Consider the following 57,671-nt stretch of genomic DNA (forward strand, 5'->3'; position numbering starts at 1 on the left):
TCTTCAGGTTCTTGATATCAATTCGATCCTGACCGCCGCAGCATCTACAACATCACTTGAGTTTGGCGCAAACCTGAACTCAGATGAGACTGCTGTTACTGGCGGCACAGCGACTTCAGCCACTGCTGGCATCGATTATGATACCACGGACCTAACAGCATTAGCCGGCATCGCCAACGGCGACCAGTTCACAATTACGCATGACGGCACGACCTCTACAATCACGATCAATACCGGCGACACGCTCGAAGATCTTGCATCTGCAATCAGTGCGATAACCGGGATTGCAGCCACCACCACCACGACAGGTACAAATGATACACTGACCCTTACTGGTGCATTTGCCGATCAGGATGTGGTCTTTGCCAACGTGACCGGCACACCACTCACCGCTCTTGGCATCCCCGGCGTACCTGGCACATTGGCCGCCACCTACACTGCGGGTGATTTGGCAACAGGAACAATTGCCGAAGACAACACCATGCCAGTCACAATTTATGACTCGCTGGGTTCCGCCCATACCGTCAACCTGCAAGTTGTCAAACTGGGTCAGAACCGTTGGGGCTTTGAGCTGACTGGCAACACCACAGCCGGCCAACTTGATGCAACCGACCATCCAAATGGCTTGATCCAGGCCGGAACCATCACCTTCGACGGTTCAGGGAACTTGCAATCCTTTGATGGTGTCGCAGCCACCATTGGTGCTGTCACGGTCGGGACGACCGGTGATTTGACCGATGCCGATATCTCGGCAGAATGGACCAATGGCTCTGATGCCAGTGCCATCAACCTTGACTTCGGCACCATCGGCCTTGGCAACGGCATCACACAGTTTGCTGCTGGCGCAGATGCCAACGGCAACAACGTTGACTATACCACGCACTTCATCAACCAAAACGGTGCGCAAGCTGGCACCATGGTAAACTATGCCCTCACCGAAGAAGGCTTCCTGCAGATCGAATTTGCCAACGGCGTCAAACGCCCGGTCTACAAGCTGGCAATTGCGACCTTTGAGGCCGCCGATGAGATGGAAAACCATACCGGCAACGTCTATCGCCAAACCCGTGAGTCGGGCGACTATCTGCTGCGCGAACCGGGCCTGAATGGTGCAGGCAACGTTGTCGCCTCAGCACTTGAAGGGTCAAACGTCGATCTGGCTGAAGAATTCACCAATATGATCGTCACCCAACGTGCTTATTCGGCAAATACCAAAACGATCACCACAACCGACGAAATGCTTGATGAGCTGATCAGCATCAAACGATAATTGATACTCTGCACCGTGCGATCATGCGTCTTGCAGCGCGCCAAATGCACAGAGACTCGCCCGGCAAAACTGCCGGGCTTCTTTTTTGGCAAAGAATCACTACATAAAGGGCAGTCGAACCCGGTCAGAAAACATCCAAACGATTCAAATCACTGACGAATTTGAATCACCCAACCCGGCAAAAATTGCCGGTTGTTAACCTGTTCTTCAGCATGGAGAACTATTCGTTGTTGATACTGGTCCCTTTCTGTGTGAAGCGATCAGTACCGGGGACAGTATAAATCTAGGTGCGGGGCAGTCGAAAGTGAACGGCTTGTTACAAACGCTAAAGACTTTGGGACCAACACGTCTGATGGCCATGAGCGGCGTCGGGGTGTTGCTGCTTGTCTTCTTTGCTTTCCTGATCCTGCGTGTTTCAGCGCCCAACATGGAACTGCTGTACCGCGACCTTGATCCAGCTGATGCCAGCCAAATCGTCAACCGGCTCGAAGATCAGCAAGTCAGCTATCAGCTGCTCAATAACGGCACAGAAATTCTTGTGCCGTCCGATCAGGTTAACCGCATGCGTCTGACCATGGCCGAAAGCGGCCTGCCCGCAGGCGGTTCCGTCGGCTATGAAGTTTTCGATAATGCTGACGGCTTTGGCGCGACAAGCTTTGAACAAAACATCAATCATGTCCGCGCACTTGAAGGCGAACTGGCCCGTACCATCGCGTCAATCCAGTCGATCCAGCATGCCCGGGTTCATCTTGTTCTGCCCAAACGTCAGATGTTTTCGCGCGAAACCCAGCAAGCCAGCGCCTCTATTGCGGTGAAAATGTCGGGTGGAGAACTTAAACCCGAACAGGTCGTCGCCATTCAACATCTGGTCGCCGCTGCGGTTCCTCAACTTGATCCCGGCAAAGTGTCGATCATTGATGAACGTGGTCGTCTTCTCGCACGTGGTGATGGCGAACAACAGTCTTCAACGTTCCTGACACAGTCAGCCGATGAGATGCGCATTCGCAATGAAAGCCGCCTGCGCAACACCATCGAAGACCTTTTGTCGCGATCCTTGGGGTATGGCGAAGTCCGTGCCGAAGTATCGGTCGAAATGGATTTCAACAAGATCACCACGGCCAATGAACGTTTCAATCCCGATGAACGGGTTGTACGGTCAAGCCAAACCATTGACGAAAATTCCACCAATTCAGAGACCGAGGGGGCCGATCCGGTAACCTTGCAAAATAACCTGCCCGATCCCAACCTTAATGGCGGTGCGGGTGCGGGTACGCAAAGTCAGGAAACCCGGTCTGAAGAAACGGTGAATTACGAAATTTCCAAAACCACCACGACGCAGGTTAAGGAAATCGGCGAGATTTCACGGGTAACTGTCGCGGTTTTGGTTGATGGCACCTATACCACTGATGAAAATGGCGAACGCCTCTATCAGGAACGCACCCCCGAGGATCTGGAAAAAATAGCCGCACTCGTGCGAAGTGCCATCGGCTATGACCCGCAGCGTAGCGATCAGGTTGAAGTCATCAACATGCAGTTTGTTGATACCGCAGATCTGTTCCCGGATGAAGACATCGAAACCTTCCTCGGTCTCGACAAGGCTGAAATCTTCCGCATCGCAGAAATGCTGGTGCTGGCCATTGTCGCGATCCTCGTCATCCTGCTGGTGGTGCGCCCGTTGCTCACACGTGCATTTGAAACCCTGCCAAGTGCTGCTGATATGGCACAGCGCCAGTTGCTTTCTGAAGACATGACAGCAGACGGCACACCAGCACTCGAAGGCCCAGCACCCGTACCAATGGCACCGGGCATGGATGACGGCGAAGAATTGATCAATCTTTCCATGGTCGAAGGTCGTGTAAAAGCATCGTCGGTCAAGAAAATTGGCGAGATTGTCGAAAAACATCCTGAGGAAGCTCTCGCGATTATTCGCAACTGGCTGTATCAGGAAAGCTAATGATCCAGCCAGCTGTACGTCTCACGGGCAGCCAGTGGCTGCCCCCTTATGTTGCTCAAGGCGGTTTAGCGGTTCGATATGACGGCCATTGAAAAGTTCACATTTGCTCTAAGTTTTGATGATGCAGACAATGTCATTCGCTCATCGGGCGGTGATGACGAGCATTACGAAATGGGCAAAAAGAAGAAAAAGAAAAAAGAGGAGGAAGCACCACCTCCCCCACCGGCGATCTATACCGAAGAACAATCTGCACAAATGATCGCCGAAGCCGAAAATGCCGCTCGTGAGCAAGCATTGGCCGAAGGCCACGCACAGGGCCTGGAACAGGGTCGCCAGGAAATTCTGTCGTCACTTGAAAAAGCGTCGGCAGATTGTCAGGCCGTCATTGGCGAAAAACTTGCCCAGATCGACGAACAACAAAAACGCGCCAACGCAGGGATCAACGAAGACGCCATCCATGTTGCCCTGGGCGTAATGCGCAAACTGGCCCCGGCGTGGTCAAAACAATATGAACTGACTGAAATCGAAGACATCGTCCGTCAATGTCTGGCCAATCTGTTTGAAGCGCCCAAAGTCATGATCAAGGTCCATCCCGATCTTGAACAGACAATTTCAGACAGTGCCCAGCAGATCGCGCTATCACGTGGTTTTTCCGGTAATGTTGTGGTTGTCGGAGAGCCGGATGTAGCACCCGGTGACTGTATGGTGTCATGGGGTGATGGCACAGCTGTCCGCGATAGCAGCCGTGTATGGGCGGAAATCAACAACATCATTGATACCGCACTCGGCCTTCACAGCGAGGAACACGACCTTGCCGAAAGTGATATGGGCGATCCCGACATTCAGGAAACCCGCCTGCCCGATGAGGCACCGGCTGCGAACCCTGAGCATCAACAAGCATCTCAGGTTCCCGCAGACGAAGAAGACAACGAACCGAATCCGGTACCAAACGCCTCGGACCAAGTATCCTCGTCTGCGGATGATGCGTCTGTGACAACGGATTTATCGGCAGATGACGCAGGCGAGGTCCCCTTGGATGTTGCCCATGAGGTTCCGCAAAATGTTACCTCGGACACATCCCAGGACAGCGCACCTTCCGACCCATCAGAACATCAAGTAAAAGAAGGCGATGGCACCAGTCTGCGGAATGTGCAAACATCGCCAGATGATGCAATGCCGACACTTGATAATGCGCCGGAAACACTGATCGATCCTGTCGCAGACACCACATCGACAGAGCACACAGAACAAAACCATGATCAGGCAGCGGTAACTGCGCCGACACAACAAGATGCCGCCGACCTGGCGCAAAACACGAACGAGGATGCAACGCCACCGACCAATCAGGGCGACGGTGCCACCCATCAGGCGCATAGCGCTGAGACCGGCGAGCCGACCAAACCGCAATCTGCCAACCCGACCCCGGGCGCGTCTGCTGGGCAGGACGGAAATCCTGAAAATGGACAGGCGCAACATTCGCCCCAAGCAGATGATCGGGCTGCTGTAAAGCAATCGACCAAAGACGCAGGAGACGAAAATGGCTGAAGACGACGATATTGAACTCTCGGATCTCGAAGACAGCGACAACGATTTTGAAGGCGAAGGCACGGAACTTCTGGCGGCTGCAGATATCGGCAGCGAACAGATGAAGACGTCCAAAGACCTTGAAGCCGTCTATGATATTCCCGTTCAGGTTTCAGCGGTGCTTGGAAAAGCAACCATGCAGGTAAGCCAACTGCTGAAACTTGGTCGTGGTGCTGTCGTAGAGCTTGACCGTAAAGTTGGTGAAGCTATTGATATATATGTCAACAACCGTTTGGTCGCTCGTGGCGAAGTGGTGGTTGTGGAAGATCGTCTTGGTGTCACCATGACGGAAATCATCAAGTCTGAAAAAAGCTAACGCAAGAAGGGATACGCGACTATGGCGGAAGGGGGGACTAAGACGTCATTTGATATTGCGACAGTCGGGGGACTGGTCGTTGGCTTTGCACTTGTGATTGCCGCAATTGTATTCGGTGGTTCACCTGGCGCCTTTATTGATATCCCGTCTGTTCTAATTGTTATTGGCGGTACTGCGTCGATTACGGCCGTCAGTTTTGCGCTTGGTGAGTTCCTTGGTTCCGGCAAGATCCTGATGCGTACGATTTTCCATAAATCGCGCAATCCGGGAGACGCCGCGTTACAGATTTTGCAATTGGCTGAAATCGCCCGTAAAGGTGGGGTTCTGTCCCTGCAAGGACACCTCGACAGCCTGCAAAGCGAAGAATACCTGTGGAAGGGCCTTTCGCTTGTTGTCGATGGGACCCCGTCCGAAGAAGTCGAAGCGATCATGCGCAAAGACATGAACGCCACCATCGGTCGTCACCAAAAAGGTGCCAATATTCTGCGTAAGGCTGGTGACGTTGCCCCGGCAATGGGCCTGATCGGCACACTGATCGGTCTGGTGCAGATGCTTGGTAACCTTGATGATCCGTCTTCCATCGGCCCGTCGATGGCCGTTGCACTTTTGACAACCTTTTATGGTGCAGTTTTGGCCAACATGGTCTTCATGCCGCTGGCGGGTAAACTTGAACGTAACTCGAACGACGAAGAACTTCTAAATTCAGTTTACATGGTGGGGGCCGTATCCATCGGTCGTCAGGAAAACCCCCGTCGTCTGGAAATGCTGATCAACTCGATCCTGCCGCCATCGAAACGCGTGAGCTATTTTGATTGATCAACACCTTGGAACTTTCGGCCCCGAACTTCTCTTTGTCAAAGCGGCTTTCGCGGCCAATTGAAAATGATCGGAAAGAGATGAGACTATGCAGGTACTGATCGTTGGTGGACTGGGCGGACAGATCGGCGCAGCCAGCAAGATCGCTATGGCGCGCGGCGCTTCGGTACAATTGGCCGAAAGCGTAACAACTGCGCTTAATATCCTGCGGGCAGGCAACCGTATCGACGTTGTAATGGCCGACATCACCCTTGATGTCGCAGCCCTTATTGATGCCATATCTCAGGAACGCATCAATGTGCCGGTTGTTGCATGTGGTGTCGGAAATGACGTCAATGGTGCCGTAAACGCCATTAAGGCCGGTGCTCAGGAATTCATCCCCCTTCCCCCCGAAGCCGACCTGATTGCCGCCATTTTCGAAGCCGTTACCGAAGAAAGCCATGCGCTGATCCATCGCGATCCCAAGATGGCCGAAACCCTGCGTCTGGCGACACAAGTTGCCAAAAGTTCGGCCTCCATCCTGATCACGGGTGAAAGTGGTACCGGTAAGGAAATCATCTCACGGTTTGTCCACCGCAAATCAAACCGCGCGGACAAACCGTTTGTCGCGGTAAACTGTGCAGCCATCCCCGATAATCTTCTGGAATCCGAACTGTTCGGCCATGAAAAAGGCGCCTTTACCGGCGCGCAGGCGCGGCGGATCGGTAAATTCGAAGAAGCCAACAACGGAACCCTTTTGCTTGATGAAATCAGCGAAATGGACGTCCGCCTGCAGGCAAAATTGCTGCGTGCCATTCAGGAAAAGGAAATTGATCGGCTTGGCGGCAAAAGCCCGGTTAAAATCGATGTGCGTATTCTGGCAACCTCGAACCGTAATCTTGAGGCCGAAGTCAACGCAGGCAATTTCCGGGAAGACCTTTATTTCCGTTTGAATGTCGTTAACCTCGATATTCCGTCTTTGCGCGAACGCCCTGACGATATTCCGGTTCTGGCCGAATTCTTTGTCAAAAAATATTCCGAAGCCAACGACATGCCACTGCGCCCAATCAGCCAATTGGCGATCCAGCGGTTGCTGTCGCATCACTGGCGCGGCAACGTGCGTGAACTTGAAAATACTCTGCATCGCGCTGTTCTGGTTGCTGGCCCGGATGAAATCGGTCCCGAAGCGATCTTACTAACGGGCAGCACAGCAAGCGCACCAGCCCCATCCCCTGCGCCGGCGGCAACTGAACCAGCGTCGCCAGCCCCTTCTACCGCCTCGCCGTCCAGCCGGGCGAGTTCGGCCTATGCCAATGCCAACGCGGCATATGGTGCGGCATCATCAGCCTATAAGCCAAGCGCGCCATCAGCACCCGCGCCACATTCGACTGAGCCAGACGATACGTCCTCTGCCGATGCCAATACGGACAACGTCGATGCCCAAAACACAGTAGAAAACGGATCGGGCACATCCTCCCTCGTTGGGCGGACTGTGGCTGCGGTTGAACGCGATCTGATCATTGATACGCTGAAACACTGCTTTGGTAACCGGACGCATGCGGCAAACATTCTTGGCATTTCCATTCGGACATTGCGTAACAAGTTGCGGCAATATACCGACGACGGACTTGCTGTGCCAGCCCCGGGTGATGGTCACGACTGACCATGAAATCATGATCATCACTCCCCATATGCAGGGGTAAAAGAACCATCACCAAACAAGCGTAACCAACAGGATAACCAGCAAACACAATGGCCGAAGGTCAAGACATCACACCGACTGGATCAGGCGGGTCTGACGGCTCCGGCGGTGGCGGGCTGAATATGGCTGGTATTCAGGCGCGTGTTTCCTCGGCGTTGAAGCGCGGCGATATCGCAATGGCGCTTGGTTTCATCATGATCCTTGTGGTCATGATGTTCCCGATGCCGCCTTGGTTGCTTGATTTCATGCTCGCCCTGTCGATCAGCTTTTCCGTGCTGATTTTGATGACGTCGCTATTCATTCAAAAACCGCTTGAATTCAATTCATTCCCGATGATCCTTCTGGTGGCAACCTCCTTGCGACTGGCATTGAATATTGCGACCACGCGTCTGATTCTCGGGCACGGCCACGAAGGCACCCATGCCGCCGGTGCAGTGATCGAGGCGTTCGGCAGTTTCCTGATCTCCGGCAACTTCGTGATCGGGATTATTGTCTTTGCCATTCTGGTCATCATCAACTTTGTCGTGATCACCAAGGGTTCGGGCCGTATCGCCGAGGTCGCCGCCCGCTTTACCCTTGATGCCATGCCCGGCAAGCAGATGGCCATTGATGCGGATCTGTCATCAGGTCTGATCAACGAAGAACAGGCCAAGGCGCGGCGTAAAGAACTCGAAGATGAAAGTTCTTTCTTCGGGTCTATGGATGGTGCATCCAAGTTCGTCCGTGGTGATGCGGTTGCCGGTATCCTGATTACCTTCATCAACGTGGTTGGCGGCATCATTATCGGCACCGCTCAGATGGGCTTGTCCCTTGCCGAAGCCACCGAAACATACACGATCCTGACAGTTGGTGATGGTCTGGTATCGCAGATCCCGGCCCTTATTGTATCGACTGCTGCCGGCCTTCTGGTCACCAAGGGCGGTCTTGACGGGGCGACGGAAAAGGCTGTTTTCGGCCAGATGAGCAACTATCCTGCGGCTCTTGGCGTTGCTGCGGCTCTGATGGGGGGGATGTCGCTTCTGCCCGGGATTCCGATGGTCTGGTTCCTCGGCCTTGCCATTGGTTTGGGCTATCTTGCCTATCGCATGGGTAAGAAACAAAAAGACAGTGCGGATCAGGTCGTCGCACAGGAATCCAAAGCCGCGGCAGACGCCGCCGCACCGCCGCCCGAAGAACCCATCGCCAACTCCCTTCGCATGGACTATGTGCGCCTTGAACTCGGGTATGGCTTGCTATCTCTGATCAGTACCGAACGCGGTCAGAAACTCACCGATCAGATCAAGGCACTTCGCCGTCAGCTTGCCGGTGACATGGGCTTTGTCATGCCGTCGGTCCGAATTCAGGACAACATGCAACTGCCCGCCAATACCTATGTGCTGCGGGTCAAGGAAATCGAAGCCGGCCGGGGTGATTTGCGCCCAAACATGTTGCTGGTGATGGACCCGCGCGGCGAGGAAATCACGCTTTCGGGTGAGAAGACGATGGAGCCAACCTTTAACCTGCCTGCCATGTGGATTGAACAGGGCATGAAGGAAGAAGCCATGTTCCGCGGTTATACAGTGGTTGATCCGCAAACAGTGATCACGACGCATATCACCGAAGTCATCAAAGATCACATGCCAGAACTTCTGTCCTATGCGGAAACCCAGAAGCTAATGGATGAACTTGATGACGATCAGAAGAAACTGGTCGAAGACATCGTACCGGGTCAGGTATCGGTCGGCGGTGTTCAGCGCGTTCTGCAAAACCTTTTGACCGAACGCGTGTCCATTCGTGATCTGCCGACGATTCTTGAAGGTGTGGCCGAGGCAACCGCCTTTACCCGCAATCCGACCTTTATGACCGAACATGTGCGTTCACGGCTTGCACGTCAATTATCGGATGTGAATACTAATATGGATGGTGTCATCCCGCTGGTGACCATGTCCCCGCAATGGGAACAGATTTTTGCCGAAAGTCTGGTGGGATCGGGCGAGGAAAAGCAACTTTCCATTCCACCAAGCCAGCTTCAGGAATTCATCAACAAGGTGCGCACCACGTTTGAACGGTTGGGCATGATGGGGGAATCACCCGTCCTTCTGACCAGTCCGGGCATTCGCCCTTATGTCCGTTCAATTGTTGAGCGTTTCCGCCCGACCACTGTGGTCATGTCGCAGAACGAAATTCACCCCAAGGCGCAACTTAAAACCCTGGGGCAAATCTGATGGTCCGCACCAAATCCATACGCCCGATGCCGGGCACAACCAGTAAGGAGGGCATAAATGCGTCTTAAGACCTTTACTGCCCCCACCATGACAGAAGCCATGGCGCTGGTTAAGGAACACATGGGATCTGATGCAATCATTGTATCAACACAGGATATCCCGGGAAGTGGCGTGCGCCTTACCGCCGCCCTTGACCATGATCCTGATTTCGATATCAATGATGATGGAACACATGCCCCTGCCCTGCAGGAACAACTTGATGCCGCAGAAGAAGCTTTGACCCGGCATAATTTTCCCGAACGGCTGCGCATTCGCCTGTGTGATCTGATGGCGCGCGAAACTGCTGCGGCCTCTGCCCAGCAATTGCTGGCCGGGGCACTTGATGAAATTTTCGATTTCTCGCCACTTCCGGAAAAAAATACGCCCCGTGCATTGGCCTTTGTCGGCCCGCCGGGGTCGGGCAAAACGTTGGCTGTTGCCAAAACCGCCGCCCGTGCTGTGATGAAAAAACGTAAAGTTGCGGTGATTACAACCGATTACAAACGTGCCGGAGGCATGGCGCAGCTTTCTGCATTCACCCGCATTCTAAGCATTGATCTGGTTCAGGCCAAATCAGCCGACGAACTCAAAGCCCGGTTTGGTGAAATTCGCGAAGCCGATATGATCCTGATTGATACAGCCAACTGCAATCCGTATCTCGAAAGTGAAATTGGCACGCTTTGTGAATTCCTTTCGGCAATACCAAACGAGACAATACTGGTTAATCCTGCGGGAATTGATGCAGATGAGTCTGCTGATATCGCCAATGCCTTTGCCGATGGCGGCGCGACGCGTTTGATGATATCACGCCTCGATGTTGCCGCCCGCCTTGGCGGTGCGTTATACGGGGCGGATTCAGGAAATCTTTCCCTTTGTAATGTAAGTATGACGGCACAGGTTGCGGATGGTCTGACAGCGCTTAGTCCCCTTGCCTTAGCCAAACTTCTCATACCGTCCCATCGCGCCAAAACCGCGAAACCGAGCTTCTCCGAGGTCATGAAATGACGACCAAGTCCGATGCCACACCAAAATCTGCCCCGCGTACCAGAGGCCGCAATGTTCTTGCCGTCGCATCTGGCAAAGGCGGCGTGGGCAAGACCTGGTTTTCCATTACCCTGACCCATGCCATGGTTCTCGAAGGGCACAAGGCATTGCTGTTTGATGGTGATCTTGGCCTTGCCAATATTGACATCCAGCTTGGCCTGATGCCCAAACATGATCTGGGCGGGGTTATCGCCGGGCGCATCAGCCTTAAGGACGCCATCACGAAATTCCCTGATGGCGGCTTTGACATCATTGCTGGGCGCAGCGGTTCGGGCAGTCTTGCCAATCTTCCAGCCACCCGACTTCAGGCTCTGTCTGATGACCTTATCCAGACAGGGAAATCCTATGACAAGGTTCTGATCGACCTTGGTGCCGGTGTGGATCAGGGTGTGCGTCAGATGACCGGCCTTGCCAATACCGTCATTGTCATCACCAATGGTGACCCGACGTCTTTGACGGATGCCTATGCCTTTATCAAGATCACCCATATGGCCCGACCAAAAACCGATATCCGGGTTGTGGTCAATATGGCCAAGGATAAAAAAGAAGGTCAGGCGATCTATAACAAGTTGCTGAAAGCCTGCGAGGGATTTTTGAAAATTTCCCCGCCTTTGTTGGGTGTTATTCGCTCAGATACGCGTGTATCGGAATGCATTCGCAATCAGACACCGCTTTTGATGCGTCATCCAAATTGCGATGCAGCCCACGATATAGAGGCCATCGCGCAGACCTTGCTCGAGGAATAATTTGTCATGACCCTGCCGCCGCAAGCCATATCGCCAGGCCCTTCTGTCGGTGGACAGGCTTCGGCTGGCACCAGCGGCCAAGGCGGCCAGGCGGGCACACCGGCACAGGTCACAGCAACCGTCACCAACGACACGCCGCAAAAAGTCGCGGCGGCAATTGCGAAATTACCGGTGGAAACCCTGCTTCAGGCAAGGGTCCAATCGCAATCGGGAAACCAGTTGACCCTTGCGACTGCACTAGGTCAGGTCACGGTTAAGGTGCCAACTCAACTTCCATCCAATCTGGGTGATTTAATTTGGGCACGCATTCCGACCGCAAACCAGACAACAGCGCAAATGCCAGGCGGCGGAACAACAACCCCTGCCGATGGCATGCGTCTGCAATTGCTTCCCCAAACTTTGACACCCGGTGCAACCGCCACCGGAAGTGCCATAACAGCCGGTAACATCACCGGCAGTACCCTTACCCCCGGCCAGACGTTTTCGGCGGTGACCACATCGGTCCTTACCATGCCCAACGGAACCCAGCTTCCTGTCGGCAGCCAGACACAGGTGATTTTCCTTGGGCAGGGAACTGTCACCGCACAACAGGCCGCACAGGTCCTCAACCCTGCCGCCGGCGGTGCGGCCACCGCCGCAATGACAACCGCACCAAACCAGACGGTTTTGCTTCAGGCCGGCGGACAATCCTCATCCGCCCTGCTTTTGACCGGCACGGTTTTACCATCCGACAGTCCCGAAGCCCGCATGTTGCCAAACGGCTTTACCGCCTTGCGCACATCAGCAGGTATTGTCGGCATCAAACTGCCGATGCCTGCCCCAACGGGTGCGACATTGTCCTTTAGTGTCGATGCATCGGGCAGTGGTCGCGTTGCCACATCCATGCCCATGACAGAGGCTGATTTGATGATGCGGGGTCAAACTGCGGCCTTGTCACGCGACTGGGGCAGTCTGCAACAGGCCATCAGTGCATTACAGCAACATGATCCGGGTGCGGCGTCATCATTGATGAACAACCTGCCACAAGCAGGCCCTAAACTAACCGCGACCATGATGTTCTTCTTTGCCGCGATGACCGGACCGGGTGGCAATTTGCGCGGCTGGCTGGGCGATCGTGCAGCAAACAGCCTTGCTGCACTTGGCGATACAGATGGTGCTGGCGGACTGAAAAGGCTTGAAGGTGATTTTGGTCATCTGCGCGGCATGGCCGCAGAAGAACGCCCCGATGGCTGGCGTGTTATGGCAATGCCGTTCAACATGGGCGACAAAATTGAACAGCTGCAACTCGGCTGGCGCCATGGGGACCGGGAAAACGAAAAAGGCGAAAAGGAAGAGCCCGGTACGCGCTTCCTGCTTGATCTATCCTTTAGCGAGGTCGGCCACACCCAGCTTGATGGCTTGGTCAAAGGCGAAGAAAGCACATTTGACCTGATCATCCGCACCGAGAATCCGCTTAAACCCCATAACCGCGACGACATCCGCGGCATCTTTCGCGATGCGTTACAAATATCTGGCTACAAGGGCCATATGGTGTTTCAGGATGGTTCACGCTTTGTCGAAATTGGCCCGCTTGCGGACGATGATGGCCCAAATTCTCATCACGGAATTGAGGCGTGATACTTTAACGCTTTCGCCCCCTCCAAAATGAAGCCTTTTATGGATGCACGCAGGCGCTTATTCTTTTAGCTTACAGCGGCACAACCACGGTAATTAAGACATGCTTGAAATCTTCCAGCGCCGAAACCTTATCCTGACCGAACCCAACCCCGGGCCGCAGATTGATTATGTCGTGACGCTGCAAAGCAATTTGACCGGTGCAGACAATGTCTTTCCCGCGCGTATGACGCTGCGATATGTTCCGGACCGGTTGATCCTTAAAACCAATACGCTTGCCGAATATTACGCCGAGATTGCCAATATTCCGTTTGAGAATTTTGAAAGCTCCGCAGTTCTGTTGATGGATGATTTCAACAACGAACTGGTGCCCCGCTGGATCAGCCTGCGTCTGGACAAACAAACCGCCGATAACGACCAAATTTTCCATCACGAAACCGCACTCGAAGATCGCCAGCCCAAATGGGGCAACCCGCGCCTTCTGGATCGGTTAGAACGCTACTAAATCCGGTCATAGGCCAATCGTTTCGGTCTAGCGGAACGGATTGCCATGCACCCATTGGGTCAGGGAATAGCGCAGGCCCGCCGTGGTCGGGGCGACCCGATGCAAAACAAAACTCGGAAAGAAAATCGCGGTTCCGCGTGTCATCGGCGCATCAAAAACATGGCCCGCCGGATTGAGCTGCAATGCACCGCCTTCATACTCATCGGGATCTGACAACTGGATCACGAGGGTCATTTTGCGCCGCCGTGCGACGTCAGATGCGCCAACATCACTGTGCCAGTCATAGTGACCGCGTTGATCACCGGAATAGCAGGCGATTTGGGCATCTTCGGCAAAATCGGTCAGCATGAAGTCAAACACGTTGCGGTTTACATCTGCGACCAAATCAATGATCCGACGCGAAACAACCGGTTCTTGTTCTTCGTTAAACCATGTGATTTTTGACCGACGGATATGCGCGGCTGTTTGCCCCTGAACAAGGCCGCCGTCGTCCATCTCATGGGCGAAACCTGTGATCAGGCGATCACAGGTGGCTGCATCCAGTGCGTCGGGAACAATTGCATACATTTCTTCGGGAAACATGCACGACATTCTCCATGCCGCGTGGGCCATTTTATGGCAAAGACCCAAGAAAATTCTTTGCGGTAGGATGCTATAGGGCCAAACGGCCAGATTGACCAGAACATTTGCCACATGGCAAAGGTACGTTAATCAAGTGCAATCACCCTGCCGTTTGCCGCCTGCCCATCTTCAGGGTCATGGGTCACCATCAGGGTCGGTAAGCCATTCTGGCGTGCAAGGTCAAACACAAACGATCTGATTTGATCGCGCAATCCACGATCAAGTTTTGAAAATGGCTCATCAAGCAACAAAACACCGGGTTCAGACAGCAACACCCGCATCAAGGCAACACGCGCGCGCTGCCCGCCGGATAAAGTCGCCGGATCACGGTCAGAAAATCCGGCCAACCCCGCACTTTCAAGTGCCCCGGCAACCCGTGCACGTCGTTCTGTTTTTCCCCTGATGGAGGATGGCAGCGCAAACGCCAGATTGCCACCAACCGATAAATGCGGAAACAGCAAATCATCCTGAAACAAAATGCCGACATGCCGATCCTGCGGCGCCAAGCCATCCAGCACAGTATCGTTCAGGCGAACAACGCCCTGCACATCAAAAACCGGGGGTAATGTGCCACAAATATGCCCCAGAAGGCTGGACTTCCCCGACCCGCTTGGCCCCATAAGGGTGACGATCTCGCCCGGTGCGATCACAAGATCAACATCCACCAGCAACCGATCCCCCAACCGGATCGATAGATCACGCAGCTCAAGGCCGCTTTTCATCTGCGTATTGCTCATGCCACCTTCATATCTTGTTGTTTCCACCCATGCCACGGCGCCGTGCAAATAGAATTGCAGGGATCAGCAATGCCAAGGCAAAACCGGCAAAGGGCAACATCATCTGCAACAACCCATATATGCCAATCATCCGGCGATCACCACCTGTTGCCAGTGCCACGGCCTCGGTCGTCACGGTTGCGAACCGTCCCGCCCCGATCAGAAGTGTTGGCAAATATTGCCCCACGGTCACCGCAAGCCCAACCGCCATCGCCGTAAGGACAGCACGGGTCAATAGCGGCAATCGGACCTGCCAAAACACCCGGTTTGGTGATGCCCCAAGGCACAAAGCGGTTTGCCCATAGCGCGGATCAAGTGCGCGAAACGGATCAGACAGCGACAAAAACACGTACGGCAGAACAAAAACAAGATGTGCGAGAACCACTGAAAACAATGTGCGGTCCAACCCGACAAGGGTGAAAAACACCTGAAGGCCAAACATGAAACTGATCTGGGGCACCAAAAGCGGCAAGTATATCAGCCACATGACGCGCTTGCGCGGTCGAAAACCGGTGCGCACTTCATTTTCCAGACATCCCAAAACCAGTGCAATGGCGACAAGAACGCTGGGCACACCGATCATTAATGTCACGGCAAGACTATCGCCAAGCGCGTCAAACTCGCGCGCCCAAAGTCGCAGGCTGAAGTTGCGCGGCAAGACATCAGGAAAAGCCCAGAACCCGGCAATGCTCCAGACCAAAAGAACCACCAGCCCAAGGATCACAGCACCAGCAGCAACAATCGCCAATATGGCCGCCCCGTGACGCAGCCAGCCGTCATGGGCCAAGCGCCTGCCATCAACAGCCCAGTTACGCCCCAGCGCACCAACGATCTTTTCCCCGCCAATCCAGACACCCATGGCGACCAAAACGATCCCTAACTGCAAAACCGCGCCGCTTGATGCCATGAAACGATACGACAAATCCGGGTCAGACAGCCAACCAAGGATACGCACGGCCAGTGGGGCGGGGGTTGTCGGGGCTAAAATGATCGCAACATCAACCACAGACGTCGAATAAGCCAGAACGGCCAGAACCGGCAGACGAATTTGCGGATAAATGCGCGGCAAGGTGACCTTGAACCATCCGGTGACACGACCATAACCAAGGCTGGCAGTAACCTGTGCGGTGCGATCTGTATCGGCCTGTGGCAAGGCTGCCAAAGTCATCAAGAATAAAAACGGGATTTCCTTGATCACCAAACCGACAATCATCGCAAAACCAAGCGGATCATGGATAATCGCCAGATCAGGCGGGCGGTCCCACCCGGCAACCTGCGCAACCAGCCGGGCAATCCATCCCGATGGTGCGATCAGAAACGCCAAACCAAAGGCCGCCGTTGCGTGCGGGACGGATAAAATCGGCGACAGTAACCGCTGGAGCACCCGAAACACGCGGGTGCCCTGCCATGCGGCACAAAACAGCATGACAATCACGACCGAGATCAATGTCGCGGCAAGGCCATTGATCAGTGACAACCGAATGGAGTGATCCAAACCCGGCTGGGTCAGCAATGCCCGCCACGGCTCAAGACTGGCCCCATCGCCCCCCAAGGCCGGCAGAATGCCAAAGGATGGTAAAATGGTCCCGATCAGCCCGGCGGAAACCGGGCCGACCATAAAGAAAAGGGTGATGATCGGCACAAACCGCAGCATGTGCGATTACTGCACCACGCCATAGCGTTTCTGCCATTCGGTTTCGACCAAGCTCATCCAACTTGGATGGGGTTCGGGCAGAACCGTACCGCGTTCAGCCGGTGACAGGGATGCGATCCCAAGATCGAGGTTGGCAAAGGCGTTTTGCATATCGGCGGGCAGCTTATCCATCGCAAGGACGGTATCCGCCCCCCAATATTGCGGGTCCTGTTTGCGCAATTGTGCCTCGGGCGACATCAGAAAATCTGCCAGAACCACCGCACCAGCCTTGGCCGACGCGTTATAGGGAACGGCGACAAAGTTGGTATTGCCCAACGTGCCGGTGTCAAAGACATAGGACCGGACAGTATCGGGAAGCTCAAATGCCTCAATCGCCGAAGATACCTCGCCTGAGCTAAATGAAAACGCGATGTCGACTTCGTTATCGGCCAGAAGGGTGCGCATAGCCGCCCCGTTTTGCGGATAGGCCTGTCCATTGCGCCACAACAGCGGCTGTAAATCTTCAAGGTATCCCCAAAGTGGTGTCAGAACCTTTTGCGCGTCCACTTCGTCGGCAGGCTGCTGCAACACTTTCGGGTCGTCAACAACCTCGGTCAAAACCTGTTTGAGGAAGGTCGAACCCATATAGTTTGGTGGTTGTGGGTAGGTAAACCGTCCGGGATGTTTTGCCAGCCATTCAAGCAATGCCTGTGCTGATTTAGGCACGCTATCAAGCTTTGCCGTATCATAATAAAAACTGACCTGTGCCATCCCCCATGGGGCTTCAAGTCCATTGGTCGGGACGGTAAAATCATTGATCACGGTTGGCTTACCTTTGACATCGACATAGTCAAAGTTTGGCGTTTCCTCGACCCATGGACCAAACAGCAAATCATTGCGCTTCATCGCGGCAAAGTTTTCACCATTAATCCAGATCAGATCAACCGCACCGCCATCATCAACACCTGCGGTCTTTTCCGACAAGACCTTGGTCACTGCATCGGCAGTATCGGTCAATTTAACCTGAACAACCTCAACGCCATAGAGTTCAAGAACCTGACCACCAGCCCATGCGATATAATCATTGATGCGTGGTTCTCCGCCCCACGCGTGCCAATAAACGGTTTGCCCCCGCGCTTGTTCAAGAACCGATTGCCAATTTCCAACATCAGGTGCCGGGTCAGCAACAGCAGACATTGGCATCGACGCTGCGGCAATACTAGCTGCCACTGCAAAACCTGAAACGAAACTGCGCATCTTTGACCGCATCCTAAATGATCCCTTTGTCTGATAACCAACCGAACCGCAACACCCGCGACAGGCACGCCCGTTAGGTTAGCCGATTGTTTTTGTTATGGTCATTTTTTCAACACTCGGACGCCAAAAGCAATTCACGCTTGCGTTAGATGCTGTGCCCTCACATTTTATCTGCAATCGACCATGTGCCAATAATACCTGTTTGGGAAAAAAATCATGTTTGAATGGATCAGTGATCCTCATATGTGGATGGGTCTTGCGACCCTGACTGCGCTTGAAATTGTTCTGGGGATCGACAATATCGTTTTCCTGTCGGTCATTGTTTCCAAACTCCCGCAAAAACAGCAGGCTTCTGCGCGGCGGATCGGTCTTATTGGTGCCATGGGCATGCGGCTTGCGCTTCTGGCCTGCATTGCGTGGGTCATGGAACTCACCACCCCGCTGTTCTCCGCCTTTGGCAAAGAGATCAGTGGGCGTGATTTAATCCTGATTATCGGGGGGCTATTCCTGATTGCCAAGGCGTCCAAGGAAATCCATCACAGCATTGACGAACCCGAAGAACACGGTCCGGGGAAAATAATGTCGGGCTTTGCCATGACCATCGCACAGATCATGTTGCTCGATATCATTTTTTCACTCGACAGCGTGATCACAGCCGTTGGTCTGGTTGATCACATCTCAATCATGATGATTGCCGTGGTTTTGTCTGTTCTGGTGATGCTAGTCGCAGCTAAGACCATTGGAGAATTTGTCGAAAAGCATCCATCGGTCAAAATGCTTGCGTTGTCTTTTCTCATTCTGGTTGGTTTCGTGCTGTTGCTTGACGGGCTCGCAATCCACATCCCGAAAGGCTACATCTACTTCGCAATGGCATTTAGCCTATCGGTCGAGACGCTGAACCTTCTGAACAGGAAGCGAAAACTCAAACGCCGCGCGCAAGAGAGTACATAATGCAAAAAGTTGCTCCCCCTCAGTGTTTACAGAATGCCTTTGACGAACATGGTCTTGGCGATATCGATGTGTTCTCTTTTCCCGATGGCACCCATTCCGCCGCAGATGCTGCCGCCGCAATCGGATGTGACATCAGCGAGATCGGAAAATCACTGGTCTTCGTCACCGAGCCAGGACGACCGGTGCTGATCATCATGAACGGTGCCGATCAGGTCGATGAACACCGCGCAGCAGGCTTGATCGGCCTTCCAATTCGCAAGGCAACCGCACAGGAAGTCCGCGAACTGACTGGATATGCCATCGGCGGCGTGCCGCCATTTGGCCATGCCAAACCCGTTGAAACGCTGCTTGATCAAAAGCTTTTGACAAAAAAGACCATCTGGCTGGCCGCAGGCACGCCCAAAACCGTGTTTGCACTCGCACCAAATGAATTGCGACGGGTAACCGGGATCGAAACCGGGGTGGATATTGCCGCTTAAAACACCATCCCCAAAAACAGACAATATCTACTTGAGCGTGTATTAATTTTATCGTCTTCTTGTTTAGTGTTGCCAGATATCAACGGCATCATCCAAACCCAAACTTGGATATGAGGAAGACGATAAGATGAACTCTGCCATCAAGAAACTTGCCGCCGTCATTGGCTTGGCAATCTTAAGTGCCTGCGCGTCCCCTGCTGAATTTCAAAATATGACCGTCACAGAAGGCGTTGATACTGCGCAAGCAGAGACATCTTCATATCACGGGAACATTACCGTATCGCGCGTTAAAGGCGGTGAAGAAACCAACCCCATGTGGACCTCGGAAATCAGCAGTCAGGCTTTTGAAAAGGCCTTGATTGCTTCTCTTGAGAACACCGGTCTTCTATCAAAGCTCGAAGGCGATGCACCCTATGAACTGCGCGTAACCTTACTGGAAGTCGATCAACCGATCTTCGGTCTTGATTTGACCGTGAAGACGCTCATTCGGTATGAAGTTATCGACAAACAAAGTGGCAAAACCATTTTTGATCAGAATATCCCAGCTGATCACACCGCAACCTTTGGTGATTCACCCTTTGCAATTCAGCGGTTACGCCTCGCCAATGAAGGTGCTGCGAAAAACAATATAGCTACTTTCATTGACATGCTGATTGACAAGGAACCCGAACTTTCCGGGGAAAAGGTCGCGTCTACATAAGTCCGTCATCACGGGTGGCCGAACGCATGCCAATTTCGTCGAGTTCTTCCTGTTCTTTACGATCTTCTTCCGCGCGTTCGGCTTCTACCCGATTACGTTCTGCAATCTCGACCGTTTTCATGTCCTTAAAAGCATCTGCCACTTCCTCGCGAAAGGCGTCAATCTTGCGTTCCTGTTCGGCAATGTGCCCGTCCAATGCTTCGCGTTCGGCAATGACCGCATTGGCAAAACTGGCATAAGCAAACCCGACCAGTTCGGGATTCTCGGATGCTATTTTCTGTTCGGCAATCAGCGCCTGTGCGAGGGCTTCTTTTTCCGAAATCAGGTTTTCAAGCACCCCCATCATCTCGCCCAGCTCACGGCGCTTGTCATCAAGCGTCCATTTACGCATGCGCAATAGGGTTTTGAAATCCTTGGCCATGGCGCGTTACCTATGTCTGGTAAAACATGCGGTGTGCTGAATACTCATTCACCACCCCCGCCTTTGGCGTTATTTTGCTCGCGGCGAAGCGCCCGTTTGGCTTCGTTCAGGTCCTGCTCGTTCCCGCGATTGGAACTGCTGGTGACCTTGGAACGTGGTTCGCGGGGTTTAAGAATGGGTCCTGTTGACGGTGGCGGCGCGGGTGCGGCACCGGGCAACTCATTGGGTGCCATTTGCCCCGTTGCTGCGGGTCCACGGCCACCTGCCACACCATTTTGCGCCATCTGGGGCGCATCATCCTGCGGTGCGACCAGATCAAGGCGGCGCGCAAGATCAAGATACCCATCATTGAGCCGCATGCATTCTGTTTTGCGCTGTTTGAGGAATTCCTCAATCAAGGGGAAATAATGGATTGCTTCATCAACCTTTGGATCTGTTCCCTTTCGATAGGCGCCCAACCGGATCAATTCTGCCATATCGTCATAGGTTGCCAGCAACTGGCGGGCACGCGAAACGATCTGGTTTTCGCCCTCGGTGTTACAGCCGGGCATCGTACGCGAGACACTGCGCAGGATGTTAATCGCCGGATAACGGCCCTGCTCGGCGATAGAGCGGTCCAGAACCACGTGACCATCCAGGATACCGCGCACCGCATCTGAAATCGGCTCGTTATGATCATCACCATCCACCAGAACGGTAAACAGTCCGGTGATCGATCCCTGTCCCGGTCCACCGGGGCCAGCACGTTCCAACAAACGGGGTAATTCGGCAAATACGGTTGGGGTATAGCCCTTTGACGCGGGCGGTTCGCCGACCGACAGGCTGATTTCACGCTGGGCCATGGCAAAGCGGGTAACGGAATCCATCATACACAGCACATCACGCCCGACATCGCGGAAATATTCCGAAATCGCCATGGTCATATAGGCTGCCTGACGGCGCATCAATGGTGGCTCGTCCGAAGTTGCCACAACAACCACCGATCGACGCAATCCTTCTTCGCCCAGATCATCCTCGATGAATTCACGGGCTTCACGGCCACGTTCCCCAATCAACCCGACCACGGAAACATCGGATGTGGTATGGCGCGTCATCATCGACAGCAGGCTTGATTTACCAACGCCTGACCCGGCAAAAATGCCCATACGTTGCCCCCGGCAACAGGTCAGGAACGTATTCATCGCCCGAACGCCAAGATCAATCTTGCCCGCGACACGCTGGCGTGAATGGGCCGATGGCGGCATGTTGCGGATCGGATAGGCCTGTTGCCCCTCGCTCAGCGGTCCTTTGCCGTCAACCGGCTGACCAAATGCATTGACCACACGGCCAAGCCAGCTTTCATCGGGATAGACCTGCGGTTGGGTATCGGCCAGTTCAACTTCGCAGCCAATGCCGATCCCGTCCAGAATACCAAACGGCATCAACAGTGCGCGTTCATTGCGAAACCCGACGACTTCGCAGACGACGGCTTCGCCATCGCGACGCTTGACCTTACACCGGTCGCCGACAGACAGCGCGCCTTCAACACCACCGATTTCAACCAATAGACCCAAAACAGCGGTCACCCGCCCGACAACACGGTAATCGGGGATGCGGCGAAGATCTGCGATAATGTTGCGACCGATCTGGAACACGTTTAGGGGCTTTTCCGGTTACTGTTGCTTTTACTGGGCGTCATATCGACAGTGACCCGATATCAATCAGAATGACAATTGCCGGTTGGGGTGGCAAATCGAGCCGCGTCGTACCAAATATATAGGCATAATTGGCGTTAAAAAGCTGTGTATACGGAAAATTCGCAAAAAAAATCATTTGCGCCCCTTGTTGGTTAACGCCGCAAACCGTTGGGAAGTCTCGCATTCCGCCTCCGAGTCGCATTCGGAGATGAAAAAAAGTTAACAAGATCCGACTCGGCTGCTTGCCACGAGTCGCAAAGCAACGTATCGTTAACGGAATGGGATAAAATTTCCCGACCGACAATCGTTGGGGCGCTTGTCGAATAACCGGATAAACACGGACTTATTGCGGAACACGGTAACGGAGCAGAAACATGCGGGTGCTGCTGGTTGAGGATGACAACACCTATGCTGACAGCATTGAGCTGATGCTCAAGTCTGAAGGCATGGTAATCGATACAACCGACCTTGGCGAAGATGGCCTGGAGATCGGTAAGCTTTATGACTACGACATTATTCTGTTGGACCTGATGCTGCCAGATATTGATGGCTACGAGGTCCTCAGACGTTTACGCGATGCACGCGTCGACACCCCCGTTCTTATCCTTTCGGGGCTGACGGAAACCGAAGACAAGGTCAAAGGCCTTGGGTTCGGCGCTGATGACTATCTTACCAAGCCGTTCGAAAAAAGCGAACTTCTGGCACGCGTACAGGCAATTGTTCGCCGTTCACGTGGCCATGCCCAGTCGATGATTGCGACCGGAAAACTCAATGTGAACCTGGATGCTCGTACTGTCGATGTCGACGGATCACCACTGCATCTGACCGGTAAGGAATATGGCATTCTTGAATTGCTGTCGCTGCGTAAAGGCACGACACTGACCAAGGAAATGTTCCTCAACCACCTGTATGGTGGCATGGATGAGCCGGAACTCAAGATTATTGACGTTTTTGTCTGCAAACTGCGTAAGAAAATTCAGTCTGCAACCAAAGGCGACAACTACATCCATACGGTTTGGGGCCGGGGCTATGTCCTGCGCGATCCTGACACCAACAGCGCTGCGGCCTGATCTTGCCCTTTCCCAAAGCACGATGGTGCTGGGAAACGTTGCGCGAGTGCCCGTAATCAAAAAACGCCCCGGATCTGCACCGGGGCGTTTTTGTATCTGGACCATATTGCATTAGGCCCAAGATGGCCCCGAACTCCGACCGACTTTAGGGCAGATGAACAATCGGGTGAACGATCCCGCTTACCTGCAGCCAGTCGATCAATTCAAACAGTGGCACCACCATCAAAAACACCAAGCCATCACAAAGTGTCCGCCACAAAAGTTTGGGTCGAATATTAAGTGTTTCCATATCTTGCCATGCTGAAAACCGGGGCCCGAAACGCGGCACGTCAGCCTGATACGCAACAAACGCATTGCCAAAAATTTCAGCCAAGGCGCGTTCTTCACGCAGGATCACGGGTAAAAACACAGCAATAGCCACCAGAACAAACAACAGTGTCATCAAAAGACTGCCGGTCTGCGCACCAATCCCCGCCGCACCAATAAAACTGAAAACATAAAGCGGATTGCGACTGACTGAATAGGGTCCGCTATCGGTAAGTTCCTGAGCCTTTCGGCCACCGATATAAAGCGTGCACCATGCCCGCCCCAGAATGGCAATCGCAATCAAAAGCACCCCGGCGGTTTCAACAGCTTCATGGGTAAACATCCCCACAGCAGCATTTGACTGTATCAGGGGCAATGCCCCTATCATGAGGACAGAAAGGCAGCTGATCGCCAACTTACGACGACGTTGCAGATCAGTTAACGCCTTGCGCGGTGCTGCGGCAGTGGAAGAAGAAATCATATTCGTTTCCGACTTTCAGTTCATCACCGAACAGTCGGCAATGAACCGGCTGTCGGTTATTTTTTGTCGTCCGGTTTCCCGAAACGGGACCGATCATAGGTCGATGACGGGCGGGCCGTCCCGCCGGCACCACCTGTATTCCCCGTCCCGCTTGAGGGCCGCGGCGGCGTGCCACCGGCACCAGTACCGGTTGTACCGGTTCCTGCGGTGCCAAGCGGCCGACGATAGGTAGAACCCGTCGAACCAGTCCCGGACGTCCCTGTTGATCCCGGCCGTGCTGTAGAACCCGTACCAGTCGAACCTGACGGCTTACTGAACGAACTGCCTGTACCGGTTGTCCCGGTCCCAGATGGACGGGTGGTCGTGCCCGTCGTTCCCGGACGCGCCGTTGTTCCGGTTGTCCCTGTTGTCGTCGGGCGCGCTGTTGTACCAGCCGTACCTGTCGTACCGGCGGTGCCAAACGGACGTGCGGTCGTGGAACTTGTTGTGGGGCGGGTAGTTGTAGTTGTCGCGCCTGCCGTACCCGGTGCTGCCGGACGGGCAGCCGTCCCGGTCGCAGCACCTGCCGCCGTTTGCATATGTTTGGGCTTCTGGAAGGTAAGACCACCGGTTGCCGCACCACTTGATGCCGCAGCAGTCCCACCGGCCTGTGCTTTTTCAAGGGCTGTCAGATCAACTTCCGGTGCGCCCGGACGGTTGAGCTGATAAATACCGCGCTGACGTGCGAGCGGTTTGAACTTATCTGAAATACCCAGAACTGTTTCCGCACCACCAAGGAACAGGAAACCGTCATCTGGCATCAATGCCGAAACGCGGGCAAGAACATCGCTTTTGGTCGGTTGATCAAAATAGATCAACACGTTACGGCAATAAACGATATCGAACTGCCCCAGCGGACGGAAATCTTCCAGAAGGTTGAATTCCTTGTACTGAACCTTGGACCGGATATCGGCTGAAATCTGCCACTGGTCTTCTTTTTTCTGGAAATATTTGACCAGAAGATTGATCGGAAGGCCCCTTTGGACTTCGAACTGGGAATACATCCCTGCCCGTGCCTTGGTCAAAATCTCGCGCGAAATATCGGTTCCGATAATTTCAACACGCCACCCTGAAAGCTGACTTTTGAATTCATCCAAAATCATCGCCAGCGAATAAGGTTCCTGCCCCGAAGACGCCGCAGCACACCAGATGCGCAAATGACGTTTCGACGCACGCGCCTTGATCATGTGTGGCAGAACAACATGTCGGAACTGATCGAATGGTTTGGTATCGCGGAAAAAGAAGCTTTCATTGGTTGTCATCGCATCGACGACATCTTCAACCAGTTGGCGGTCGCCGCCACGCATGGCACCGATCAACTCGCCCAAATCTTTCATGCCGCGCTTACGCGCAATCGGCATCAGCCGGCTTTCGAGCAGATAAGTCTTGTCCTCACTCAGAACGAGCCCGGACTTTGACTTTATCAGTCTGCTTACGAAATCGAAGTCTTCCGGCTTCATCATTGTGGGTTAACGACCCCCCGCGAATTTTTTAATATAGGCCGCAATTCCGCCGACCGGCAGAACAGCAGAACAGATACCAGCATGCGCTGCTGCGCCCGGCATCCCCCATACAACACTGCTTTGTTCGTCTTGTGCCACAACCATTCCCCCGGCACCGACAACAGCACGTCCACCAAGCATACCATCCTGTCCCATTCCGGTCAGTATCGCGGTCAGAATATTTCCACCATAACTTTCAACGATACTGCGCAACATCGGATCGACCGACGGGCGGCAGAAGTTTTCTGGTGGATTTTGGTTCAGCTTGATATGGCGCGACGCACCGCGCCCTTCCACTGTCATGTGGTAATCACCCGGCGCAAGATAAACCTGTCCACCAACAATAGGCATCCCATTTTGACCTTCCTGACACTTAAGTCCAGTCAAGCGGGTAATATGTTCCGCCAAAATCGTCGTAAAGGTCGCAGGCATATGCTGGGTAATGAAGATTGGCTGACGCACACCGGCGAGCCCGCGCAACACTTCAAACAATGCTTGCGGCCCCCCGGTCGAACTGCCGATGGCAATCACTTCAACGTTCAGACGTTTTTCCGGCAACAACGATACGGCTTTACCGCCACCAACACGTGCCCGTGTCGGCGCAGGAGCAGAAGACCCGCGCGCTGTGTTTGGCCGTTGTTGTTTGGGTGCTGGCGCTCTTGCGGCCGGGGTTGCCGATGGCTTGGCCGGGGCTGGAACACTCGGCTTTCCGGGTATGGCCGGTTTGGCAACGGCAGCCCTGCCCGCCGTATTTCCGACAGCAATGGCAGCATCGCGAATAAGCCCCCCGGGATCACGCGGCGCACCTTGCACGCGCGGATTTCCCGGCACTGTCGCCGCACGCTGGCCCGGATCGACTGCGCGAGCAGACTGCGGTGATTGCGACGAAGGTGCAGGCTGGGCTGGTGTTTGCGGCGTTGGGCGCATTTGCACCTGTTGCGGACGCGGATGCTGCTGCATCGGACGCGGCCGCAATTCGGCGGTAAACCGTTTGCGCTGAATACGTCCGACTTTTTGCATCTGCTGATGCTCGACCGACATTTGAGCACGGAACGGTGCCTGATCCTTATCGTGCTTGTCATCCGAAGTAGGAGTACCGGCGGCCGCATCCTCCCCGGCTTCAGGATCTTGGGGTGCCTGTGGATCAGCCTCAACGGGGTGCTCCGCAGCCGCCTCTAATGCCGCGTCTTCCTCGGCACGGGCGAGAGCATGTGCTTCCTCGACTTCGAGCATCTTGCGACGCTGCTCGGCCCATGCCTTTACCTTGTCGAGAAGTTCGGCCCGGAAGCCTTCGCCGACATTGAGGTCTTTTGCTGAACTGGGCTTGGGAATGTAGTCAACCGCGCCAAGGGTCATTGCCTGAAAACTGATGTCGGCATTCCGCTTGGTCAGGGTGGAAGCCATGATCACCCGCACTGTCGGGTCAATTTCCAACAGTTTTGGCAAAGCCGTTAGCCCGTCCATCACCGGCATCTCGATGTCGAGAACCACGACCTCAATGCCACCGCCTTCCATGACCGCAAGGGCTTCTTCACCATTATTGACCGAGCCCACGACGTTGATTTCGTCGTCTTCGGCCATCATGCGTGTCACAAGCCCCCGCACAATCGCGGAGTCATCGACAATCAGGACTTTGTAAGGCGAATGGACAGGCACTTCTTCCACGTAGCAGCATCCCCGCTAGACTCTCAGGAGATCAAGGACAGATTGCCAAGACGGCAACATCAAAACAGGCGATCTAAATCAGACCAACCTGTTCAAATTTTGCCTGAATGATCTCGCTGTCGAACGGTTTCATGATGTACTCATTCGCACCGGCTGTGATGGCTTCCTGAATATGCTCCAGGTCGTTTTCCGTCGTGCAGAAGACAACCACCGGCTCATCCCCACCTGGGGATGCCCGAAGTTCTCGCAGGAAATCAATCCCGCTTTTGATCGGCATGTTCCAATCAAGCAGCACCGCGTCGGGCATATCTTCAAGGCACTTTTCAAGTGCCTCCTGACCATCGACTGCTTCAACAACCTCGAAGCTCATTTCTTCGAGGATGCGGCGCGCGACCATTCGGATGACTTTTGAATCATCGACGACGAGACAACTCTTCATCGACTTCCTTCTCGTGTTTCTAGGTCGTTAAGCCAAGAACGGCATCGCACCGGACGCATTAAGGCGCCCGGCACAGTATCCAAGATCAGACAGCCTGCTTTACTGCAGCATTAAAATCAAGCAGTCGCGTCACATCAAGAATAACCAAAAGCTTTTTATCCAGCCGGAAAATTCCATCGGAAAATTCCCGCCAGCGTGCATCAAGGGTTGCCGGGTTCTGTTCAAACGCCTTTTTAGGCACGCTGAGAACTTCTCCCACCTGATCAACCATCAAACTGTAAAGTTCGCCACCTTGATCAACAACGATGCTCATGCCCGGATCTTCGTCTTCCTTGTCACGAAGCCCCAAACGTTTGCGCACGTCAATTGCGGTAACGATACGCCCGCGCAGGTTCAGCGAACCCGCAACTTCGGGCGGTGCAAGTGGAATGCGCGTAATACGCTGCGGCCCCAAAACATCCTGAACCGTCAGAACCGGAATACCGAAAAGCTGTTTGCCGATATACGCGGTGACAAAATCCTTGGTGTCACCGCGAAGATCAAGAGCTGCCCCACGTTCATGGCTCGGGACAAGTGCCTTATTGTCACTCATTTGGAAAATCTCCCGATTAAATGGTGCTCAATGTCTGGATCAACGTCGAGACAAGCGCATCACGGTCAAATTTGGCCACATAATCGCTGAAGCCAACCTGGCGACCGCGCTCGAAATCTTCGTCTTTCGTATGCGACGACAGGGCAATGATCGGAGTCTCGCCCCAAAGCTCGTCATTCTGCAATGCTTCAGCAAACTCAAAGCCGTTCATACCGGGCATTTCGATATCACTGATGATCGCATCAAAGACTTCGCCACGGTTTTTAAGTTCCATGGCCTGCTCGGCATTTTCAAGTGCCGTCACACGGAACCCGGCAACCGAAAGCATCGGCGTCAGAAGGTTACGGAAGAACGGGCTGTCGTCAATCAGAAGAACACGCTTCTTCTCGCCACCATTTTCTTCGGTCCCGAACCAGTCACTAAAGGCCAGTTCAAGATAATACCCCGCATCGATCAGATCGGTTGCCTTGCCGTCAATCACGGCCGAGCCAACCAGACCATCCTGATCCGCCGTCAATTCAACATTCAGCACGTCATCGACGATATCAACAATCTCGTCGACCACAAGACCCATGGTCCGTTCGCGATCCTGGAAGACAAGGGTCGGCTGGCGACCTTCGGTCTTCATCTGATAGCCACCGTCAATAAAGACCAGCGGCATCAGCTTGCCACGATACTGAACCAGCGGACGGCCGTTGGAATGCTCGATGTTCTCGACATCGATTTCCTCAAGACGCGCCACCAGTGCAAGCGGCACGGCGCGAACTTCATTGCCCCCGGCCCGGAACACCAGCATCGAGGTGGTTTCACCATCAGACGCATCGGCTTTGGCCTTGCCTTCAACACCTTGCGAATCCCCAACGGTGATTTCGCCGGTGCGGTTGGCAATGCCGTTCGGGTCAAGGATCATGATCACGCTACCATCGCCAAGGATGGTATTGCCCGAGAACAGCGACAGATCACGCAGGATCGGTGCAACCGGTTTAACCACGATTTCCTCGGTGTCAAACACGCGGTCAACAATAATACCGAATGAATATGTTCCGACCTGAGCAACAACGATGAAGGCTTCTTCATCAACCCCGTCATCGGCCTCTTCGGTGGTATCAAGCCCAAGAATTTTCTTCAATGTGACCAGCGGAAGAAGACGATTGCGCAGACGCAACACCGGGGTGTCGTGAATGCGTTCGATGGAATGTTCGGAATTGTTCGATGCGCGAACAAGCTCCAGAACGCTGATCTGCGGGATGGCGAAACGTTCGCCACCACTTTCAACGATCAGGGCCGAAACAATCGCCAGGGTCAGTGGGATTTTGATGATAAAGGTCGACCCACGGCCTTCGACCGATTTCAGTTCAACCGTACCACCGATTTTTTCGATGTTGGTACGAACAACATCCATACCCACACCACGTCCCGAAACCGATGTGACTTTTTCCGCAGTCGAGAAACCGGCTTTGAAAATGAACTGCTGGATCTGCTGGTCGCCCATGCTTTCCAGCTCACTCTCGGTCGCCAGACCGTTGGTGATGGCTTTGGCCTTGATCCGTTCAAGGTTCAACCCACGACCATCATCGGAAATCTCGATGATGATGTGACCACCCTCGTGATAGGCGTTCAGCGTGACCGTACCGGTTTCAGGCTTGCCAACTTCACGACGACCCGGAATGTCTTCCAAGCCATGGTCGGCAGAGTTCCGCACCATGTGAGTCAACGGATCCTTGATAAGCTCAAGCACCTGACGGTCAAGTTCCGTATCGGCACCGATCATCTGCAGATCGATTTTCTTATTCATCTCAAGGGCAAGGTCGCGAACAATACGCGGCAACTTGGCCCAGGCATTGCCGATTGGCTGCATACGGGTCTTCATCACGCCTTCCTGAAGGTCGGTCGTGATATGTGACAGGCGCTGCAACGGCACGGTAAATTCGCTGTCATCCTTGCCGCGCACCATCTGCAAAAGCTGGTTACGGGTCAGGACAAGCTCGGAAACCAGCGTCATCAGGTTTTCAAGCAATTCGACGTTCACGCGGATCGTCTGGGCCGCAACCGAACTTTCCTTGACTTCGGCACGGGGTGCTTCGGCTTTCGGACCGGCTGCCTTGGCAGGTTTGGCCGGGGCGACTTCCTGTGATTTGGCAGCAGCCGGCGGAGCCGCCGCAGGTGCAGGTGCTTCTGGTTCGGCAACTTCCGGGTCGACTTCCGTCGCGTCAAAGATGGCCTGCAAACGTTCGTCGTCAGTCATCTCAGGCGCGTCATCGGCAGGCGCTTCTTCAACAGCCGCCGCCGGTGCAGCGTCCCCGCCCATGATCGTGCCGGTATCGGCAAAATGGTTCAGGCGCGCAATCAGATCGGCGTCATTGCCGTCCGGCTCTGCTTCGTTCTGTTCAAGCTCACCGAGCAAATATTTAATGGTATCGATGGATTCCAGCACCAGCGTCACCGCAGGCGGTGTCACAATCAGCTCGCCATCACGGATTTTCCCCAGCACGTTCTCGCCCGCATGCGCAACAGCTTCCAGTCGCGGCAGGCCAAGAAATCCGCACGTCCCTTTGATGGTATGCACCAAACGGAAAATGTTGGACAAAATATCAGGATCATTCGGGTTCTGTTCAAGCTTCACCAGCTCGACGTCAAGCGTCGAAAGGCTTTCCGAAGTCTCGGTCAGAAATTCACTTAAAAGATCGTCCATATACCCCCTCCAAAACTCCAACAATCAACCGTTTGCCGGAACCGGAACTCCCATTAATGCCCAAACAGCAAGAAACACACATTACGTCGGTTACTTACGTAGAAGCTACCACAACGGATTACCAGACCCGCAGGTCAATTTTTTATACATAGATCAATGCAATATTTGCTTCCTGTTGCAAGACCGAAAGCGCCCCGCCGGAACGTTTCGCCAGGTTTCTGACGAAAAACCCATGCACAGTGCGCGGATCAAGCTCATCTGCAGATACTTCGTTTTCAAGTACATTCATCACTTCGGCACGTAATGCCGCGCGTTTGCCTTCTGCACGGACCGTTGTGCGACCACCGGAGTCGTGCGTAACAGAGATTGCCCCACCGAACGGCAATGCCTCACGGGCCAGCATGACCATATTCAAAACAACACGTCCATGCGATGGATCAAATGCAAGGTCCTGCCAATCAAGCGTCACCTTGCCTTCCGCCTCATAAGCATGGCGCGCAGCATCGCGCATCGAGGCGGTATCAACACTGTTGCCCGCCCGACCAAATGCCAGACGAAACAATTGCAGGCGCCGTGCTGCTTCAAGCCCGCTTTTACGCATCAATTCCAGTGCTTCGTCATCGGAAACACCTTCTTCGCCCATCAGTTCGGCCCCGGCATTTACCGCACCAACCGGCCCGACAAGGTCATGACAAATGCGCGAACTGATCAACTCGATCAGCGTCATCTCAAGGGCGATGTCATTATCCATTGCGGCGGTACTCCAAGGTGTTTTTTTCTGTTCACCGCATTGCGTCCCCAAACACAATGCCCGTTTCCATAACCGGTCACGACGGACACACGACCTGCTACGAAGCGCCAAGATTGCCCCTGATATGTTAAGAGCTTATTTAGCCAATGCGAAATTTACAGCTTGATAGGTTGAACGCATCCTGCATTCATCAAGATCATCGCAGTTGATAACCGGCCCATCCCCGACGCCGCACTACCCGGCAAATTTTGCCGCCCAGACGTCAAACGCCCCAAACGGTGCAAGTCGTGCTTGCCTGTTTGGGCAATCTGCATTTTCATCATACCCTGATTTATGCGTTGATTTGTGTCCCCGGCATGATGAGCCTATATAGAAACCATAGACACGGCAGACAGAGTACCCCATGGATTTTTTGCTAACACCCGGCACCATCGTTCGCCATCCCAATCAACCCGATTGGGGATTGGGCCGCATTCAGGCCGTTGATGGGGATCGCATCGCGGTTAATTTCGAAGAAGCCGGGCGTCAGATTATTCGCCCGCGCCATGTGGTTCTGGAAATCGTCGAGGCGGCAATCGATTACGAATAAGACCGCACCGATCCGGATCGCCACATTTGGGCACATTATAAAGCCCTGATTACGCTGCCGCTTGGCATGTGAATTGCTGACACTAAATTATTAATGAATTCCGCGTATTAAATGGGCTTATTCTGACAAGATAAATGCACCATTCATCTGCGCAACCGTCTTAACCGAGGTCTGGACAGCTTTATGATTGCAGTCAACAAACCACCACGTGACAGCTTTAAGCAGCGCCACCACGTCGCCGCCTTTTCTGTGCTGGAACATTTTGCCCAAGGGCTGGTCCATCATGCCCGCGACCACGGCGGTGTGCTTACCGAAGAACAAATTCTAAAAGCCGTCGACGGCCTTCGCGATCAGGAAAACCTGTTTGACGGGGCATGGTCCGTGCTCGAAAGCGACATGGAATCGCTCAAGGCCCGCGAAAAGGCTGCGGTACGCCACGATCCATTCGGCCGCCTTTTGGTCAGCCGTTTTGAATACCTTCTGGAAGGTGGCGAAGCTGGTGACCTTGAACACGGTGCATTGTCGCGCAGCATCCTGCAGCCCTTCTTCAAGGTCATTCGCATGATGGTCGGCATGGATATGCTTCAGGAAATTGACGGTGAAATTCACGCCATCATCGAAGCCCACGCCGACGAAGACGATGAACTGCGTGATCCGACCGAATATTGGGAACATCTGGCCAAGGAACCTGCTGTTGCGTTACGCATCAATCTGGTCTTTGCCCGCATGGCCCTGCATTTCAAGGATTACGAACATCGCAAAAAATGGCTGATGCAGCTGGTCAACGACAACCTGCCGTCAGGTAGCGGCAATTGGACTTTCACGGAAACCCATTGCATTCTGATGCTCCATGCCCTGTTCCGCGATGTGCGCAAAACCCTTGCTGTGCCGGAACATTCGGCTGAACTGGTGGCAAAGCTTGGCAGCGAAAATGTTGCGACCTTGCGTACCGTGGTTAAGGCGATTGATAACGACTATGCCGCGCTCAAAAAAGCAGGCTAACGCCATTTGACGCGCGCCAAGGCAAAACGGCCGTTACCCCACGGTTACCCGCAAACAGCTTACAAAAACCGCGTCCGATATGTCGGGCGCGGTTTTTTCGTCCCCGTGTCGTGTGGTATATGATGATATCCCACCTGACGGAAAGGTGATCGGACGCGATTGAAACAGACTGGTCAAAACCCGGTCTGCTATGCAACAGTCAACGTCCCAAATATCGTATTTTGAACCAACGAACAGTGCTGAGCCCCAAGCCATGACAATACCGCTGATCGATAAGTATGGCCGCCATGTTTCCTACCTGCGCGTTTCGGTAACCGATCGCTGCGATTTCCGCTGCACCTATTGCATGGCGGAAAACATGACGTTCCTGCCAAAGTCCGAGGTTCTCTCGCTCGAAGAACTCGATCAGCTCTGCACGGCCTTTATCAATCGCGGTGTGCGCAAATTGCGCCTGACCGGTGGTGAACCACTGGTGCGGCGTGGCATCATGGATTTGATTGCTGATTTGTCGCGCCATCTTAAAACCGGCGCGCTCGATGAATTGACCATGACTACCAACGGCAGTCAGCTTGCGACCTATGCCGATGATCTGGCCCGGCTTGGCGTCAAACGGCTTAACATCTCGCTTGATAGCCTTGATTCACAGAAATTCACCGAAATCACCCGCCGTGGCCGCCTTGAACAGGTGCTGGCCGGGCTTGAAGCCGCCAAACAGGCTGGCATTCACATCAAGATCAATACCGTCGCCCTTCGCAATTTCAACGAAGACGAAATGTCACGCCTTGTCGCGTGGTGTGGCAAAGAAGGATTTGATCTGTGTTTGATCGAAACCATGCCGCTTGGCGACATTGATGGCGACCGCACAGAACAATATTTGCCGCTAACCGTGGTCCGCGAACGGTTGGAGCAGGAATACACCCTGATCCCGTCCGAATACGTCACCCCCGGCCCGGCCCGCTATACCACCGTTGCCGAAACCGGCGGACGTCTGGGCTTTATCACGCCGCTGACCCATAACTTCTGCGAAGGCTGCAACCGCGTGCGTGTGACCTGCACCGGCACGCTTTACATGTGTCTGGGTCAGGAAGACCACGTTGATCTGCGTGCGGCCCTGCGCACCGGCGATCCACGCGCCCTCAATCAAATGCTGGATGCCGCCATGGTCCTCAAACCCAAGGGCCATGATTTCGTCATCGACCGCAAAGGTCAAAAACCCGCCGTCGGGCGTCATATGAGTATGACGGGGGGATAGGCGATTTTATATTCAGAAGATGATGAGCTTTTCTTTGACGGCGCTACAGCAGTCAGGGACGGCTTCGTTGTCAAATATTCGCCGCCAATAGGTGAAGCTAAATTTGCAGCAATATACCTGACGTTTGAAAATCGCGATATAGCTCCTGATTCTCTGCTAAGAAATGAAGCAACTTATTGGCTTGAGCGATACAATGTTCCGCTGATGTGCTTTGCTGAAAACATTGATGGCGATGCGGTATACTGCGAGAATTCCGAATCAGGACCTTTAATGGCGTGGATTTCTCACGACGAGCGCAAGGTCGTTTTCTCTTTTGACAGCTCCCAATTTAACACCGCCTGTGAAAATTCACCTACTCAAAATTGGAAAGTCGTATTCAGTGACATTCCGTACAGAACAAGAGGCGAAGTCAGAGAGCAAGTTGACAAAGAATGGCGCAGAAGAGGCATTTTCTACCGGCTGATCAAGACGCATTGGTTCTTTAAAGCTTCTGTCGTTCCGATAGGTTACATAATATTCGAATTTTTAGGCCCAGAGTGGGTATCTATCTTAGCTCTGATCTATGCCATTTGGCGCTCGATAACGGATGGATACCGGGTATGGAGGCCAAAACCAAAAACTAACAAGCAAGTCGAAAAAGATGAGATTGAGCGGAAAAAAGAACACTACTTCTACCACTGCGAGCTCAACCCTGAGGGCTTCAACAAATTGCGAAACGAAAACTTTGGGAGAAGCATCAAAGAGGACAATCAAGCCAGAATTGCCAAAATAAAAGAAAAGCACATCTCGACAAAACGCGATTGAAGACTCTTTTTTCAACAGATGGGATGCGCAGTTGCGACAATCACTAGCATCCGAAACCGGTCACCGGAACTGTCGTATTTGGCGCCTGCAGCTTAGCGTGCAACACACACTTTCCCCACCCGGTTCGTTGGCTGAACCGCAATAAAGATGGGTTTCTTTAGGCAGGATAGGTCCGGCGAAGCATTTGTTTTTTCAGCGTCATGTCGGAAGCAAGCGTAATCACAAAGAAATAGGCTCCGGCAACTTTTGGAAGCTGCCGGAGGGTTTCATCGTGCATGTCTGTGACAAACGTGTTCACACGCTATCAGCATCACGCAGCAACAAATCAATCGAAAGCCCCGGACCAGACCTGCCATTGGTCAGGACCGGCTCGCAATGTTCGTTGATCCGTGACGCAATGCGTTGGCGATAGCCACTAAAGCGTTTGGATTCCACCACATCAACCGGTTCATCAAGATGCACCTCGACGCGAAACACGCCGCCAACCGGTGTGGCGGTCACACTGCGGATTAATCCGGTGACCGCGTGGCCAAGGTATGATCCGGCAAATCGTTTACCAATGCCAAGATCGGCGACATTGGTCGGGATGTTACGCCGTGCCATGGCGATGGCCGTGTTCCAGTCACGATACCCATGACTTTGCGCCAACAGTTCAAGCGAGCTGGCATGCGAGATTGAGACATCACGTGCGGCCAGGGCTTTGCGCAGGCGTTTTGCCTGTGCCTTGAACTGTTCGGTGGCATCCGTGTCGATATCGGCACGGCTAATATTTAAGGTATTTGAAGTCATTCATCGTCTCCATACAGGAGGCCGGGCGTCCGCGTTGCCGGGCCGTTGCCTGATCTGGAAACGGGTCCGATACATTTCATCTGCGTCACTTTACCAAAGGCATAAACCTTGCGGACGGCGGGTGTGCGCAACCCTGTTTCGCTGTTTAGCCAATTATCGCGGGCAACACAAGCATTAGCGCATCTTCAACCAATGATGCTTAATCGATGCTGCGCAGAAATTGACAGCGCCGGGGGCAACAACATATACCAAACAAAACAAGTCCCTTCGAATTGGCTTATTTGCCATTCGATCTATCATAAGGAATAAACGCCATGGCCATGGAAGCCTATGAAATTGAAAGCATGATCAAGGAAGCACTGCCCGATGCACAGGTTCGCATCGAGGATTTGCGCGGCGATGGCGATCATTATGCGGCAATTGTTGTCTCTGAGCAGTTCCGCGGCAAAACCCGCGTGATCCAGCATCAGATGGTCTATTCCGCGCTTAAGGGCAAAATGGGCGGCGATCTGCATGCGCTGGCGCTGCAGACATCGGCCCCCGACTAATCGTCTAAACCACCGCCACCGCCACTGCCACCACCATCGTCGACATGACGAAGATTTTCGACATCTGCCCACGCCACCATGACCGGGCCTATGTCAGACGCTTACGGGCGCCGGATACAGTTCGGCGCCCTTCGTCTTGAAGCTCGACCAAACCTGCGTACCCATCCCGGCCGACCGTTGTTGCCAGCCGGACACAGCCCCATTAACGGATCACGGCCCAACACCCATGTCATCAACCGAAAAACCAGCATTAGTCGGCGCAGGCCCCCTCGCCGGACTTGGCGCTTTTGTCATCTGGGGCACCTTTGGCCTGTATTTCAAACTGGTCGGCTTTGCCGGGCCGCTTGAAATCCTCTCCCATCGTATCGTCTGGTCAGCGGCCCTGACCCTGATTCTGGTGTTTGCACTGGGAAAGCGCAAACAGCTGTGGGCGTTGATTTCATCATCCAGAACACTTGGCTTGCTGTTTCTCAGCAGCCTTCTGGTGGCGGGAAACTGGGTGATTTACATCTGGGCGATCAATAGTGGCAACGCGCTTGAGGCCAGCCTTGGCTATTACATCATGCCGTTGGTCATGCTTATTCTGGGGCGGATTTTCTTTGGCGAAAAGCTCAACCGGATTCAGATGCTATCGGTGGCGATTTGCACCGTCGGGGTTTTGAACCTTCTGGTGTTTTATGGCCACCTGCCATGGATTGCGCTCAGCCTGTCTACCCTGTTTGCCTTTTACGGTGTGATCCGCAAATTTGTGCCCGCCGATCCGATTGCCGGTCTTTTTGTTGAATGCGCTCTGCTTACACCGGCCTCCCTGATTTATTTGGTCTGGCTGCAACGCCACGGTGAATTGGCATTTGGCAATATCGGAATTGAACAGGACGCACTGTTGATCGGGCTTGGCATCTGCACGACGATCCCGCTTGTGCTGTTTGCCTTTGCCGCACGCAATATGAAGTTTTCCGCCCTTGGTCTGATGCAGTACCTCAACCCGACGATACAGTTCATCATCGCGGTCATGGTCTTTGGCGAGGCTTTCACCACAGCCCACATGGTGACATACACCTTGGTTTGGATCGGACTTGGCGTTTACAGCTGGGATAACCTGCGCACAGCACGCCAAAATCGCCGCAAGAGTTGACAGAACCGCAGGTTCCAGCCATATCTTCGACCATAAAGTTTAACTATTCCCGCGGCGGAAAAATCCCCGCCCAAAGCCAAGGACAATCATTATGACCGACAATCCGGTTTTCGAGCGTATCCAGAAGGACATCAACGATAACGATATCGTCGTGTTCATGAAGGGGACTGCGATGTTCCCGCAGTGTGGTTTCTCTGCTGCTGTGGTTCAAGTCATGGCAGAACTTGGTGTTCAGTTCAAAGACATCAACGTTCTGGTTGACCCGGCAATCCGTCAGGGCATCAAGGACTTTTCAAACTGGCCGACCATTCCGCAGCTTTACGTCAAGGGCGAGTTCCTTGGTGGCTGCGACATCGTCCGTGAGATGTTTGCATCGGGCGAATTGGCCCAGCACCTCAAGGAAAAGGGCGTTGCGGTCGCTGCCTAAGGCACCTAACCGGCATCCCAAAGAATTTAAAACGCGCTGTGCTTTGGCCAGCGCGTTTTTTCATGGATGCATGTCGCCAATGCGGTCGGCCTTGACGCATCATCTTACGCGCCAACGCCACACCTTTTGCGATCATAACCGCATGTGTCGTGAAACTATTTCTTGATGCTTATCCCAAATGTCCCCATCTTTGTCAGATAGGATTCTGCGCGTAACAGGGGATAATGAGCGGGATGAAATCAGCAATCAAAACAACGATCTGTCTGGCACTTTGGCTTTTCGCCATTTGTGTCATCACCCCGCCTCCCCCCGCACATGCGCAAGTGGCCGCCGTTGCCGCGATGGCCGGTTCGGGCGATGATGATCAAACCAGCATTGATCAAGCCCCCCCCACCGACGATGTCGCAGCAAACACCTTTAGCTACTATGGATTTCTTGACGCGGGTGTCGCGCGCACCAAAGAGCGGATTGAACGCACCATAGAAGGCCTCTCGGCCTTCCCCGATGAACTTGATGCCACCGGCACCTTCATGTCGTCTGACATGGGGCGCACCGGGCTGATGAAGTTAATCCTCTTCACCGCTGTTTTTGTTGCTGTCGGGGTGATTGCTGAAATCATCTATCGCCGGGTGGCTGCGCCGATGTGCGCTCATCTTGAAGCTCAGTCCCCCGTCAAATTTACGGATCGCCTCAAACAGATTGTCACGCTTTGCGTTCTATCGCTGCTTTCGCTTGGTGTGTTTGCCATCGGATCGATCGGGACGTTCATGATTTTTGACTGGCCGCCGATTATGAAAAGCGCGCTGATGTCGCTTTTGATGGCGTTCTTCCTGCTGCGCATTCTCATGATCGTTCTTCAGTTCCTGTTCGCACCCAAGGCTGAAGGCCTACGCATGATCAATGTGGATCCGGATGCTGCCGCAGTCCTGACCCGCAGCCTGACACTGGCCGCAGGCATTTCACTGTTTTCCTTTGGCCTGGCCGGTGTGTTTAGTGCCGCGCCCACCATGGTTTTGGGCGATATCATCCTGTTTGATATTGCCGTGGTGATTTCGGTGATTTCATTTTGTGTGGCCGCTGTTTCGCTTGGCCGCTTTTTTGCCGCGAACAAAGTCAGCGGCAATGTTGAAAAGCTTGCCTTGCCAACGTCCATTGCGCGGCTTTGGCCCGCCATTGTCTGTGTGTGGCTGGTTCTGGTTGGTGGCGTTGCAGTCATTGGTGCCGAGCGGATGCTAAAGGCCCTGCTGGCGATTGGCCTTGCCTGCCTGTTTGATGTCATCCTGCGCAATATCATCGAAAGCCAGCATCGCAAAAAAGTCCTGATCGCCGATCAGGAAGCCGCCGACAAAAATGCCGCTGCACTGGCATATGCGACCGAACATGATGAAGACTTCGAACCGGTAAAACCAAAACACCCGGTCTTTACCAAGGTTCTTAAACGTGGCGTGCGGTTGCTCGCCCTTGTGTTTGTTCTTGCCAGTATGTGGCGCATCTGGGGCCTTGATCGTCTTGCCACGGCCAACGATGCCGGGATACTTGCCCGCATCATTGATGCCTCGACCGAAATCATCATGATCTTGCTGATTGCTGATCTGATCTGGTCGCTGATCAAGGCGTTTCTTGATGAACGTATGAATGCCTCAGGAGGCGGTCACGGCGACGGTGAAGGCGGTGGCACCGGCCTATCGCGGATTGAAACGCTGCTGCCGCTGCTTAAGAACTTTTCCTTCACGGTCATTATCATCATGGTCGCCATGGTCACATTGTCCTCGCTGGGCGTTGATATCGGGCCGCTGATTGCCGGTGCTGGCGTGGTTGGTCTCGCCCTTGGCTTTGGCAGTCAGGCGCTTGTGCGCGACGTTGTGGCGGGTGTGTTCTTCCTGCTGGATGATGCGTTCCGGCTTGGCGAATATATCGAAGTTGAAAATCTGCGCGGGCGGGTGGAAAACATCTCGATCCGCTCGATGCAATTGCGCCATCACCGCGGCCCGCTTCAGACCGTACCGTTTGGCGAGATTAAATCCATCGTCAACCACAGCCGCGACTGGGTGATTGTCAAACTTGAATTCCGCGTGCCGTTCGAAACCGACGTCAACAAGATCAAAAAGCTGGTCAAGAAACTCTCGGCCGATTTGCTGGAAGATCCGCTGATTGGCGACAGCTTCATCGAGCCACTGAAATCGCAAGGTGTCCGCCGGATGGAAGAGTTCAACATGGTCATCGGGTTGAAATACACCTCAAAACCGGGCGAACAATTCACCATCCGCAAGACCGTCTATCAAAGCGTGCTGGCGATGTTCAAGGAAAACGGCATCCAGATGGCATCGCGCAATGTGAAGGTCGATGTGCCGCCCGATGCCACGCCCGAACAAAAAAGCGAGGCTGTTGCGGCTGCGGCCCAGCAGGCCTCCGAACAACTCAACGCGTCAAAATCGTAACCAGTCGGTTCGATCCCAACATCGCGAACATAAAACAGCCCGGTGCCGTCCATCTGCACCTGGCTGTTTCGTATGTTGGGGCCGCTGGCCGCACCCTAAGGCGCAATCGCCAAGCCCCTCAGAAAACAGGGATGTTAGCGCTAACATGGTCTAAGACGCCGACCCTTTAGACAAACAAAAACGCCCGCTGTTTCCAGCGGGCGTTTCGTATGGATCGTCGCGAAATCCGGTAAGGATTAACGCGAGTAGAATTCGATGACCAAGTTCGGCTGCATCTGAACCGGGTAAGGAATTTCCGCGAATTTCGGTACGCGAACGAAGGTGCCTTTGAAGGCCTTCGCGTCAACGTCGAGATATTCCGGAACGTCACGTTCGTTCAGGGTCGCAGCTTCGATAACCATCGGGATTTCACGTGAAGCCTGTTTGACTTCAACAACGTCACCTTCTTTAACGAGGAATGACGGAATGGTTACTTTCTTGCCATTGACAAGAATGTGGCCGTGGTTAACGAACTGACGCGCAGCAAAAACGGTCGGAACGAATTTCATGCGGTAGATCACGGCATCAAGGCGCTGTTCAAGAATACCAACGAGGGTTTCGGAGGTATCACCCGGACGACGCGATGCTTCTTTGAAGTAACGCAGAAACTGTTTTTCAGAGATGGAGCCGTAGTAGCCTTTGAGCTGCTGTTTGGCGAACAGCTGGATACCGAAATCGGTCGGTTTTTTACGGCGGGTTGCGCCGTGCATGCCCGGTGCATATTCGCGCTTGTTCAGCGGCGATTTTGCACGGCCCCAAAGGTTCACACCAAGGCGGCGGTCAATCTTATGCTTTGCAGCAATACGTTTCGACATTTGATAACTCTCTTTTTTAAGATCACTTTATTGTCCCGATAGTTTCCGTAACCCCAAACGCTTTAACAGCAGGACATACGGAACGGGGACGAAAACACCTGTTTCGACCCACTTTCTCGGAAGTGAGGCGCAATATAGAGATGATTGACCAAGAGTCAAACATTAATCACCGCATCCAAGCCCTGCATTTCTGCCGGTCTGTGCCGCTTTGCCTGACGGCATAGGTATGCCCGACATCGCCTGTTCGCGCAATTGGCCAACGGCCTTTGCATAACCCTTTGGCAAAAAAACATCATCCCTGCTGAAACCCGATGGCGACCTTGTGCGTACCTTCGCCCGTAACGCGCACAAAAACAGGAATGATCAATACGAAATCCGCTCTTGGGATCGAATTTGAAAACCGGGTTGCGTGGCAAAAGTGCGCCGATAAAAACAATGCACCACGCAGGCAGACTGACAAGGACACGTTTTACATGATTAAGAAATCCATGATGGTATTTGCCGCTTCTACGATTGCACTGACACTGGGTGCATGCGCCAATGACATGAAATCTGAAAGCTCAATGTCGGGCGAAAAGACCGTAATGGTCGGGGGTGCCCCGATGTATCCGTCCAAAAACATTGTTGAGAATGCGGTAAATTCCGCAGATCACACAACCCTGGTTGCCGCGGTTAAGGCGGCTGGTCTGGTTGACACTCTGGCAAGTGCCGGGCCGTTCACCGTCTTTGCACCAACCAATGCCGCCTTTGACAAACTTCCTGCTGGCACGGTTGAAACCCTGCTGAAACCGGAAAACAAGGCGACCCTGACCAATGTTCTGACCTATCACGTGGTTCCGGGCACCATGACCGCAGCCGACCTGATGGAAAAAACCAAGGCCATGGGCGGGATGTATAAAATGACCACCGCATCGGGCGGCACGATTACCGCCGAGATGAAAGACGGTGCACTTTATATCGTCGATGCCAAAGGCCAGTGGTCAAAAGTCACCATTGCCAATGTCATGCAGTCCAACGGTGTGATCCATGTGGTCGATACCGTCCTTCTGCCGGGCTGATTGGCCGTACCTGATCACGCTGCTAAATCGTCTGGCACTGCGCGGCTTTAACCTGTTGCAAAGCCCCCAGACGAAGACACCCGGCCACGTAGGCCGGGTGTTTTATTTTGGCAATTTTTCTACGTGCTGACACAACAGCACAGATCAATCTTCTGGTTTGTACTTTCCACCGCGCATCGCAACAATCATCCCGCGCAGGGTCTGGACTTCCTGATGGGTCAGGTTGGACCGGTTAAAAATATTGCGGATGTTGCGCGCCATATTGGGACGCTTGGCTTCAACACGGTAAAACCCGGACTCATAAAGTTCGTGTTCAAGATGAACAAACAGCCGCTCCAGATCTTCCTTGGTGGCCGGGAACGTATCATTCATCAGCATCTGATAATCGGGCACGTCAACACCAGCCTGCCACCATTCATACCCGATCAATAAAACCGCCTGAGCAAGGTTAAGCGACGTAAAGCCGGGGTTCAACGGCACGGTGACGACCGCATCGGCCATCGCAATATGTTCGTTGCGCACCCCTGTCCGTTCCGGCCCAAACAACACGCCAACCTTTTCACCCTTGGCGACAACGCTGCGCAGCTCGGGTGCCAGCCCCTTGGGCGTAAAGACCGGCTTGATTGCATCGCGGGTGCGCGCGGTGGTCACATAGACCCGGTTTAAATCGGCAACCGCATCTTCGTCGCGCTCAAACACCTTGGCATTGTCGATCACGATGTCTGCACCGGCCGCATTCGCGGTTGCGCGTTCATTGGGCCAGCCATCGCGGGGACGCACCAGCCGCAGATCAACCAGCCCGCAATTGAGCATCGCGCGCGCGGCCTTGCCGATATTATCGCCAAGCTGCGGTTCAATCAGAATGATCACTGGCGGATTGGCAATGCCACCCGTTTCGGGAATAGCAGCACCTCGGGCGTCGCTCATCGCGTGGTTTCTCCGGTGGTCAAAGAAAGTCTGGGTACCGACATTCGGTCAATATTGGCGTTTCTTTAGCAAAAGCCAACTGGCAACGCCAGCATCCTTTGCGCCGCCACTCGTCCCCAAAACAGCAAAACGGCCAGACAGAAAACCTGCCCAGCCGTTTAAAAGAGACCATCTGTCTTGAGCGAACGTCTTAGCCGTGCTGGCTGCGCACGCCGGACTTAAACAGCTTATAGGTAATTGAATCACGCAATGCGTTATAGGACGCCTCGATAATGTTGGTCGAAACGCCAACAGTGGCCCAATTGTTGCCTTCCGCATCGCGGCTTTCGATCATCACACGCGTTACCGCACGCGTACCATCACCGCGCGTTATAATGCGGACCTTATAGTCAATCAGTTCGATTTGTTCGACCGCATCCCGATATTCCGGCACCGTCAAAAGCACCTTACGCAGGGCTGCATCAAGGGCGTTGACCGGACCGTTCCCCTCGGCGACCGACATGAACTGATCATCCCCAACAACGACCTTTACGGTTGCTTCGGACATGGTGATGACCTGTTCGTCCTGCTCATCGCCCCAGCGCCGTTCATCAATCACACGAAACGATGTGACGCGGAAATACCGGTCAAGCTCGCCCATGGCTTTGCGCGCCAGAAGCTCAAAGCTTGCCTCCGCCCCGTCATAGGCATAGCCATCAAATTCGCGCTGTTTGACATTTTCAACCAGCTTGCCGACCGCTTCGGATTTCGGATCGACATCCACCCCGATTTCACGGAACCGGGCCAGAATGTTTGACCGCCCTGCTTGATCCGACACCAGAATATGGCGCTGATTGCCAACCAGTTCAGGTTCGACATGCTCGTAACAAGCCGGGTTCTTTTCCACCGCGGACACATGCAACCCGCCCTTATGGGCAAAAGCACTGTCGCCAACATAGGCTGCTTGCCGGGTCGGTTCACGGTTCAGACGTTCATCAAGAATATGGGAAATCCGGCGCAACTGGGTCAGTTGATCTTTGGAAACACCAACATCAAATCCCATTTTAAGCATCAGGGTCGGAATGATCGAAATCAGGTTGGCATTGCCACACCGTTCCCCCAATCCATTCAACGTCCCCTGCACTTGACGCGCGCCGGCACGGACGGCGGCCAGTGAATTGGCCACCGCGTTTTCTGTATCATTGTGGCAATGAATACCAACGTGGGCACCAGGGATCTGGCTGCAAACATCGGTGACGATGTCAAAAATCTCGTCGGGCAGCGTGCCACCATTGGTGTCACACAAAACAACCCATCGTGCCCCGGCCTCATAGGCTGCCTTGACCGCGGATAACGCATAGTCGCGGTTGGCTTTATAACCATCAAAGAAATGCTCGGCATCGAACATCACTTCGGACACTTTGGTTTTCAGATGCGCGATGGAATCCGCAATCATCGCAAGGTTTTCATCAAGTTCGATGCCCAAAGCCTCGGTCACTTGAAAATCCCAGCTTTTCCCGACCATGCAGACAATCGATGCATTCTGCGCCAAAGACGCAAGCCCCGGATCATTCGATGCCGACCGACCGGCACGGCGCGTCATGCCAAAGGCCGTCAGCTTTGAATTTTTCAATTTCGGCGGATTGGCAAAGAATGCATCGTCCGTTGGATTGGCGCCGGGCCAACCGCCTTCAATATAGTCAATCGACAATTCGTCCAGCGCCTTGGCAATTGCGGTTTTATCCGCTGCCGAAAAATCCACGCCCTGGGTTTGCTGCCCATCACGCAAGGTACTGTCATAAAGATAGACGCGCTTGTCTGACATATTCATTCCAACTGATCGTAGTCTTTCGAATCCAGAAACCGACCGGTCCCGGCGAGTCAGGCAAATTGCCGGAAAAGTGCCATCAGCGCAACAGCATTACGCAAATCCGACAATCGGAGCCGTTTTCCACTCATTTCGGTGAAAATACCCCTCTTTAGGATAGCAAACCTGTCCCCTTGGACTGTTGCGCCCCTCCTAATTCAATGCTTAACTCTACCATACATTGCAAAGTGTTTGGTTGCTGCTCCACCAATTGATGTAACCATCCACTGTCAAAGGACAAACGCCATGGCATTGAAAGCCACCACCGGCATCGACGTCATGATGCTTGCAGGGCTTACTTGGGAAAGATCAGGTAAAAACTGCTGGACGGCAACGGACCGGTTTGCTCATTACACCATTTTCCGCGACATTGACCAACGCTGGTACGGCGAATGGGAACGTGACGGGGAAAAAACCCGTGCCGACTGGTCATGCCCCATTTTGGAAACCTTTGCCGAATATATGGTTGATCACGCACGCCGTCAGCCAAACGAAAACGCCCACTAAGCAAGCCTACGCCATTGGACGCGCTTCACCTCTCCTCGCGACACCACCGTTTTTGATCATTTATGTGCGGCCCATGACGTGCGCCCGACAGGAAGATGACATTTTTTCTGTTATGTGATGGGTGATCTGTTCTTGCGTTTGCTGTCACAGCGATTATGTGATGGACCATCACACGGTTTCATAACGCAAGGAAAATTCATGACGGACGCCATCCCTTTGCAGATCGACATTGTTTCAGACGTGGTCTGCCCATGGTGCATTATCGGCTATAAAAACCTCGAAGAAGCCGTTGCGCGGCTGGATGGGCAAGTTGACATCACAGTCCGCTGGCACCCTTATGAGCTGAACCCGAACATGGCGCCAGAAGGTCAGGACCTGTCCGAGCATATTACCGAAAAGTACGGCCTCACGCCCGATCAAAGCACCGACAACCGTGCGCGCATCACCATGATGAGCGAAAATGTCGGCTTCCCGATCCATTTCAGTTCCGACAGCCGCATCTACAATACCTTTGATGCCCACCGCCTGCTGTATTGGGCAGGGAAAGAAGGCAAAAGCGGCCAACAAACCGCGCTGACAATGGCCTTGTTCACGGCGTACTTCCAGGATGCCGAAAATCCGGGCGATCATGGCGTACTTAACCGCGCGGTCGAAGAAGTCGGCCTTTCGCCGGAACGTGCGGCTGAAATTCTGGCGAGTGACGAATTCGCCAAAGAAGTCCGCGCCGAGGAAGAAGAATTCGGCAATGCCGGCATCAGTTCGGTGCCGACCTATGTGGTTAATGGCAAGTTCGCCATTTCCGGTGGCCACCCGCCAGAAGTCTTCGAACAGGCGCTGAGCGAAATTGCCCGCCAGGGCGATGAAATTCTTGCTGATGCAGAGGCCAACGAAAACGTCTGAATTTAGAAAGACGGTTCGGTAATACACCGACGACAACAAAACTCAAAATCCCCGGCTTTGTCACCGGGGATTTTTTGTATCCATCGACAGTCTTTTCAAGGTGAAGTAACTTTTCTCTGCCACCACCGCCAAACAGGAACGCCCCCATGCCTGAGTTTACTGAAGTCACACAATACCTGCCCGGTATTTTGCTATCCTACCTTGCCTTACTTGTCGGCGTCGTCAGCCCCGGCCCAGCCTTGCTTGGACTGATGGGTGTTTCACTTGATCGTGGACGCCTTGCAGGGCAAAGCTTTGCCCTTGGCATCGGCACGGGTTCCTTTTCCATCGGGCTTTTAACCCTGACCGGGTTGTCGGCGGTTTTGGCGGCCTATGCAGATGCGATGACCGCCATTCGTATTTTTGGTGGGCTTTATTTGCTGTGGCTGTCGTATCGCGCATTTCGCACCGCCTTTCGCAAACCCGTTCCTGCAAGTGCAAACGACGACGTTCCGGTGAGCGACCCAATCACACGCAAAGGCTATTACCTGCGTGGCTTGGCACTGCATCTTACCAATCCCAAGGCGATCCTGACCTGGATCGCGATCATTTCAATCGGCTTTACCCATGGTGCGCCGCTTTGGGTGGGGGCTGCCATCGTGATCGGGTGTGGGATGATTTCAACCTGTATGCATCTGATCTATGCCACAGCCTTTTCAACCGCCCCGGCGATTTCGATTTACCGGCGTGCCGCCGGATGGATCAATGGGGTACTTGGCGTTTTCTTTGCCATGGTCGGTATCAGGTTGCTGTTTAATCGATAAAGTTGGCTTCAGGGCCGCGCCGGATCTTCTTTCTCGGTTTCAGCTTCGGTTTCAGCGTCCGCTTCGGCCTCTGCTTCAGCCTGTTCTGCTGCCCACACGCCTGCGGTTTCCACAGCCATCGGTGACGCTGTTGGCAACACGCCCAGATAACTTTCGGTCTCATCAGCCGGCATTGCCTCGCGCTTGGTCATGCGATAGAGCGCATAAAGCGCTATGGCACCAAACGTTACAACAAGCACCAACCAGAATGCATATGGACCAAACTGCTGCATCGCCCAACCGGTGACAAGCGGTCCCGAAATGGCCCCAATGCCAAAGGTCAGAACCAGAGCCCCAGACGCGGCTGGCATTTCCTCAAGCGTCAGAAAATCATTGGTGTAGGCCAAGAATAATGCGTAAAGCGGCGTTGTCATCCCACCGGCAAAGAATGCCGCAGCCATCAGTGGCCAAAGCTGATCGCCGGCCATCCAGCCCAGTGCACAGGATATCCCCCCCATTAACGCCGCGCCAAAGATCAGCTTGCGCCGGTCCATCCGGTCCGACAACCAGCCGATGGGATATTGAAACAGCAAGGCGCCCGCAAACAGCATCCCGATAAACAACGCGATCTGTGCTGTGGTCAGGTCAATCTTGGTGCCAAAAACTGCCCCCATGCCTGATTGCGTGGCATACACACTGCCCAATAGGAAAATCCCGACAGTACTTAGCGGTGCCTCGACAAACAATTCGCGTAACGGCATTGCTTTCGCAGCTTCAGTCACCGGAACCGAGGATACCGACAAAAGGATCGGCGCGAAAGAAACCGACACAAGGATCGAGGCCCCGATGAACAGCACCGATGTCCCTGCATCACCCAGTGTCAAAAGCCCCTGTGCACCGATAATGCCCAGCGTCTGCGCAATCATATAGGCCGACAGAACCTTACCGCGTGTTTCATTGGTCGCAGCATCATTAAGCCAGCTTTCCGCCGTGACATAGATGCCCGACATGCAAAATCCGACAAGAATGCGAAGTGGCGTCCACGCCCATGGCTCCGTCAATAAGGGAAAGGCAATCAGTGCCGCCGACATGAAACTGCCAAGGGCGGCAAAAACACGCACATGCCCCACACGGCGCAGCATCACCGGGGTCAGGCGCGCACCCGACAAAAATCCGGCAAAATAGGCCGATGTGACAATCGCCAGTTCTGCTGAGGAAAAGTTTTCGATCCCGCCACGGACACCGATAAGGGTCGAATGCATGCCATTGCCCAGCATGATCAGGACGATCCCAAGCAAAAGCGCCCAGACACTAGACAAAACCTTAAACATCGAATGCCCTCTCACGCATGACAGTGGCGCCAGATCGTTGAGTTATGGATGGCTCAACGGACTGCTTGGCACCTTGTCCACCATGATCGGCATCGGGCTTTTGATCAACCGATAATACAGCACTACAACACAGTAATTAATCAGTGGGTTCAACCAGTTCTGCCTGCGTCATCCGTCGGGTCGTCACCCCGTTTTTAAGATCAAGCCAGCAGCAAAAGACCGTTAGCCAAACCGCAATGAGCGGGACGACGGCGATTTCCTGATCCATCACCCACAACGTGGCACTGGCAATCAAACACCAGATCAAAGGAACCGGCACCAAAAGCCATCGCCAGGTCCCGCGTGCCATCAAAACAAAGCCAAGCGTACCGAAGGCTGTTGGATCTGCTGCACTGCCAAATAGCTCGGCCTGCATAAGGTCCCGTCCTTCGAACAACCCGACAAACGGATAGACCACCAAGGCAATGCCGATAAACGCGGCCCCGACCACGGATGAAAAGTCCCCACGCCAGCCAAACCGCAACGGCAACGGCCGTGCGGCAAAAACTGCCAAAAGCACGACCTCCGCGACAAACCCGGGCAGGACATACGGCACAACCCAGTTGATCGGTTGATAGTATTGCCACATAAAACCGTAACTTACCCATGCCCATATCAGCGACAGCACCACCAGAATAACCCGGTTGCCGCGATGGCCATGGCGCATTGCCAAACCCGCCGCAATGACCCCAGCAACAAGGGCCGATACCACCGCCAGCCCCCATGTTGTATTCATCGTTTCAAACAGCCGGAAATACACCCGTGGCGAAAACAGCAGGAAATCGGCCAAGCCATAGCTCCACCATTCGCTCATGACTGTACCCCCTTCATATTAAAACCCCGATCACGGCCGCGATCTGTTCGCGCATTTTGTCATCGGGTAAAAGCCCGGTCGCCGCACGCATGTTTTCGGCTGCGTGCGCCGGTTTGGTGGTGGCCGGGATCGGGCAGGTCACCGCTGGATGGGCAATCAGATATTTCAAAATCAGCTGCGCCCAGCTTTGCACCTGAAGTTCAGCGGCAAATTCCGGCAGCGGCTCACCTTCGAGTTTCTCAACAAGGCTACCGCCCCGAAACGGACGGTTCACAATTACAGCAATGCCGCGATCATAAGCCATCGGCAACAGGTATTCCTCGACATCGCGGTCAATCGGGTTGTAGGTCACCTGCACGAAATCAAGGCGTTCGTTTTTCATCACCGCCATTAAATCTTCGGTGCGCCGTCCGTGTGACGTCGTCACCCCGACATAGCGCAGAAGACCTTGGTCTTTCAGCTTGAACAACAGTGGCAGATTTTCATTAATCCCCAACAGGTTATGCACCTGCAAGAGGTCAAACTTTTTAAGGCTCCAGCGGGCTTCGGTCTCGGAAAGCTGTTCCATTCCATCGCCAGCGGTCCAGATTTTGTCGGTCGAAAACACCTGATCGCGCGCACCAAGCTTATCCAGCCCGTAGCCAATCACATCCTGAGCCGACCCATACATTGGCGAGCTGTCGATCATGCGCCCGCCTGCAGCAAAGAAGGCCGACATCACATCCGCACATTGATCGCGCAGTTCCATATCATTGCCGACATTAAACGTGATCCAGCTGCCCATTCCGACTGCGGGGATTTCTTCGCCGGTTGACGGGATTGGTTTGCGCATCACATCAGGGCGTTCTTGCCCAGCCACGCTCTGCCCCCAGACTGGGCCAGCCCCGCCCAGCATCATCATCGCCCCCATGGCACTTAACGCACTGGCAGATTTCAGAAATGTTCGACGATCAATTTCAGACATGGTCCATCCTGTCTTACTGTTTGTTCACCCATCATCCACATGAATTGGGCAAAAATCTGCCCATACGCAACCACATGCAAAAACCGCCTTGCATAATACGTACCAATGCCAACTGCTGACGCAACACCAGACGAGTACAGATTAATGCTTGACCTAGAGCACGCTCTAGCCACTAGCCTGATGCAGGATTGAACAAACCCAACCAAAAAGGTGACCGTCATGATGATTGGCGAAGTGGCAGAGAAAAGCGGTTTTTCTGTTCACACCCTGCGGTATTACGAGAAGATCGGCCTTCTGCCGCCGTCGCATCGCGACAGGGGTGGTCGGCGGTCTTATGACGATGATGTTCTGCGGTGGCTTGAATTTCTGGGACGCTTAAAGGATCTGGGCATGCCGATCCGTGACCGGGTGCTGTATGCCAAATTGCGCGCAGAAGGTGACATCACCATCGAATCCCGCCGCCGTTTGCTTCAAACCTATCGTGATGCACTGGCCAAGCGGGTAATCAGTCTGCGCGAAACGCTTGACGTTCTTGATGCCAAAATCGCCAGTTACGATACGACGGGCACCCCATTAAAAGGACCCCGAAAATGACCAACCCGAAATCCGCCCTTGATGCAGGCCGTGCCATCGTTGCGACCCTGAACCCAGCACTTGAAGGCCAGTTGGGTGAAAAGTATGACACTCTGGTTCCCGACTTTGCCGAAAGCCTTGTCGAATGGGCCTATGGCCGTCATTACGCCCGACCGGGGCTTGATCTGAAAACCCGGCAACTGTGCACAATTTCCGCCCTGACCGTGCTTGGCGGCCAAACCGCCCCGCAACTTCAGGTCAACATCCGGCACACACTGGCAGCCGGGGCTTCGCGCACCGAAATTATCGAAGCCATATGGCAGATGGCCGTTTACGGCGGGCTCCCCGCTGCCATTAACGGACTGAATGCCGCGCAGGAATGCTTTGACGCAGTTGATGCCGAAGCCGCCTGAACCGTCCATACCCATCACATAGCAAACACAAAGGGCCGCAGCGTGAAGCTGCGGCCCTTTGGCAGGTCAAATTTCAACCTGAAAACCTAGACGCGTTTCCAGCTCGTGCCATCCTTGAAATCTTCAAGCAGGATACCGCGCGCCAACAGATCATTACGGATCTTGTCAGCGGTTGCGAAATCCTTGTTTTTCTTGGCGTCCGCCCGCTGATTGATCAGATCATCAATCTCGGCAGCTTCGTCTTCGCCCGCACTGCCGGTAAACCAATCTTCCGGGTCGGCTTCCAAAATACCAAGCAACTTGGCCGCGGCGAGAATCTCGCCCTTGGCTTCCGCACGCTCATATTTCTTTTCGGCCTTGTTGAACCGGGTCACCAGATTGTGGAATTCGGCAATCGCCAGTGGGGTATTGAGGTCATCACACAGCGCTTCAAGGAACAGACGCGGTACGGGCATATCGACCGGGGTTACATCGGCACTTTGACGTAATGCTGTATAGAACCGATCAAGCGATTCCTTGGCCTGACGCAGGTTGTCCTCGGTCCAGTTGATCGGCTGGTGATAATGAGTGCCGATCATCGCAAGGCGGATCGCCTCACCCGGCCAACTTTCCAGCAACTCATGCACAGTGACGAAATTGCCCAAGGACTTGGACATTTTTTCACCTTCAACCATCAGGTGGCCGTTATGCATCCAGTATTTGGCATAGCTCGAACCCTGATTGGCACAGCAGCTTTGCGCCAATTCGTTTTCATGATGCGGGAACACAAGGTCCGAACCACCGCCATGAATGTCGAAATTCTCGCCCAGATAGCGCGTCGACATGGCCGAGCATTCAATATGCCAGCCCGGACGGCCCCGACCCCATGGGCTGTCCCAGCCCGGAATGTCGTCTTCGGACGGCTTCCAAAGCACGAAATCTGCCGGGTCTTTCTTGTACGGTGCGACTTCAACCCGCGCACCCGCAATCATTTCCTTACGATCACGGCGCGACAGCTTGCCATAGTCATCAAACTTATCGACCGAAAACAGAACATGTCCTTCGGCGGCATAGGCAAAACCCTGCTCGATCAGGCTTTCGCACATGGCAATCATTTCAGCGATATGTTCGGTCGCACGCGGCTCGATATCTGGCTTGGCCGCGTTCAAAGCGCCCATATCATCAAGATAGGCCTGATGGGTGCGTTTGGTGATGTCGGAAATCGTCTCGCCGCTGTCTTTGGCGCGCGCGTTGATTTTATCATCAACGTCGGTAACGTTTCGAACGTAGGTCACATTTGGATAGATATGGCGCAAAACACGCACCAGCGTATCAAACACAACAACCGGGCGCGCATTACCAACATGGGCGTAATCATACACCGTCGGCCCGCACACATAGAGGCGCACGTTATTGGCGTCAATCGGTTCAAACACCTGTTTTTCACGGGTGAGCGTATCAAAGATACGAAGGGTCTTGTTCATTATAATTGTCCGTTTGGCTGTGGTATCGGGTTAAATGCAGGCATTTATCGGCGATCAAAGCAGAATGCTTAGACCGCCTTCCCACACAGCCGGTTACGTGCTTTATCCCCGCCAATCAGAACCAGCATGGTCGACATTTCCGGGCCATGTTCACGTGCGGTCAGCGCCTTGCGCAGCGGCATGAACAATTCCTTGCCCTTACGACCAGTCGCATCCTTAACCGCAGTCGTCCAAGACTTCCAGCTCGTCCCGTCAAGCGCGCCTTCCGGCAGAAGGTCAGCTGCCTGCTTCAAGAACTCGGCATCTTTATCGTCGATTTCCGGCACCACGGGCTGATGGATAACGTCCCACCATTCCAGCGCCTCTGACACGCGCCAGCAATTGCCACGCACGGCGTTCCAGAACGTCTCATCGGCTGTTGCCATGCCTGCAGTAATCAGTTTGGGGCGTGCGGCTTCAAACGACATGTCATGAATGACTTTTTCATTCAGACTGGCCAATTCGGCCGGATCGAATTTCGGGGTTGAACGCCCGTAATGATCCAGATCGAATTTCTCAAGCACCTCAGAAAGACTTGCCGGCTCGATTTTATCGGACGCACCAAGACCGGTCAAAAGACCGACCAATGCTTCGACCTCAAACCCGTCATTGCGCAATTCACGAAGCGACAGGCTGCCCAACCGTTTGGAAAGCTGCGACCCACCTGGCCCCGCCAAAAGCGGCATATGGGCAAATTCAAGCGCACCGGGTTTCCCGCCAAGGGCAAGATACAGCAAAATCTGCGACACGGTATTGGTCACATGGTCTTCGCCGCGAATGATGTGGGAAACACCCATTTCAAGGTCATCCACCACGGAACCAAGCATATAAAGCAACGACCCGTCTTCACGGATCAAAACCGGGTCCGACACATGTTCGGTATCAAACGAGCAAACCCCGCGCGCCAAATCATCCCATTCGACCATGCCGTCGGTCAGGATGAAACGCCAATGCGGTTTGCGGCCTTCGGCTTCCAGCGCGGCAATTTCATCATCGCTCAGCGTCAATGCCTTGCGGTCATAGATAAACGCCTGATGACGCTGGCGGGCGGCCTTGCGTTTCCAGTTCAGTTCGCCTTCGGTTTCGTAACACGGATAGAGCAACTCGCGCTTTTTCAGATCAGCGATCGCCGCGTCGTATTTATCCTGACGCAAGCTTTGGCGTTCTTCGCGGTCCCAATCAATGCCAAGCCACGTAAGGTCTTCGCGGATGGCATCGACATATTCGTCCTTGGAGCGAACCGGATCGGTGTCATCAAACCGCAGGATGAATTCGCCGCCTGATTTCCGGGCATAAAGCCAGTTCATCAGGGCAACACGGGCGTTCCCGACATGAAGAAGCCCGGTCGGGCTGGGTGCAAATCGCAGGACAGGTTTTGTCATTTCAAACTTTTCAGTTCAAGTGGTTCAGGTCACGAGGTTCGTGAAACCATTTGTAATAGGATAGCGTCTATCACGGCCAAAGGCCCGCGGCGTGATCTTGACCCCCGGCGGGGCCTGACGGCGTTTATATTCCGCCCGATCGAGCAATCGCCAAACCCGGCGCACAGTCGCCTCGTCATGACCGCTATCCACGATATCGCGTACAGACCGCTCACCTTCAATCATCTGATGCAAAATATCATCAAGAACATCATAAGGCGGCAGGCTGTCTTCGTCTTTTTGGTCCGGCCGCAATTCAGCCGAGGGCGGCTTGGTAATGATCCGTTCGGGGATCACCATACCATCCGGGCCCATCGCACCAGCCGGCGTGTTTTCATTGCGCCAATGGCACAGGTCAAACACGGTCGTTTTATAAAGGTCTTTCAAAACAGAATAGCCACCGCACATGTCGCCATACAGTGTCGCATAGCCGACCGACATTTCCGACTTATTACCGGTGGTCAGCACCATGTGGCCAAACTTGTTTGAAATCGCCATCAGGATCATCCCGCGCGACCGGGCCTGAATGTTTTCTTCGGCAATATCAGGTTCACGTCCCTCAAATGCAGGGGCCAGCATTTGCTCAAACGCGCCCATTGCCGGACCGATATTAATACTTTCGATCCCGGTTCGCAGCATACCAGCACACAGCTCTGCATCCTCAAGGCTATCAGCCGAGGTATAAGGTGACGGCATCATCACCAGCCGCACGCGATCCGATCCCAGCGCATCAACCGCAACCGCGGCCGACAACGCACTGTCGATCCCGCCCGACATACCGATGACAACGCCGGGAAAACCATTTTTATTGACGTAATCACGAAGTCCCAGAACAAGGGTCTGATAAATCGCATCAAGGCCGGTCGGGTGTGCGGCCTTCGGTGCGTCGGACGCACAGGCCCATGTATCGTCATCGCCCTTGATCCAGTTTGATGTGACAACCCCCTCGGCAAAGCACGGCAAAGCCACGCCAAGCGATCCATCGCCATTAAGCCCAAACGACCCGCCATCAAAAACCAGCTCGTCCTGACCGCCCACTTCGTTGCAATAGATCATCGGCGCGCCGGTTTCACCGACGCGGTCTGCAATCAGTTGGCGGCGCAGTCCACCCTTATCGGCTTCAAACGGTGATCCGTTGGGCACAAGGAAAATCTCGGCTCCCGCCTTGGCAAGATGGGCCACCACATTGGGCGTCCAGACATCTTCACAGATTGGCACACCAATTTTGACGCCCTTAAACGAAATCGGCTCGGGCATCGGGCCTGCGGCAAAGACGCGCTTTTCATCAAACACGCCATAGTTCGGCAGGTCCTGTTTGGCCCGAACATCAACAATCTTGCCCTGCTCGATCAGAAGAACTGCATTAAAGCGTGTGCCGTCAATGTCCCATGGTGTGGTCAACAGCAACGCCGGACCATTCTCACGTTTGGCCGTATGGGCGCAAATTACATCCACCGCATCGCGCAGATGACGCATGAACGCAGGCTTCATCACCAGATCCTCGGGCGGATAGCCCGACAGAACCAGTTCAGAATACAAAACGATATCCGCGCTCTGATCAGCAGCAGTTTCCCAGGCCGCCACAACCTTGTCCCGGTTCCCGGTTACATCACCGACAATCGGGTTGAGCTGGGCAATCGCAATGGCAAGCATATTTGTCATGATGTTGGAATAAGAGCCCCCCCGCGCACTGTCAATTGCCGAATAACGAATATCGCCTGTTCCAAACGTGCAAGGCGCTTAAAATTTACGCCGCACTCCCATCAAGTCAAAGTGTTTTGCTCTTAAATCAGCACTGCATATCAGCTCTGCATAATTGATAATGACTTGCAAAATCGATCAAATATCGCTCTATTGCCCGCGCTGTAAAATGCAGCGCACAAAAAATCAAAATTTAAAATACGAGCAAACACATGAGCACCACCAAAAATTCAACGGCACCTATGCCCGCCGTCACCGTTTCCTATATCCCCGGACGCGAAGCTTCCGAAAACCTTGGCATTGTTTTTGGCAGTTCGGTCAGAAGCCGCAACTTCCTGTTTGATATTTTTGCCGCATTCAAAAACCTGTTTGGCGGTGAAGTACGCTCCTATACCCGTCTTCTCGACGACGCGCAGAGCGAAGCCACCAGCCGCATGCTCGAACAGGCCAAAAAGCTTGATGCAGATGCCGTTGTTGATGTGCATTTTGCCACGTCACAGGTTGCCTATAAAGCGGCTGAAATCTTCGCCTATGGCACCGCTGTTCGCCTGAAATAACGGTTAGGATTCCCAAAAATGGAAGAAGTCATTCTTCCGGGAATTTTGCTGACCATCCTGATCGGAATTGCCTATCTGACCGGCCGCGTGGCCGATGGGGTACATGACCGCGCATTAAAACGCGATGAGTCGTTACTGCCCCGACAGGTTCTTGATTCAGGAAGCAACATTCCCGGTGACATAAAACTGCACGACACTGCCATGGTAACCGGCAAAGTCGTGATTGCCGAAGATCGTTTTCGCAATCTTCTGGCCCGCTTGCGCATTTTTGTCGGTGGGCGCCTTAGTGCGCATGAAGCATCAATAACCCGCGCCAAACGCGAGGCCATGTTGCGCCTGCGCACCAACGCCAAGGGTGCCAGCCATATTATCGGTATTCGGTTTGATTCCGCACAACTAAGTCGCGGCATGATCGAAATGATTGTGTCTGGCACCGCCCTTTATACCGATCATCGACCAAAGGGCGGCTTTCCATCCGCCCTGCCCGATGACGGGGTTAATATCAGCCACCGTAACCTGCTCGTCGAATTCCTGTCGGCAAGCACAGCATTTCTTCTGATTTGCTGGGGAATTTATGCGGCCAGCGGCCTGTTGGTCGAATGGGCCAGCCATGAAATCTCGGTCGAGGACGAAGTTGCCATCTGGTCGCAGCTTGAACCCGAGCTGATCAACCATCA

General features: G+C 53.8%; 52 protein-coding genes and 3 pseudogenes (1 of these 55 running past the window's edge). 31 read left to right on the forward strand and 24 right to left on the reverse strand.

What is annotated here, in order from left to right:
* The 11 genes from AMM48_RS19400 to AMM48_RS19450 all read left to right on the forward strand — a co-directional run.
* On the forward strand, positions 1-1,267 hold a 1,267-nt coding region (locus tag AMM48_RS19400; RefSeq protein ID WP_102785422.1), incomplete at its 5' end, for a flagellar hook-basal body complex protein.
* Positions 1,268-1,619: 352 nt separating this feature from the next.
* Entirely contained in the window at positions 1,620-3,221 is a 1,602-nt protein-coding gene (fliF, locus tag AMM48_RS19405; protein WP_244271319.1) for a flagellar basal-body MS-ring/collar protein FliF, read from the forward strand.
* Positions 3,222-3,299: 78 nt separating this feature from the next.
* Positions 3,300-4,766 (forward strand): FliH/SctL family protein, encoded by a 1,467-nt coding sequence (locus AMM48_RS19410; RefSeq protein ID WP_102785424.1) that lies wholly within the window; start codon positions 3,300-3,302, stop codon positions 4,764-4,766.
* A 100-nt stretch (positions 4,767-4,866) separates the two neighbouring features.
* Positions 4,867-5,121: a flagellar motor switch protein FliN gene (fliN, locus tag AMM48_RS19415; protein WP_258548896.1), complete on the forward strand. Its 255-nt coding sequence runs from the start codon at positions 4,867-4,869 to the stop codon at positions 5,119-5,121.
* A gap of 21 nt (positions 5,122-5,142) precedes the next feature.
* Positions 5,143-5,937: a MotA/TolQ/ExbB proton channel family protein gene (locus AMM48_RS19420; protein WP_022731855.1), complete on the forward strand. Its 795-nt coding sequence runs from the start codon at positions 5,143-5,145 to the stop codon at positions 5,935-5,937.
* 88 nt (positions 5,938-6,025) lie between these two features.
* Positions 6,026-7,579, forward strand: coding sequence for a sigma-54 dependent transcriptional regulator (locus AMM48_RS19425; protein WP_102785425.1), 1,554 nt, complete (start codon positions 6,026-6,028; stop codon positions 7,577-7,579).
* 89 nt (positions 7,580-7,668) lie between these two features.
* Entirely contained in the window at positions 7,669-9,822 is a 2,154-nt protein-coding gene (gene flhA / locus AMM48_RS19430; RefSeq protein ID WP_181951594.1) for a flagellar biosynthesis protein FlhA, read from the forward strand.
* 57 nt (positions 9,823-9,879) lie between these two features.
* The gene (locus tag AMM48_RS19435; protein WP_102785426.1) at positions 9,880-10,866 is read left to right on the forward strand and encodes a GTP-binding protein; all 987 of its coding nucleotides are present in this window, start codon (positions 9,880-9,882) and stop codon (positions 10,864-10,866) included.
* Entirely contained in the window at positions 10,863-11,651 is a 789-nt protein-coding gene (locus tag AMM48_RS19440; protein ID WP_101302017.1) for a MinD/ParA family protein, read from the forward strand. Before AMM48_RS19435 ends, AMM48_RS19440 begins: the two co-directional genes overlap by 4 nt.
* Positions 11,652-11,657: 6 nt before the next feature.
* Positions 11,658-13,268 carry a hypothetical protein gene (locus AMM48_RS19445; protein ID WP_102785427.1) on the forward strand — a complete coding sequence of 537 codons (1,611 nt, stop codon included), beginning with the start codon at positions 11,658-11,660 and terminating at the stop codon, positions 13,266-13,268.
* Positions 13,269-13,368: 100 nt separating this feature from the next.
* A complete protein-coding gene (locus AMM48_RS19450; RefSeq protein WP_102785428.1) occupies positions 13,369-13,770 on the forward strand; it encodes a hypothetical protein in 402 nt (133 codons plus the stop codon).
* A gap of 27 nt (positions 13,771-13,797) precedes the next feature.
* Here AMM48_RS19450 and AMM48_RS19455 read toward each other — a convergent pair whose 3' ends face one another.
* The 4 genes from AMM48_RS19455 to AMM48_RS19470 form a co-directional block, all read right to left on the reverse strand.
* Positions 13,798-14,352: a 2OG-Fe(II) oxygenase gene (locus tag AMM48_RS19455; protein WP_102785429.1), complete on the reverse strand. Its 555-nt coding sequence runs from the start codon at positions 14,350-14,352 to the stop codon at positions 13,798-13,800.
* A 125-nt stretch (positions 14,353-14,477) separates the two neighbouring features.
* Complete coding sequence (locus AMM48_RS19460) at positions 14,478-15,128, reverse strand: ATP-binding cassette domain-containing protein (protein ID WP_198413564.1); 651 nt, start codon at positions 15,126-15,128, stop codon at positions 14,478-14,480.
* Between the two features lie 7 nt (positions 15,129-15,135).
* The gene (locus AMM48_RS19465; RefSeq protein WP_102785430.1) at positions 15,136-16,821 is read right to left on the reverse strand and encodes an ABC transporter permease subunit; all 1,686 of its coding nucleotides are present in this window, start codon (positions 16,819-16,821) and stop codon (positions 15,136-15,138) included.
* A gap of 6 nt (positions 16,822-16,827) precedes the next feature.
* Positions 16,828-18,057 carry an ABC transporter substrate-binding protein gene (locus tag AMM48_RS19470; protein ID WP_181951595.1) on the reverse strand — a complete coding sequence of 410 codons (1,230 nt, stop codon included), beginning with the start codon at positions 18,055-18,057 and terminating at the stop codon, positions 16,828-16,830.
* 216 nt (positions 18,058-18,273) lie between these two features.
* Here AMM48_RS19470 and AMM48_RS19475 point away from each other — a divergent pair, with 216 nt between their 5' ends.
* From AMM48_RS19475 to AMM48_RS19485, 3 genes are all read left to right on the forward strand, one after another.
* The gene (locus AMM48_RS19475) at positions 18,274-19,008 is read left to right on the forward strand and encodes a TerC family protein (protein ID WP_102785432.1); all 735 of its coding nucleotides are present in this window, start codon (positions 18,274-18,276) and stop codon (positions 19,006-19,008) included.
* Positions 19,008-19,487, forward strand: coding sequence for a YbaK/EbsC family protein (locus AMM48_RS19480; RefSeq protein WP_102785433.1), 480 nt, complete (start codon positions 19,008-19,010; stop codon positions 19,485-19,487). The genes AMM48_RS19475 and AMM48_RS19480 overlap by 1 nt, the downstream gene beginning before the upstream one ends.
* A gap of 127 nt (positions 19,488-19,614) precedes the next feature.
* Positions 19,615-20,187: a hypothetical protein gene (locus tag AMM48_RS19485; protein ID WP_102785434.1), complete on the forward strand. Its 573-nt coding sequence runs from the start codon at positions 19,615-19,617 to the stop codon at positions 20,185-20,187.
* Here the strand turns inward: AMM48_RS19485 and AMM48_RS19490 are convergent.
* Positions 20,180-20,608, reverse strand: coding sequence for a flagellar FliJ family protein (locus tag AMM48_RS19490; protein ID WP_102785435.1), 429 nt, complete (start codon positions 20,606-20,608; stop codon positions 20,180-20,182). The two genes, AMM48_RS19485 and AMM48_RS19490, sit on opposite strands and share 8 nt — an antisense overlap.
* A 311-nt stretch (positions 20,609-20,919) precedes the next feature.
* Positions 20,920-22,242, reverse strand: a pseudogene (gene fliI, locus AMM48_RS19495) (flagellar protein export ATPase FliI); the annotation flags it as partial.
* A 416-nt stretch (positions 22,243-22,658) separates the two neighbouring features.
* Between fliI and AMM48_RS19500 the strand changes: the two are divergent.
* The gene (locus AMM48_RS19500; RefSeq protein WP_102785437.1) at positions 22,659-23,354 is read left to right on the forward strand and encodes a response regulator transcription factor CtrA; all 696 of its coding nucleotides are present in this window, start codon (positions 22,659-22,661) and stop codon (positions 23,352-23,354) included.
* 145 nt (positions 23,355-23,499) lie between these two features.
* On the opposite strand, the gene AMM48_RS19505 is transcribed toward AMM48_RS19500, so the two are convergent.
* From AMM48_RS19505 to AMM48_RS19535, 8 genes and pseudogenes are all read right to left on the reverse strand, one after another.
* Complete coding sequence (locus AMM48_RS19505) at positions 23,500-24,141, reverse strand: isoprenylcysteine carboxylmethyltransferase family protein (protein WP_102785438.1); 642 nt, start codon at positions 24,139-24,141, stop codon at positions 23,500-23,502.
* A 56-nt stretch (positions 24,142-24,197) separates the two neighbouring features.
* Positions 24,198-25,643, reverse strand: coding sequence for a protein-glutamate O-methyltransferase CheR (locus AMM48_RS22530; protein ID WP_102785439.1), 1,446 nt, complete (start codon positions 25,641-25,643; stop codon positions 24,198-24,200).
* 6 nt (positions 25,644-25,649) lie between these two features.
* Positions 25,650-26,216 (reverse strand): annotated as a pseudogene (locus AMM48_RS22415) (chemotaxis protein CheB); the annotation flags it as partial.
* A gap of 780 nt (positions 26,217-26,996) precedes the next feature.
* Positions 26,997-27,347 (reverse strand): annotated as a pseudogene (locus AMM48_RS22510) (response regulator); the annotation flags it as partial.
* 73 nt (positions 27,348-27,420) lie between these two features.
* Positions 27,421-27,786, reverse strand: a complete 366-nt coding sequence (locus AMM48_RS19520) for a response regulator (RefSeq protein WP_101301992.1) — start codon at positions 27,784-27,786, stop codon at positions 27,421-27,423.
* Between the two features lie 85 nt (positions 27,787-27,871).
* Positions 27,872-28,378: a chemotaxis protein CheW gene (locus AMM48_RS19525; RefSeq protein ID WP_101301991.1), complete on the reverse strand. Its 507-nt coding sequence runs from the start codon at positions 28,376-28,378 to the stop codon at positions 27,872-27,874.
* A gap of 16 nt (positions 28,379-28,394) precedes the next feature.
* Positions 28,395-31,070: a chemotaxis protein CheW gene (locus AMM48_RS19530; protein ID WP_102785441.1), complete on the reverse strand. Its 2,676-nt coding sequence runs from the start codon at positions 31,068-31,070 to the stop codon at positions 28,395-28,397.
* Positions 31,071-31,212: 142 nt separating this feature from the next.
* The gene (locus tag AMM48_RS19535) at positions 31,213-31,821 is read right to left on the reverse strand and encodes a histidine phosphotransferase family protein (protein WP_102785442.1); all 609 of its coding nucleotides are present in this window, start codon (positions 31,819-31,821) and stop codon (positions 31,213-31,215) included.
* 403 nt (positions 31,822-32,224) lie between these two features.
* Here AMM48_RS19535 and AMM48_RS19540 point away from each other — a divergent pair, with 403 nt between their 5' ends.
* From AMM48_RS19540 to AMM48_RS19555, 4 genes are all read left to right on the forward strand, one after another.
* Complete coding sequence (locus AMM48_RS19540; protein WP_022731831.1) at positions 32,225-32,410, forward strand: DUF3553 domain-containing protein; 186 nt, start codon at positions 32,225-32,227, stop codon at positions 32,408-32,410.
* A gap of 183 nt (positions 32,411-32,593) precedes the next feature.
* Positions 32,594-33,412, forward strand: a complete 819-nt coding sequence (locus AMM48_RS19545) for a hypothetical protein (RefSeq protein ID WP_102785443.1) — start codon at positions 32,594-32,596, stop codon at positions 33,410-33,412.
* 253 nt (positions 33,413-33,665) lie between these two features.
* Positions 33,666-34,664: a GTP 3',8-cyclase MoaA gene (gene moaA / locus AMM48_RS19550; RefSeq protein WP_244271320.1), complete on the forward strand. Its 999-nt coding sequence runs from the start codon at positions 33,666-33,668 to the stop codon at positions 34,662-34,664.
* A gap of 270 nt (positions 34,665-34,934) precedes the next feature.
* A complete protein-coding gene (locus AMM48_RS19555) occupies positions 34,935-35,468 on the forward strand; it encodes a hypothetical protein (RefSeq protein ID WP_102785445.1) in 534 nt (177 codons plus the stop codon).
* A gap of 294 nt (positions 35,469-35,762) precedes the next feature.
* Here the strand turns inward: AMM48_RS19555 and AMM48_RS19560 are convergent, their stop codons facing one another.
* Positions 35,763-36,257: a glyoxalase superfamily protein gene (locus tag AMM48_RS19560; protein ID WP_102785446.1), complete on the reverse strand. Its 495-nt coding sequence runs from the start codon at positions 36,255-36,257 to the stop codon at positions 35,763-35,765.
* A 314-nt stretch (positions 36,258-36,571) separates the two neighbouring features.
* Between AMM48_RS19560 and AMM48_RS19565 the strand changes: the two genes are divergently transcribed.
* The 4 genes from AMM48_RS19565 to AMM48_RS19580 all read left to right on the forward strand — a co-directional run bounded on the left by AMM48_RS19565 (position 36,572) and on the right by AMM48_RS19580 (position 40,805).
* Positions 36,572-36,805: a BolA family transcriptional regulator gene (locus AMM48_RS19565; protein WP_101301983.1), complete on the forward strand. Its 234-nt coding sequence runs from the start codon at positions 36,572-36,574 to the stop codon at positions 36,803-36,805.
* Between the two features lie 226 nt (positions 36,806-37,031).
* The gene (gene rarD, locus AMM48_RS19570) at positions 37,032-37,940 is read left to right on the forward strand and encodes an EamA family transporter RarD (RefSeq protein ID WP_102785447.1); all 909 of its coding nucleotides are present in this window, start codon (positions 37,032-37,034) and stop codon (positions 37,938-37,940) included.
* Between the two features lie 91 nt (positions 37,941-38,031).
* Entirely contained in the window at positions 38,032-38,367 is a 336-nt protein-coding gene (grxD, locus tag AMM48_RS19575) for a Grx4 family monothiol glutaredoxin (protein WP_022731825.1), read from the forward strand.
* Positions 38,368-38,600: 233 nt separating this feature from the next.
* On the forward strand, positions 38,601-40,805 hold the full coding sequence (locus AMM48_RS19580) for a mechanosensitive ion channel family protein (RefSeq protein WP_102785448.1): 2,205 nt from the start codon (positions 38,601-38,603) through the stop codon (positions 40,803-40,805).
* A gap of 236 nt (positions 40,806-41,041) precedes the next feature.
* Here AMM48_RS19580 and rpsD read toward each other — a convergent pair whose 3' ends face one another.
* A complete protein-coding gene (gene rpsD, locus AMM48_RS19585; RefSeq protein ID WP_022731823.1) occupies positions 41,042-41,659 on the reverse strand; it encodes a 30S ribosomal protein S4 in 618 nt (205 codons plus the stop codon).
* Between the two features lie 473 nt (positions 41,660-42,132).
* On the opposite strand from rpsD, the gene AMM48_RS19590 reads away from it, so the two are divergent.
* Positions 42,133-42,717: a fasciclin domain-containing protein gene (locus AMM48_RS19590; protein ID WP_102785543.1), complete on the forward strand. Its 585-nt coding sequence runs from the start codon at positions 42,133-42,135 to the stop codon at positions 42,715-42,717.
* Between the two features lie 144 nt (positions 42,718-42,861).
* Here AMM48_RS19590 and AMM48_RS19595 read toward each other — a convergent pair whose 3' ends face one another.
* Positions 42,862-43,644, reverse strand: a complete 783-nt coding sequence (locus AMM48_RS19595; RefSeq protein ID WP_101301976.1) for an RNA methyltransferase — start codon at positions 43,642-43,644, stop codon at positions 42,862-42,864.
* Positions 43,645-43,834: 190 nt separating this feature from the next.
* Entirely contained in the window at positions 43,835-45,448 is a 1,614-nt protein-coding gene (gene cimA, locus AMM48_RS19600; RefSeq protein ID WP_244271321.1) for a citramalate synthase, read from the reverse strand.
* 288 nt (positions 45,449-45,736) lie between these two features.
* Between cimA and AMM48_RS19605 the strand changes: the two genes are divergently transcribed.
* The 3 genes from AMM48_RS19605 (at position 45,737) to AMM48_RS19615 (ending at position 47,700) form a co-directional block, all read left to right on the forward strand.
* Positions 45,737-45,997 (forward strand): hypothetical protein, encoded by a 261-nt coding sequence (locus AMM48_RS19605; protein WP_022734021.1) that lies wholly within the window; start codon positions 45,737-45,739, stop codon positions 45,995-45,997.
* Positions 45,998-46,195: 198 nt separating this feature from the next.
* Entirely contained in the window at positions 46,196-46,897 is a 702-nt protein-coding gene (locus tag AMM48_RS19610) for a DsbA family oxidoreductase (protein WP_102785450.1), read from the forward strand.
* Positions 46,898-47,043: 146 nt separating this feature from the next.
* Positions 47,044-47,700, forward strand: a complete 657-nt coding sequence (locus AMM48_RS19615) for a LysE family translocator (protein ID WP_102785451.1) — start codon at positions 47,044-47,046, stop codon at positions 47,698-47,700.
* 8 nt (positions 47,701-47,708) lie between these two features.
* Here the strand turns inward: AMM48_RS19615 and AMM48_RS19620 are convergent, their stop codons facing one another.
* The 3 genes from AMM48_RS19620 to AMM48_RS19630 all read right to left on the reverse strand — a co-directional run bounded on the left by AMM48_RS19620 (position 47,709) and on the right by AMM48_RS19630 (position 50,827).
* The gene (locus AMM48_RS19620) at positions 47,709-49,010 is read right to left on the reverse strand and encodes an MFS transporter (RefSeq protein WP_102785452.1); all 1,302 of its coding nucleotides are present in this window, start codon (positions 49,008-49,010) and stop codon (positions 47,709-47,711) included.
* Between the two features lie 136 nt (positions 49,011-49,146).
* The gene (locus tag AMM48_RS19625; RefSeq protein ID WP_102785453.1) at positions 49,147-49,863 is read right to left on the reverse strand and encodes a DUF6064 family protein; all 717 of its coding nucleotides are present in this window, start codon (positions 49,861-49,863) and stop codon (positions 49,147-49,149) included.
* A 13-nt stretch (positions 49,864-49,876) separates the two neighbouring features.
* On the reverse strand, positions 49,877-50,827 hold the full coding sequence (locus tag AMM48_RS19630; protein WP_102785454.1) for an aldo/keto reductase: 951 nt from the start codon (positions 50,825-50,827) through the stop codon (positions 49,877-49,879).
* Between the two features lie 219 nt (positions 50,828-51,046).
* Between AMM48_RS19630 and AMM48_RS19635 the strand changes: the two genes are divergently transcribed.
* Complete coding sequence (locus AMM48_RS19635; RefSeq protein ID WP_102785455.1) at positions 51,047-51,421, forward strand: MerR family transcriptional regulator; 375 nt, start codon at positions 51,047-51,049, stop codon at positions 51,419-51,421.
* Entirely contained in the window at positions 51,418-51,813 is a 396-nt protein-coding gene (locus tag AMM48_RS19640; protein ID WP_102785456.1) for a carboxymuconolactone decarboxylase family protein, read from the forward strand. Before AMM48_RS19635 ends, AMM48_RS19640 begins: the two co-directional genes overlap by 4 nt.
* An 86-nt stretch (positions 51,814-51,899) precedes the next feature.
* Here the strand turns inward: AMM48_RS19640 and cysS are convergent, their stop codons facing one another.
* The 3 genes from cysS to AMM48_RS19655 form a co-directional block, all read right to left on the reverse strand.
* Positions 51,900-53,276 (reverse strand): cysteine--tRNA ligase, encoded by a 1,377-nt coding sequence (gene cysS / locus AMM48_RS19645; protein WP_102785457.1) that lies wholly within the window; start codon positions 53,274-53,276, stop codon positions 51,900-51,902.
* 68 nt (positions 53,277-53,344) lie between these two features.
* Positions 53,345-54,697, reverse strand: a complete 1,353-nt coding sequence (gene gltX / locus AMM48_RS19650) for a glutamate--tRNA ligase (protein WP_022734031.1) — start codon at positions 54,695-54,697, stop codon at positions 53,345-53,347.
* Between the two features lie 24 nt (positions 54,698-54,721).
* Entirely contained in the window at positions 54,722-56,398 is a 1,677-nt protein-coding gene (locus AMM48_RS19655) for an NAD+ synthase (protein WP_102785458.1), read from the reverse strand.
* Between the two features lie 251 nt (positions 56,399-56,649).
* Here AMM48_RS19655 and AMM48_RS19660 point away from each other — a divergent pair, with 251 nt between their 5' ends.
* A complete protein-coding gene (locus AMM48_RS19660; RefSeq protein ID WP_101301946.1) occupies positions 56,650-56,994 on the forward strand; it encodes a YbjQ family protein in 345 nt (114 codons plus the stop codon).
* An 18-nt stretch (positions 56,995-57,012) separates the two neighbouring features.
* Positions 57,013-57,671, forward strand: the 5' portion of a protein-coding gene (locus AMM48_RS19665) for a M48 family metallopeptidase (protein WP_102785459.1). The gene runs 703 nt beyond the window's last position; only the first 659 of its 1,362 coding nucleotides appear in the window; it begins with the start codon at positions 57,013-57,015; its stop codon lies beyond the right edge, outside the window.

Source organism: Thalassospira sp. GB04J01 (assembly GCF_000751115.1).
In the GTDB taxonomy this organism is placed as follows: domain Bacteria; phylum Pseudomonadota; class Alphaproteobacteria; order Rhodospirillales; family Thalassospiraceae; genus Thalassospira; species Thalassospira lucentensis.

Coding starts and splice junctions, on each gene's coding strand:
- fliF (WP_244271319.1), top strand. CDS start 1,620: ATGGCCATGAGCGGCGTCGGGGTGTTGCTGCTTGTCTTCTTTGCTTTC.
- AMM48_RS19410 (WP_102785424.1), top strand. CDS start 3,300: ATGACGGCCATTGAAAAGTTCACATTTGCTCTAAGTTTTGATGATGCA.
- fliN (WP_258548896.1), top strand. CDS start 4,867: ATGAAGACGTCCAAAGACCTTGAAGCCGTCTATGATATTCCCGTTCAG.
- AMM48_RS19420 (WP_022731855.1), top strand. CDS start 5,143: ATGGCGGAAGGGGGGACTAAGACGTCATTTGATATTGCGACAGTCGGG.
- AMM48_RS19425 (WP_102785425.1), top strand. CDS start 6,026: ATGCAGGTACTGATCGTTGGTGGACTGGGCGGACAGATCGGCGCAGCC.
- flhA (WP_181951594.1), top strand. CDS start 7,669: ATGGCCGAAGGTCAAGACATCACACCGACTGGATCAGGCGGGTCTGAC.
- AMM48_RS19435 (WP_102785426.1), top strand. CDS start 9,880: ATGCGTCTTAAGACCTTTACTGCCCCCACCATGACAGAAGCCATGGCG.
- AMM48_RS19440 (WP_101302017.1), top strand. CDS start 10,863: ATGACGACCAAGTCCGATGCCACACCAAAATCTGCCCCGCGTACCAGA.
- AMM48_RS19445 (WP_102785427.1), top strand. CDS start 11,658: ATGACCCTGCCGCCGCAAGCCATATCGCCAGGCCCTTCTGTCGGTGGA.
- AMM48_RS19450 (WP_102785428.1), top strand. CDS start 13,369: ATGCTTGAAATCTTCCAGCGCCGAAACCTTATCCTGACCGAACCCAAC.
- AMM48_RS19455 (WP_102785429.1), bottom strand. CDS start 14,352: ATGTTTCCCGAAGAAATGTATGCAATTGTTCCCGACGCACTGGATGCA.
- AMM48_RS19460 (WP_198413564.1), bottom strand. CDS start 15,128: ATGAGCAATACGCAGATGAAAAGCGGCCTTGAGCTGCGTGATCTATCG.
- AMM48_RS19465 (WP_102785430.1), bottom strand. CDS start 16,821: ATGCTGCGGTTTGTGCCGATCATCACCCTTTTCTTTATGGTCGGCCCG.
- AMM48_RS19470 (WP_181951595.1), bottom strand. CDS start 18,057: ATGCGCAGTTTCGTTTCAGGTTTTGCAGTGGCAGCTAGTATTGCCGCA.
- AMM48_RS19475 (WP_102785432.1), top strand. CDS start 18,274: ATGTTTGAATGGATCAGTGATCCTCATATGTGGATGGGTCTTGCGACC.
- AMM48_RS19480 (WP_102785433.1), top strand. CDS start 19,008: ATGCAAAAAGTTGCTCCCCCTCAGTGTTTACAGAATGCCTTTGACGAA.
- AMM48_RS19485 (WP_102785434.1), top strand. CDS start 19,615: ATGAACTCTGCCATCAAGAAACTTGCCGCCGTCATTGGCTTGGCAATC.
- AMM48_RS19490 (WP_102785435.1), bottom strand. CDS start 20,608: ATGGCCAAGGATTTCAAAACCCTATTGCGCATGCGTAAATGGACGCTT.
- AMM48_RS19500 (WP_102785437.1), top strand. CDS start 22,659: ATGCGGGTGCTGCTGGTTGAGGATGACAACACCTATGCTGACAGCATT.
- AMM48_RS19505 (WP_102785438.1), bottom strand. CDS start 24,141: ATGATTTCTTCTTCCACTGCCGCAGCACCGCGCAAGGCGTTAACTGAT.
- AMM48_RS22530 (WP_102785439.1), bottom strand. CDS start 25,643: ATGATGAAGCCGGAAGACTTCGATTTCGTAAGCAGACTGATAAAGTCA.
- AMM48_RS19520 (WP_101301992.1), bottom strand. CDS start 27,786: ATGAAGAGTTGTCTCGTCGTCGATGATTCAAAAGTCATCCGAATGGTC.
- AMM48_RS19525 (WP_101301991.1), bottom strand. CDS start 28,378: ATGAGTGACAATAAGGCACTTGTCCCGAGCCATGAACGTGGGGCAGCT.
- AMM48_RS19530 (WP_102785441.1), bottom strand. CDS start 31,070: ATGGACGATCTTTTAAGTGAATTTCTGACCGAGACTTCGGAAAGCCTT.
- AMM48_RS19535 (WP_102785442.1), bottom strand. CDS start 31,821: ATGGATAATGACATCGCCCTTGAGATGACGCTGATCGAGTTGATCAGT.
- AMM48_RS19540 (WP_022731831.1), top strand. CDS start 32,225: ATGGATTTTTTGCTAACACCCGGCACCATCGTTCGCCATCCCAATCAA.
- AMM48_RS19545 (WP_102785443.1), top strand. CDS start 32,594: ATGATTGCAGTCAACAAACCACCACGTGACAGCTTTAAGCAGCGCCAC.
- moaA (WP_244271320.1), top strand. CDS start 33,666: ATGACAATACCGCTGATCGATAAGTATGGCCGCCATGTTTCCTACCTG.
- AMM48_RS19555 (WP_102785445.1), top strand. CDS start 34,935: ATGGCGTGGATTTCTCACGACGAGCGCAAGGTCGTTTTCTCTTTTGAC.
- AMM48_RS19560 (WP_102785446.1), bottom strand. CDS start 36,257: ATGACTTCAAATACCTTAAATATTAGCCGTGCCGATATCGACACGGAT.
- AMM48_RS19565 (WP_101301983.1), top strand. CDS start 36,572: ATGGCCATGGAAGCCTATGAAATTGAAAGCATGATCAAGGAAGCACTG.
- rarD (WP_102785447.1), top strand. CDS start 37,032: ATGTCATCAACCGAAAAACCAGCATTAGTCGGCGCAGGCCCCCTCGCC.
- grxD (WP_022731825.1), top strand. CDS start 38,032: ATGACCGACAATCCGGTTTTCGAGCGTATCCAGAAGGACATCAACGAT.
- AMM48_RS19580 (WP_102785448.1), top strand. CDS start 38,601: ATGAAATCAGCAATCAAAACAACGATCTGTCTGGCACTTTGGCTTTTC.
- rpsD (WP_022731823.1), bottom strand. CDS start 41,659: ATGTCGAAACGTATTGCTGCAAAGCATAAGATTGACCGCCGCCTTGGT.
- AMM48_RS19590 (WP_102785543.1), top strand. CDS start 42,133: ATGATTAAGAAATCCATGATGGTATTTGCCGCTTCTACGATTGCACTG.
- AMM48_RS19595 (WP_101301976.1), bottom strand. CDS start 43,644: ATGAGCGACGCCCGAGGTGCTGCTATTCCCGAAACGGGTGGCATTGCC.
- cimA (WP_244271321.1), bottom strand. CDS start 45,448: ATGTCAGACAAGCGCGTCTATCTTTATGACAGTACCTTGCGTGATGGG.
- AMM48_RS19605 (WP_022734021.1), top strand. CDS start 45,737: ATGGCATTGAAAGCCACCACCGGCATCGACGTCATGATGCTTGCAGGG.
- AMM48_RS19610 (WP_102785450.1), top strand. CDS start 46,196: ATGACGGACGCCATCCCTTTGCAGATCGACATTGTTTCAGACGTGGTC.
- AMM48_RS19615 (WP_102785451.1), top strand. CDS start 47,044: ATGCCTGAGTTTACTGAAGTCACACAATACCTGCCCGGTATTTTGCTA.
- AMM48_RS19620 (WP_102785452.1), bottom strand. CDS start 49,010: ATGTTTAAGGTTTTGTCTAGTGTCTGGGCGCTTTTGCTTGGGATCGTC.
- AMM48_RS19625 (WP_102785453.1), bottom strand. CDS start 49,863: ATGAGCGAATGGTGGAGCTATGGCTTGGCCGATTTCCTGCTGTTTTCG.
- AMM48_RS19630 (WP_102785454.1), bottom strand. CDS start 50,827: ATGTCTGAAATTGATCGTCGAACATTTCTGAAATCTGCCAGTGCGTTA.
- AMM48_RS19635 (WP_102785455.1), top strand. CDS start 51,047: ATGATGATTGGCGAAGTGGCAGAGAAAAGCGGTTTTTCTGTTCACACC.
- AMM48_RS19640 (WP_102785456.1), top strand. CDS start 51,418: ATGACCAACCCGAAATCCGCCCTTGATGCAGGCCGTGCCATCGTTGCG.
- cysS (WP_102785457.1), bottom strand. CDS start 53,276: ATGAACAAGACCCTTCGTATCTTTGATACGCTCACCCGTGAAAAACAG.
- gltX (WP_022734031.1), bottom strand. CDS start 54,697: ATGACAAAACCTGTCCTGCGATTTGCACCCAGCCCGACCGGGCTTCTT.
- AMM48_RS19655 (WP_102785458.1), bottom strand. CDS start 56,398: ATGACAAATATGCTTGCCATTGCGATTGCCCAGCTCAACCCGATTGTC.
- AMM48_RS19660 (WP_101301946.1), top strand. CDS start 56,650: ATGAGCACCACCAAAAATTCAACGGCACCTATGCCCGCCGTCACCGTT.